This is a genomic window from Sphingobacterium olei, from assembly GCF_005048855.1.
Taxonomy (GTDB): Bacteria; Bacteroidota; Bacteroidia; order Sphingobacteriales; family Sphingobacteriaceae; genus Sphingobacterium; species Sphingobacterium olei.
Genome location: NZ_SUME01000008.1, coordinates 115344 through 173014 on the forward strand (window position 1 = coordinate 115344; position 57671 = coordinate 173014).

Here is a 57671-nt window from a genome sequence, read left to right on the forward strand (position 1 = left end):
AGGGCGGTCAATGGCCACTCGTATTTATAGATCAAGGCTATTTAATCGATGACATGTTGAATACAGAATTTTTAAGGTGGCTATATACTGCCGTTACGCGTGCCACACAAGAATTATTTTTGGTCAATTTTAATGAAAAATTTTATTAGAAAATTGCTATCAAAAATATTACACTTACTACTGTCGTTTCTTATTAAAAAAAGATAATTTCGTTGTCAATTATTATCAACATTACATGAAGAATTACATCTTAGGAATACTCCTCACCTGTTGCATTTCCTTTTTATATGCGCAAGAGACGAGCAAACAGGTAAAACCTAATTATCAATTGGCCTCTAAATTCTCTCCTTCAAAACTTCGTACCATGATTTTTTCTACCGAGGTAAGGCCCAATTGGATAAATTATGGAGACAAATTTTGGTATGAATACACCACATCTTCAGGCAAAAAATGGTACTTAGTCGATCCTAAATCTCGTCAGAAATCCGAACTTTTTGACCATGCCGAAATGGCGGCGAGGATCACTTCAATCGTTCGAAATCCCTTTGATGCACAGCACTTGACTCTAAATAACCTGCGGTTCATGGATGACGAAAATTTAATCCGTTTCGAAGTTCCCAGTACAAAAGATACGGTAAAGAGTAAGGAAGAGATTAAAAAACTAACCAATAAAAAGGACACGATAAAGAAAAAAACTTTTTTCTTCGAATACAACCTTATTTCCAAAGATTTAAAAGAACTCAGCGATACCACTAAAGAAAAAGCCAAACCGTATTGGGCTACCTTTAATCCGGACACCTCACGCGTATATTACGCTAAAAACTATAATCTATACTGGATGGACTATGCTAACTATAAAAAAGCGATCCAGGATGAAAAAGACTCTACAATTGTAGAAAATCAATTCACGACGGATGGTATACAATATTATGCCTGGGGCGGAGATGAATACAGTATTACAAGTGGAGACAAAAAAACGGAAGATGAAGAATTGAAGAAAAGAAAACCCGTACGATTGAATTGGAGTCCCAACGGTAAGTATTTCGTTCTGACTCGAAAAGACAACAGAAATAACCCTGCGCTTTGGGTTATAAATAATGTTGGCGGAAAAAGACCAACCTTGGAGACCTATAAGTATCTAATGCCGGGAGAAACTGATTCTACCGAAGTCGAACTTCATCTTTTCGATACGGCTTCGCTAAAACCGAAGCAGATTCCAGTCTATGGATTCAAAAATCAGACACTAAGCCTTTGGTCTAAAGACAGAAAAAAAGAAAATTTAAACGGCAAACATTATATCAACTATTGGTTGGGTAATGACAAAGAATTTTATATCGCCCGTTCTAGCCGGGATTTAAAACGCATCGATCTACTTGCAGTAGGTATCGATGGAAGTGTACGCACATTAGTCGAGGAACGCGCAAACGTATACCTTGATATTCAAAAACCGACCCTTATTCATAATGGCAGTCAATTTATCCATTGGTCTCAACGGGATGGATGGGGTCATTTTTACCTGTATGATATACAGGGAAAACTACTGGGACAAATTACCAAAGGTGAGTTCCATTGCCAGGAATTAACTTCATACAACGAATCAACAGGCACTTTATATTTCAAGGCCAACGGGCGTGAGAAAAACATTGATCCTTATTATTCCTATTACTATGCGATAAACAAAAATGGATCAAGTATAAAGTTATTAACACCGGGAGATTATGATCATCAAGTAGACGTAAGTGAAAGCGGAGCTTTTATTATCGATAACTTTTCCCGTGTGAATACCGTACCGGTATCCAACTTATATAATGCTTCTGGTCAATTAATCATGAAACTAGAAGAGGCTGATCTGACTCAGCTTTTTGCCGCCGGATATCAATTCCCTGAAACATTCAAAGTAAAAGCGGGCGATGGTATTACAGATCTCTATGGTGTATTATATAAACCGTATGATTTCGACTCCACTAAGACTTATCCAATCATTGAATATGTATACCCAGGTCCTCAGACGGAAGCAGTAAACAAAAGTTTTGGAAGAAGTATGGATCGTATCGATCGTCTTTCACAGATGGGTTTTATTGTTGTCTCCGTTGGTAACCGTGGCGGACATCCGGCCCGTTCTAAATGGTATCATACCTATGGATATGGAAACCTACGGGACTATGGATTAGAAGACAAAAAAGTGGTTGCAGAACAGCTGGCTGCACGTCATAATTTCATTGATATCGACAAAGTAGGTATTACAGGACATTCCGGAGGCGGATTTATGTCAACAGCGGCGATGCTTGTTTATCCAGATTTTTTCAAAGTAGCTGTTTCAGGTGCAGGTAATCATGAGAACAATATTTATAATAGATGGTGGAGTGAACGACACCATGGGGTTCAGGAATCTATTACAGAAAAAGGAGATACGACGTTTAACTACCAAATACAAAAAAACACAGACTTAGCTAAAAACTTAAAAGGTAAGCTATTGATCGTGACGGGAGATATTGACAACAACGTGCATCCTGCAAACTCAATCCGAATGGTAGAAGCGTTGATCAAAGCAAACAAACGTTTTGATTTTGTGTTATTACCAGGGCAGCGTCATGCGTTCGGTGATATGACTGAATACTTCTTTTGGAAAATGGCTGATTACTTTAGTGAACATCTTTTAGGAGAGTCTAAACAAAATGAAGTTGACCTTATGGAAGTTAATCGTGATAAACCCCTTAAGAACTAACACGGATCTCAAGAATTACGAAGAGATTTCTGAAACCTTACTAAAAATTAGGGTTTCGGAAGTCTCTTCCTCCATTTTTGAGTTGTATCCGTTGGATGGACTATTTTCCCTGTCATTACAAGCCGACGATAAGCAAATTGCCTTCCGAGCTGCATGGATTATAGAGACCATATTTTTAAGAGAACCTCATTACTTTACAGACTATACACAGCGCGTTATAGATGCTTACATTCAAACGAACAACTGGAGCTGCCTCCGCTCGTATACTAAATTAGTCATGTGGATCTTATCTTCTAAAAATAAATCGACTTCCCCAGCATATGATCAACGTAAAGTTATTTTGGAAAAGACATTTGCCTGTTTACTTGATTTAACTTGCCCCATAGCCGTAAAAGCGAACTGTTTTGATATCCTATTTTACTTAGAAAACGATGAAGATTGGATTAAAGAGGAATTGACTGCGCAGTTACATATTTGTATTTCAGAAAATCCAACTCCCGCTATTAAAAGCAGAGGAAATCGTATCTTAAAAAAGTTAAAAAGAATAACGAACACCTAAAGAATAAAAAGTGTACATATCATTACGTCCTTGAATGCGTTGACTGTTTTGGTCATATGGGATATAACCGTCCAGCAATTCATTATTTGCAAAATTAAATTGCGCATTCAGTACAGCGCTCCAATACCTGCCCGTACGCGTGGTATGTTTATTAATAGGTAATGCCAAGCCGGCATTAACAGCAGGAAACAGCAGCGAATTTATTTTCTCTTTAAAAACCGGAAGACCATTTTCATCATAATATGCAATTGGGCCATAGGTATAAAGTAAATTCGGATCGCGGTAAATATCACCTTCTTTATAAGAATTACGTATTCCCGAAACTCCCAAGCCTACATAAATGCCACTCAACAACCTATTCTTAAACGAATAATTATAAGAAGATTTACTATTGACAATCAAATCATAAGGATAAGCAGTTACAAAAATGCCTCCCGAATAATAATTGTTTGTTACATACCGTTCGTCTACAATGGAAGAAACTGCTTCTAAGCTACCTAATTGTGCTTCTATACCGACATGAAGTCCCGTTAATAACCTATAATCAAATTTCAAAAAAAATGCGGTTCCCATAGTACCGGATTTATCCATATCGCCATACAATTTAGTCAATCCGATTCCCGTTGTAATATGATATTTTTGATCTCCTTTATTCGTAGCGTAAGGAACCGGACAATCTAATTGGGCATTGGTAACTGATAAATTTAACAACAAAATTGCAAATAAAAGGTATCTCATAATAGTCTTAACTTTAAAAAAGTGTGTTTCCTTTACTATAATTGTTTTTCCCTAAGTGCCTATATGCAGCTTCAGTACATTCTCGTCCTCTTGAGGTACGCATGATATACCCCTCTTGAATCAAAAAAGGCTCATATACTTCCTCTATTGTCCCTTCATCTTCACCTACGGCTGTAGCTATAGTTTTCAGTCCTACAGGCCCCCCCTTAAATTTATCTATAATGGTAGACAGGATGCGATTATCCATTTCATCCAATCCATGTTCATCGACATTTAAGGCATTCAATGCATACTGTGCAATTGCTTTATCAATACTTCCATTTCCCTTAATTTGTGCGAAATCACGTGTTCGACGTAACAAAGCATTCGCAATCCGAGGGGTTCCCCGACTTCTTCTGGCAATTTCGTAAGCACCTTCTTCACTGATTGCTGTATTTAGAATACTTGATGACCGAAGTACGATAGTAGTCAACAATTTTGCATCATAGTACTGAAGTCTCGAATTAATACCAAATCGGGCTCTTAGTGGAGCCGTAAGTAAACCTGAACGCGTAGTGGCACCTACCAAAGTAAACGGATTCAAAGAGATCTGTACCGATCTGGCATTTGGCCCGGTCTCCAGCATAATATCGATTTTAAAATCCTCCATTGCAGAATACAGATATTCCTCTACAACAGGTGATAAACGGTGTATTTCGTCGATAAACAAAATATCTCCTTCCTCTAAATTAGTGAGCAATCCCGCTAAATCTCCGGGTTTGTCTAAAACTGGGCCTGAAGTAATTTTGATTCCCACCCCCATCTCATTAGCAATAATGTAGGATAGTGTTGTTTTCCCCAATCCTGGAGGACCGTGTAGTAGTACATGGTCGAGTGCTTCGCCACGTAATTTCGCAGCTTTTACGAAAATAGAAAGGTTTTCCAAAATCTTGGCCTGTCCAGTGAAATCCTCAAAATTTTGCGGTCGCAAAACTCTTTCCAATTCTTTCTCGGTAGGATTTAGACGTTCTGGATTGGGATCAAGATTCTCGTTCATTAATAGTTTAGTTATTTATACTTTTTGAATAAACTGTTTAATTTCAATTGTATTACACCCCAAAAAGCTTCCCTGAATATCTTTGTACTCATTTTAGAAACACCCAAGGTACGATCAGTAAAGATGATAGGAATTTCTAAAACATTAAATCCGTATTGTACGGCTTTAAATTTCATCTCAATCTGAAAGGCATATCCTACAAAACGAATTTCTTCCAATTTTATTTTCTCCAATACTTTTCTGTTGAAACAAACAAAACCTGCTGTAGCATCCTGAATGTTTACCCGCGTAACCATACGTACATATACTGAAGCAAAATATGACATCAAAACACGGCTCATAGGCCAATTCACTACATTAACTCCTTTAATATAGCGAGATCCTATCACCATATCAGCACCATCAAGAGCCGCTTGTCGCAGTCGGATTAAATCCTCAGGATTATGACTGAAATCCGCATCCATTTCAAAAACATAGGTATAATCTCGGTTAAGAGACCATTTGAACCCATGGATGTACGCAGTACCTAGACCTAATTTTCCTTTCCGTTCTTCAATAAACAATCTACCCACATAATCCGATTTCATGAGTTTTTTCACCACTTCAGCCGTTCCATCTGGAGAACCGTCGTCAACGACTAGGATATGAAAATTAACGGTTAATGAAAAAACTTTACGAATGATATTTTCGATATTATCAATTTCATTGTATGTTGGAATAATTACTACGCTATCCGTCACTATTTAAATATTAAGTTGCAAACTTAGACAAACTTGATTTGATATGCAAGTTAGCTAAACTTCATAACCATGTCGACTAAAAAACTTCATTATTTTACACCATGCATCAACTTCTTTATCAAGGGATGCAATGCCATAATAATTAGACCGGCTGCACTTGGCACAATAGTAAATATTAAAAAGAACATCGACAATGAATATTCTTTTGTGATATTTTCAATTTGTCCGCCTAAAATAGCAGCAAATTTGTTGCCTATCGCGACAGCTAAATACCACATACCAAACATAAAACCAATCATTCGCGCAGGGACTAATTTACTAACGTAAGACAGTCCTACGGGCGATAAACATAGCTCACCTAATGTATGAAACAAATATGCTAAAACTAACCAGATAAAACTTACGCGAACCCCTTCTGCAATGCCATGTGTCCCGATAAATAAACATCCAAAACCCAAAGCCATAATAATCAAACCGAGTCCATACTTTACCGAGGCGGGTGGATTGTATTTCGAATCCCAAACTTTCGAGACAAGCGAAGCTAATGCAATGATAAAAAACGAATTAAGTGTACTAAAAAAAGACACTGTAATCTCCGAGGTTTCTGCAGTCAACTCACGTTCTAACATCCAAATAGCTATCCCCCAAATTCCCAAGAAACACACTGCTAAAACTACATTAGACCATAATGCTTTCTTAAACGTCCCCTTTCCAAGTAGGACCAATACATACGTAATAATGATCAACGGCACTACAGTTAGTAGCGAGTTAATAACATTGAATATAATTTTTGTATTACCTATTAATTCGCGATCTACGTTATCACGGGCAAATAGTACTAAGGAAGACGCTCCTTGTTCAAATGCCATCCAGAAAAAAACAACGAAAAGCGCAAAGATAATAACAGCGATCAAGCGGTCCCTAACTATTTTAGTGTAATTTGTCAAACGTTTTATGACGACAATAAAAAATAGGGCCAGTGCTAATAATCCCACAACATTTTGACCGGAAAGCGAGCCCATGCTTAAGGTAGAAAAAAGATTAATGTGAGCAATTTGACTAAGCGGATCGTTAAAGGCGTAGCCTAAACCCAACGTCGTTACCATAATAATCAAGATCATGTCAAAAGTCGTAAAAGGATTAGGCTTCTCCCCAGACTCATATCGTGCGGCCTTATTCTCCTCACCTTCTACTCCTCTTTTTGGAACATCTCCCACATTGCCAAACAGCGGTTTTGCTAGCCAAAATTGTAGCGTACCCAAAAGCATAAAAACGCCTGCTAATCCAAATCCCCAATGCCAGCCGATCTTTTCTGCCAGATATCCACAAAGCATCATTCCGAAAAAAGCGCCAGCATTTACACCCATATAAAATATTGTATAAGCACCATCTTTTTTCTGAGGAAATTTCTTATACATCTCCGATAAAATGGATGTCATATTGGGTTTAAAAAAACCCGTACCAATCACTAAAGCCGCTAAGCCCAAATATAAAAATAATGGGGTATCAAAAGCCATAAAGGCATGACCTATCGTCATAATAATAGATCCGATTACTACAGCCCATCTATACCCGATGAATTTATCCGCTACAATACCTCCAAATATAGGTGTAATGTACAATAGCATAGCGTACGTACCATACAATGCTGCTGCACTTTCAGCGGACCAACCCCAGCCTGGATTCGATCCTAATACCGCCGCCGTTAAAAATTGTATGAGAAGCACACGCATTCCGTAAAACGAAAAGCGTTCCCACATCTCGGTAAAAAACAAGACGAAAAGTCCAGACGGATGACCGAGTACCATAGTATTGTCTATTCCTTCCTTCGCTAATTCCGCAGCAAAGGATTTTTCCGTTACGCTATTCATATATCGTTATAAGTACTAGTTGTGAAATATTTTTTTAACGCCACAAAGAAACAAAAACTCCACATTTTATTCAAAGAATAACAAGAATGTCTTTAGAAGCATTTATCAATTTACTAATATCGTGTTGTTTTCGATCATCTAGTCCCAAATAAAAAAGAGATTGTATTCTATGAAACAATCTCTTTTTTATTGAAATTAACTTAGGTTAATTAATACCGTGCATCATTTTCTTCAACGCGGGACTAAAAAGCAATAACAGTAGCGCCGCACTGATAGGTAAAGCTGCTATGATCACAAAGAATGTAGACATAGAATACATTTCAGTAATCTTATCAATCAATCCTCCGCTCCATCCAGCCAATTTATTAGCAATAGCTGAAGCTAAAAACCAAAAACCAAAAATAAGTCCTATAAATTTTTTAGGGGAAAGCTTGCTCATATAAGATAAGCCCACAGGCGAAACACATAATTCACCGGTCGTATGGAAAAAATAAGCTAATATTAGCCAGACCATACTCACAGAAGCTGTAGCGGCCCCCTGAGGAATACTCATACTGCCATATGACAACGCTAAAAACCCTACTCCCACTAAAATAAGTCCTAATGCAAACTTTACCGGACCAGACGGATTCCAAATTTTTTCCCAAAATTTACTGAATGACGAAGCTAATGTCACGATAAAGAAGGCATTTAAAATCTGAAACCAAGCAACTGTTACCTCGGTTTCGATAGCAGTAAATTCTCTATGAATTTTCCAAAATCCCAAAATTGCTATAGAAATGAACGAAACCGTCGTAAAAATGATAGTTATAGGATACTGTTTAATAATTTTTGACGCCAACTTCGTAAGCACATAAGTTACAATTAAGATAGGGAAAAGTGTCAATATCGCATCTACCCACTTAAAAGTAATCGCTGAACTTCCTTCTAATACTCTTTGTGTATAGTTTTTAGCAAAAATCGTCATAGATCCACCAGCCTGTTCAAAGGCCAAAAAGAAAAATATACTCGCTACTATCAAAACACTGACAACAATCAACCGGTCTCTCACGACATTAGCAGGTAGTTCTTCTACTTTTTCTTCACCTATATTTGTCTTTTCATAAGCCATTTTTTCAGATTCTGTTTTCGGTTTATCACCTATCACTCCAAATATTTTTTGCCCGAAATAGAATTGAAGCATACCAAAAAACATAAATACGCCTGCAAGTCCAAAACCATAATGCCATCCAATTTTTTCACCAATATAACCACAGAGCAGTGAACCTAAAAATGCACCAGCATTAATACCCATATAGAAAATAGTATACCCCGCATCTTTTTTTGAACTATTATCTGGATACAACTGTCCCACCATTGAAGAAATATTTGGTTTAAACAAACCGTTACCTAAAATCATAAGACCTAAACCTGCATAAAAGAAATATTGACTAAAACCTTCTAATGCCATAGAAGCATGCCCCAAGGTCATGGTTAATGCTCCCAGCAATATGGCTTTTTTGTATCCTGTAAGTCTATCCGCTAACATTCCTCCTAATAACGGCGTCGCGTAAACCAACCCCGTATACCAACCGTAAAGCTCCATTGCTTCCGCATTAGTCCATTCCCACCCATGATCTGCAATTTCGGTAATCAAAAAAGTCACTAATAAAGCCCGCATTCCATAGTAGCTAAAACGCTCCCACATTTCGGTAAAAAATAAGACAAAAAGACTTGCGGGATGCCCCATTACCATTTTGTCATCAATCCCCTGTTTTGCTAGATGCTTAACTAAGGATTCATCATTTTGTTGCTCAACCATATACCTATTTGTTTATTATAATTTATCTGTTAATCTATTGGCTCATTTATTTTTTCAAGGCAAAGAAAAGACTATTTTGGTTAAAAAAACAATTATCTTAAAATATTTACATTATCAAAGTCCACTTTTACGCTTTTTGTCTGGTTTCTGTGGGTCAATGTACCTATCCTCATCTCCTCTTTCCACATTGTTAACCTCAATATCCATCTGCAATTTTAATTTACCTTCTTTAGTAACCTCATATGCATCGTATGATAAATCTGGCCCATAATACTTAAAATTTCCTTTGAGGCCGGGATCAGCGGGTATCAGGTTATCAAATTCAATTCTGTTATATGTCCTATTATATTTTAGATACATAGTGGCTTGCCGCGTATAAGAAAATATTCGTCTAGCTATTTTTGGATTTTCTAAAAAGATTGGTGCTCCTAGCTCCACGTGATTGCCGCCTTTTAACGTTAATATTTCTATAACTTTTTTAGTATATTCGGCATGATGCCCCTTCCATCCCAATAATACGTATTGGTTTTTACCAAGTGGAACAATATCATAATACTGTGCTCCATACCATTCTGCACTACTTAAAACAGCACTATCTACAGCGTTGATTTCAAACGTTTTATCAAATAAGGGTGTCAAGCTAATTTGGCCGTTTGCTGTTTTATGTTGAATAGTCCCATAATAAAGATAGGAACCATCTTGTAATGGGATATTCCAAGAGAATATCCTGAAGTTATTGTCGGGAGACGACAAAATCGCAATCATATTCAATTGCTCAAAAGAATAATAATAAGAGTTTGGTTCTTTTAAAGCGGACACTAAGGTCTTCACAAATTTGAAATTGTTATCAAGCCGCTCGGGTTCTGCGGAGTTTTTAAACATTTTAGTACCCAACTTCACCAAACTATCTTGCCATACTTTCATCTTTTGGGTATTTTGTCCAAAAGATGAAAGTATATTACAAGTTAGAAAAATGCAAAGTAAGCTTTTTCTGATCATACTTTATTGAAAACGTTCTAATAAAGCTTTTGTTGCTTTAATACCTTCGATTTCACTCAAAGTACCACCTTCATATTCGATGCCTACAAAACCTTTATAGCCCGCATCTTTCACAATTCTCATCATTTTTGCATAATCAATATTGACTTCATTGCCGTTTTTATCAAAATCATGTGCTTTTGCACTTACCCCCTTTGCGTAGGGCATTAGATCAGTCACACCTTGATAACGATCATATTCGTAGAAATTACCAAAATCAGGTAGACTACCGCAGTATTTATTGTTAACAGATTTCAACACATCAGCTAGCCAGTCACCATGAGAAGATATGCCACCATGATTCTCAACAATAACATTGATCTTTGCTTTTTTGCTATAATTAGATAACGTAGAAAGGCTTTCAACAGCCCGCTTTGCCACTTCTTCACGACTCCCGCTACCTGCTGCATTTACCCGGATAGATGTGCATCCCAAAAAACTTGCAGCATCAACCCATTTATAGTGATTTTCTACAGCTTGCGCTCTTTTTTGAGCATCTGCATGACCTAGATCCCCTTCTCCATCTACCATAATCAGTACATTTTTCACCCCGTTATCTTTTGCTCTGTTATTCAAGTCTTTCAGATATGTCATATCTTTTGCTTTATCCTTAAAGAAAGAGTTGACGTATTCCACGCCGTAAATACCAAAATTCTTAGCTGTAAATTCTGGAAAATCAATATTTTTCAAATCACCTTTGTGAAGCGTACGGTGTAAGGACCACTCAGCCAACGAAATGTCAAACCATTTCTTTTTTGCCGCAAAACCTTCTAATGGTGGCATTAATACTACACCCGCTGTCGCCAACCCTAGGTTTTTAATAAAATTTCTTCTTGAATTCATTATTTTATAGATTTATATATTAAATATTTGCCCATCCTGAAGTCAGTACATCCACAAGATGCATTGTTTTCATGGGAATTTTATGTTTATCAATATATGCTTGGAGCTGTAGCAAGCAGGACGAATCCGTAGAAATGATATATTCAGCATGTACAGCTTGTGCATTTTTCACTTTCTGCTCTGCCATCGCTGCAGAAATCCCCTCGAACTTTACAGCAAACGTTCCTCCAAAACCACAGCAGGTTTCTTGATCTCGCATTTCTACTAATTCAAGTCCTCCGACGTGTGAAAGCAACACTCTAGGTTCTTCCTTTATCTTGCATTCCCGTAAACCAGAACAAGAATCATGATAGACTGCTGTCCCCACTAATTCAGCACCAAAATATTCCTTTTTTAATACATTTACCAAAAAATCAGATATTTCATGGATATTTCTTTGCACACTCCTGCACTTATTATGTTCGATCGAATTGGTAAATAGATCGTTATAGCCGTGTTTCACCATGCCTGTGCAGGAGGCAGAAGGTGATACAATATAGTTATTTTCGGTAAAATTATTCAAGAAATTAGCCCCCACAGTCTTAGCCTCATCCCAAAAGCCAGCATTATAAGCCGGCTGCCCACAGCACGTTTGTTCACTATTGTAGATGACTTCGCAACCGGCCTTTTGCAATAACTTCACGGTATTAAAAGCTGTATCAGGATACAATTGATCAATGAAGCATGGGATAAATAACTCTACTTTTTTATGCATAAGACACTAATTCTTCAATAATGTGTTAAACTTTAATACTCTCCACATTAAAACGAATCCTATTAAAAAAAAGATGGAAAGAAATAATGCTGAATTGCGAATATTGTGTGTTAGTTGTTCAATGATACCAAAAGTAAACAATCCAAACACAATCGCCAACTTCTCCGTGACGTCGTAGAAACTAAAAAATGCCGTTGTATCTTCCATATCTTGTGGCAAGAGTTTAGAATATGTCGACCTTGATAGAGCCTGAATCCCGCCCATCATTAATCCTACCATAAAAGCAATACCGTAAAATTGGAATTCATTATTCAAAAAATAAGCGGAAATACATATAAAAATCCACATCAGAACGACCACCAGTAATACCTTAATGTTTCCGTAGCGCTTAGCGAAGCTCGACATTAGATAAGCTCCAGCAATCGCCACTAACTGAATCAATATAATTGTTGCTATTAACTTCGTAGCTCCAAGATTCAAAACCTTTTCACCAAAAGCTGCCGCTACAATCATAATCGTCTGTACTCCCATAGCATTAAAGAAATAAGCCGGTAAAAAGCGGCGAATAGGTTCTATTTGTTTTATCTCGGATAATACCTGATTAAACTCATTTTTCACCTTGTCAAAAAATACGACTTGCGTATCACCCAGTAATGGTTTCGATTCGGGTAGATGGCCAAACGGTATCTGTGCAAATACCATCCACCACAATCCTACAAGAAAAAATGAAAATCTCGCCGGGAAAGAAGCATCTATAATTCCAAACCATTCCGGCTTAAAAACAAATACAAAACAGATTAATTGAAGGGTTACGCAGCCTACATACCCGTATGCGAATCCTTGCGCACTTACTCTGTCCTGTTGATCAACAGTAGCGATCAGTGGAAGATATGAATTATTGAAGGCTACACCACCGATATAACCCATTGCGGCAACCGCAAAAAACACAATACTCAATTCCAACGTCTCAAGTTTGAAAAAAAACAGTCCCATACAGGCTAAAGCACCTATATAAGTAAACAGCTTCATAAAAAACTTTTTCTTACCACCTAAGTCTGCGTAAGCTGACAAAAAAGGCAGCGCCAGTGCCATAATTAAGTAAGCGATTGCCAATGCATAATTGGAAAGGACTGTGTTTATTACCTCAAAACCAAAAAAACTTACAATATCTCCTTTTTCTCTTGTCGTCGTAATAGCCGTATAATAGACCGGAAATATCGTAGAAGTGATGACAAGATTATAGGCCGAATTTGCCCAATCGTACATTGCCCAGGAACGTACAAGTTTTTTATCGTTTTTTTTAAAAACCAACATTTTTTTTATTGATTGACGAAGATACCATTTGTTTTAAAATATTAATAGTTTTGACGAATGAACGTCATTATTCGCACCATCTCTTTACGTACAGGAGTGGCACTTCCTATAAAATTATTATTCAAAAAAGAGAATGCATACCTCCTACCCGTGCGCGTCACTAGATAGCCCGATTGACAATATACAGCGTGAATAGTTCCTGTTTTGGCCCAAACAAAGGGCACACCCTGATCCAATGCATAAGCCGTTTTTAAAGTTCCATCAATACCACCGGCAGGAAAGTAATTAAATAATTGGTTGTAATCCGGAAAAATCTCCTTCACGGACAATAATAGTTCAACCATACTTCTCGGAGTTACCTTATTATATGTCGATAAGCCACTTCCATCACGCAACTGTATAGAATCCGTAAATAATTTATAAAACTTGTCTTGCATTTCGACACGCAAGGAATCCGTTTGGAATTCTCTATATTTTATCTTTGCAGCTACCATAGTAAGGTGTTCCGCCAAAAAATTATCACTAGGAAGCATCATTTCGCGTAAAACCACATTTCTGGGCACGGAATAAAGTGTTTTTGTATCCGATGGTTTGCTATAGTTACTTAATAGTCTGACATTAACAGACAATGTGTCCGACAATAAATCGACGAAAAGACTGTCTGACCAATGAAACGGTTTACTTGAACGATAGGATGCACTCGGATTTACATTCGTTAGCTCAAAGGCATTGGAATGGAAATCACGAATTATATTAAAATGTCGGGCGTATTTCTCCCTAATGGTTAGTTTGTGATTAAATAGTTTCGGAGAAGCGATAATATCTTTCCCTAAAGCTTTAAAGCGAACTAAATTACCATATATAGGAAATACAGCTATTTCGGGTTGATAATCATAAGCGTAATCTTCGATAGACCACCCTTCTCTATAAAATGGTTCAGCCGTTTGCTGGGGTACGTAAAATAATTTTTTATTCGAAAATTTCAAAAAATTATACACCCGATGCGAATCGAGAATAGGATGCAGAAATGTGGGATCGCCCGTACCCCAAAATAATAAAGAGTCTCCTTTTTCAATATACTCGATTCCGGGAATAGAATCTCCAATAATTTTTAAAGAGGCAAATAATGTAAAAACCTTTGTATTTGATGCGGGGGTAAAATGCTTATCTTCGTTATTACCATAGACAAATCTGTTACTGTCCAAATCATATAAGCTGAACCCATAATAGTGTTTATTCAGAACTGACGAACCCTTAAATAGTTCATGCAACGCATCAAAATTTTGTGCCTGTACGGTCGATAAAAGAAATAGAACACCTATTAAACATGACGACACATTCTTCAAGAAATTAATCATGAATCCAAAATAACATTTTTTTGGATAATTTTTGGATAATTGTGGTGTAACAATTAAAATTATTAAAAAATATATTGAAATCTACCAGAGAATTCCATAAAAAAAGCACTACCTTTTCAGATAATGCTTTTTCAAAATTTTATATATCGTCAATTATTCGGCGTGCAACCACGCTTTTTTAGCTAATAACTCTTCCTCAGATTCTACGACATCCTCGTCTTCTACACAACAATCTACCGGACAAACAGCGGCACATTGCGGTTCATCATGAAAACCAACACACTCTGTACATTTATCGGAAACTATATAATATACCTCATCAGAAATTGCAGCTTGCCCTTCATTTGCATCTAGCGTCACACCATCACCAAAATCAATAATACCATCTAAAGCTGTACCCTCTGAAAACTTCCAAGACACGCCTGCATCATATATCGCATTATTCGGGCATTCTGGTTCACATGCTCCACAATTAATACACTCGTCTGTAATTTTTATCGCCATTTATAACCTCACAATTATAATAAATAAACTAATTTTGCATTTCAAAGGTAGCACCTTCATTGTATACTATCAACAAAATGTATACAAAGTTAGTAGGTTATCTACTTATTTGACAATACAAAGATAAATCAAATATTTATCAGAACAATTCTAAATAAAATATTTTGACAAAGGAACTACGTATTCAAGCATTGCACAAACTAGGAACATGGATGCTCGATTTAGATGAAACCTCCCTTCATACTATTCAAAGGGCGTATTTTAAAAATCCCTGGTATACAGAAAAGTATATTTTAAAGCAATTTCAGTCTCTTGGCCAGCAGTTGACAGAGGAGAAGCTTAACAAATGGTTGGCGGACTATCCCGATATCGACTCTTCTAAAGTAGTAGGCCTTGTCTTGGCAGGTAATCTTCCTTTAGTAGGCTTTCATGATATTCTAGCTGTACTCATTTCCGGATTTGTAGCACAAATCAAAGTTTCATCAGATGACGCCGGATTGACGTACATGGTACTTGACAGGTTGGCTCAAGTAGAACCGCTATTTGCCTATAAAATAAATTTAGTTGACAAGTTAGCCAATTACGATCTTATTATAGCCACTGGATCAAACAATTCGGCGCGTTATTTCGAATATTATTTTTCCAGTAAACCCCATATAATTCGTAAAAACAGAAATTCCGTCGCTATTCTTACAGGTGAAGAAAATGAAGAAGATCTAAAAAAATTGGGTTATGACATCTTTGATTATTTTGGTTTAGGCTGCAGATCTGTTTCTAAGATATTTATTCCTTCAGGGTATCCTGTTTCGACATTCTTTGAAGCGATTGAGCATTTCAACCAATCAAAAGAACATTTTAAGTATAATAACAATTATGATTATAACAAATCAATTTATCTTATAAATAGCGAAAAACACTTTGACAACGGTTTTTTATTATTAAAAGAAGATAAAAACATTGCATCCCCTTTAGCTGTCGTATTCTATGAGGAATACGATAACATCAAAGATGTAGTTAACACCATCAATAATTGTAGAGAACGCATTCAGTGCATAGTAACGGAAGGTTCTTTTGAGCTCGAAGTTCCAGTCTTTCCTTTAGGATCAAGTCAGTGCCCTGCCCTAGACGACTACGCTGATGGTGTGAATACATTGGACTTTCTGTTCGCTAACCAATAAATCTGAATTTATAGCGTTAGTTTCATAGTGAATCCATAAAAAATTCTAACTTTGCTATTATGTATTTAATTAAGGTAAAAGGCGTTGCTAAAATTCCAGATTATGTGCAATTACGCGATGATTCGTTTACATTATTAGCATATTTTAGAGTAGATAGACCCGACAAATCGTTAGAAAAAATAGGTCTTGGAGACAAACTGTCATATATTATGGCAATCGTTAGGGATTTACCGTTTGGTCAAATAAAGAAAATCGAATTATAAAACATGGCAGAAAACACTGTAATAAGACTCAAAAATGTCGACATATACCAGCAAAAACATCTCGTTTTATCACATGTCAACCTAGATATTGCAAAGGGAGAATTTATTTATTTGATTGGACAATCGGGCACCGGAAAAAGTAGCTTATTGAAAATCATCTATGGTGATCTGTATATTGCGAATGGTGAAGGAATGATCGCTGGATTTGATTTAAAAAAACTCCATGAAAATGAAGTACCATTTCTTCGCAGAAAACTAGGCATTGTTTTTCAAGATTTCCATTTACTAAATGACAGAACAGTTGAAAAAAATCTAGAATTTGCACTTAAAGCAACGGGTTGGACGGAAAAAGGAATGATTCAAAACAGAATGCTGGATGTATTGGAAAAGGTAGGTCTACGTTCTAAATTGAAAAAGATGCCACACGAACTTTCAGGAGGTGAACAGCAGCGCGTAGTGATCGCTCGTGCATTATTGAACAATCCTGAAATTATACTTGCAGATGAGCCTACTGGGAATCTAGATCCCTCCACTTCTGAAGAAATCGTTTTATTACTTCGTGATATTGCCGCTTCTGGAACATCTGTATTAATGGCTACACATGATTATCAAATTATTCGAAATCTTCCAGCTCGGATCATTAAAACTTCAGACGGCGCATTACATGACAATGTAAGCATCTAATCAACTGACATAAAATCTTAAATCCGACATTTTGCAAGTACATTGACACCGTGTACTGACAGGGTGTCGTATATTTTATAATGGCAAAATTATTGAGAAATCTCAAGAAGCTTTTTAAGTATATTAAAAATAGGGCGATGATGAACGAACAACAAGAAAATACTCACGAAGAGAATTTAGCGCAGGAAGATACACCGCAAACAGAGCAAGAAACAGTATCAAAAGAAGAAAGACTCACACAGGAATTATCAGAATCAAACGACAGATATGCTCGTTTATTTGCAGAGTTTGACAATTACAAGAAACGTACTTCTAAAGAACGTATCGATCTTATTCAATCTGCTGGTCAGGGTGTGATTACTAAACTACTCCCAATAATAGATGACTTTGATCGAGCACTTCATGCCATGTCTACCGCTCAAGATATTGACTCCGTAAAGCAAGGAATCGAGTTAGTAAATTCAAAATTCAGAAAATTACTTGAAAACGAAGGCCTAAAAGAAATGGAAGTTTTGGGTCATCCTTTTGATGCAGAATACCAAGAAGCTATTACAGCTATCCCGGCGCCGGACGAAGATCAAAAAAACAAAGTATTAGATGTTGTGGAAAAAGGCTACTTTTTAAATGACAAAGTAATCCGTTTTGCAAAAGTGGTGATTGGACAATAACCTTAATATAACATGTCAAAAAGAGATTATTACGATATATTAGGTGTATCACGCACAGCTGAAGCTGCTGAAATTAAATCTGCTTATCGCAAGCTAGCGATTAAATTTCATCCGGATAAAAACCCTGGAGATAAAGAAGCTGAGGAAAACTTTAAAGAAGCAGCTGAAGCTTACGAAATATTGAGTAACCCAGAGAAGCGCTCACGTTACGATCAATTTGGTCATTCTGGTAACTCTGCTTCTGGATTTGGTGGAGGAGGGATGAATATGGATGATATTTTCAGTCAATTTGGAGATATCTTCGGTGGTGGAAATCCTTTCGAAAGTTTTTTCGGCGGAGGCGGTTCCAGAGGAGGAAGACGTGTTCAGAAAGGCACTAACCTACGTATTAAAGTAAAACTTACACTGGAGGAAATCGCCAACGGTATAGAGAAAAAAGTAAAGGTAAATAAACAAATCCACTGTCAGACCTGTGACGGTAGTGGTGCTAAAGATAAATCTTCATTCCATACCTGTACTACCTGTGGAGGTGCTGGATCGGTAAGGCGCGTTACCAACACGATATTAGGACAAATGCAAACAACCAGCACCTGTCCTACTTGTAACGGTGAAGGTGTTGAAGTGACGGCAAAATGTACTTCTTGTAAAGGAGAAGGACTCATTCGGGGCGAAGAAACCATTACATTTAATATCCCTGCAGGTGTAAGCGAAGGCATGCAGCTATCTATGAGTGGAAAAGGGAATGCAGCTCCACGCGGAGGTGTACCTGGTGATTTGATCATCTTGGTGGAGGAGGTGCAGCACGAAACATTAAAACGCGATGGTATCAACGTCATTTATGACTTATACATCAATTTTGCAGATGCTGCATTAGGTACCAGTGTGGAGATTCCGACGATAGATGGCAAAGCTAAAATCAAAATCGAACCTGGCACTCAGGGAGGAAAAATCTTACGTCTTAAAGGAAAAGGCATCCCTGAAGTAAATTCATACCACAAAGGAGATCAATTGGTGTACGTTAATATTTGGACACCAAAAGCTGTTTCTTCCGAAGAACGTGAAGTTCTAGAAAAATTAAAAAGTTCTGCCAACTTCAAACCTCAACCTGGAAAAAGCGAAAAATCATTCTTTGAAAGAATCAAAGAATATTTCGAATAATTATTTAAATTTTGTTTTAGAGGGCGGTCTTTTGACTGCCCTTTTTTATATAACCTTCATTTCCCAACTATGCATATCACGCAGAAGGTAGACTATTTATAGCAACAAAGGAATTGGGTCTTGTAATTGAAAACTAAAATTAATAATCTTTTCATCCCTCTCGATTTGTAATTTTACCGTTTTATTTATCCCGGATTGTAATTTTTCTTTTATCTGTTCTAGCGAAAGAGATTGAACAGATCGTCCATTTATTTTCAATAGCACATCCCCTTTCATTACACCAATCCGTTTAGCAGGAGAATTATCTCGTACACTATTTATTATAAAATTGGGTTTTAATTCTATTTTATATTTAAAGCTGCTACTTCCATCAAACGGTATTGTTGTACCCTCTCGATTCGGAGAGGTATTCAAATATATTTTACTTTCTACCCATACAAAACCTTCATGTTTCACCTCCACGCCACTCATATCTATATAAAACGGCTGCCGAAAATTTTTATTAGGTTTGAGATATAACATACGGCTTTGATAATCAATCAAAACTGAAAATCGGGTGAGTAGCTGGTTACCGATAGATCCTACTCGATCCTTCACCAATTTCTTAGTATCATAAGTATTCGCATCCGGATAAGATATAATAGGCTGTTGAAACTCAAAATTATTTATCTGCAAAGAATGAATTCTATTTCTCTTCCCATAAATATTACCATTAAATCCTTTACCTATGAATTCATATATAGCAGGTTCAAGCATTTCGAATCCCGACAAACGATCTGTAAAGAGCATGGCAGGGTCGGAATTCCCTAAATCCAGCAACACCTTGACCTGTTCATACGTTTTTTTTCCGATTCTTAAATCTACTTTTACATAAGGCCTGTCCTTCTCCATCTGCAAGGGAATTTTTTCATACCCCTTTAACTTTTTACCTATATCCTTTATGTTGCGATAAACCGTTATTTTCTTTTTAACATAGTTAATTTCTACTACATTATTGTGAAAAAAGTTACTTCCCAAAATACCATGTACCGGCAAACCAATATGATTAGACAAGTGTAAAGAATCATCCATAATCACGAATAGGTTGTGTTTTAAATCTATCATTGCCGAATCAGCAACACTCAAATGATTAGAAAGGGAGAGCAATCCTTCAATTCCTTCGTCTATACCGATTCCTTGAAATTTCACTTTAGAAACGTTGTGTAATGTTAAGGAGTCGGAATGTCCAAATAATAGTGTTTCTTTTACTCCGGTATCTAAGATGAAAGATAATTCTTCGCCATTGATATGGATCGGAATGATTACAACATGATGTATCAGCTCAAAGGAAAATGTTATTTTATTGGCATTATTTTTAAAAACCCACTGTTGACCACAAATCTCTGAAAAAGAAATCAGTATACATAATATGAAAATTATTCTGGCCATAACAGGATAGACTTACCGAAACTTACAATTGATTTATACGAATATAAATATAATTCTATAAGGATGCTTAAAAAGAGAAAAAGTCCGCACCCAGGTGGGTGCGAACTTTCCTATTAACCAATTATAAACTTAAATTATGAGAATACAAATATACAAATAGTTAGTTTATTCACAACTATTTTTTGCATTTTCATGCATGTTTATATTATCTATCGACTTCTCCAAGCACAATATCTATTGATCCGAGAATCGCAATTAAGTCAGCAATCAAGACTCCCTTGCCCAATTCTGGCAATACGGAGAGGTTGTTAAAGCTAGGTCCTCTTGCTTTTACTCTCCTTGGAATATCTGTTTTCTCCTGAGTCACAAAGTAGAATCCAAGTTCGCCTTTGGGATTTTCTGATCGAACATAATAATCCTGCTCCTTCAAATTCACTTTTTTTGGAACTAAAGCTCGCGGATCGAAATCGGGTGTGCGTACAAAATCTTTAGTAAGACGTTCCAAACATTGTTCTATGATACGCACCGATTCATATACTTCATCCACACGTACTTTATAGCGATCCCAAGAGTCTCCCAGGGTACCCATTTCCCCTCTACCTACGGGAATATTAAATTCAATTTCAGGGTAAACTGAATAAGCATCTATACGTCTTAAATCCCATTTAATTCCCGAAGCACGAAGCATAGGTCCTGAACAGCCATAGTTAATTGCCACGTCAGCCGGTAAAACACCAATATTAGCTGTTCGGGAAATAAATATTTGATTAGTTGAAAGTAATTCATCTAACTCGGCCAATTTAGGCGTAAAGTAAGCGAGGAACTCCTTACATCTATCTTCGAAACCAACTGGTAGATCGTAGAACAAACCACCAATCCAAATGTAATTGTAAAGCATGCGCGAACCGGAGGCCCATTCCAACATATTCATAATATGTTCCCGATCTCTAAAACACCACATAAAAGGCGTAAACGCACCTATATCGATACCATACGTACCTATTGCTATAAGGTGCGAAGCAATCCGGTTCAGTTCACACACCAATACGCGGATATATTCAATACGCTTGGGTATTTTGTGATCAATGCCCAACATACGTTCGACTCCCATTACAAAAGAATGACTATTATTCATTGAAGCCAGATAGTCCAGGCGATCCGTAAAAGGGATAGTCTTAGTATAATTCATAGATTCTGCATGCTTATCAAAACAGCGGTGCAGATACCCCAGATGTGGGATAATCTCTTTGACAATCTCTCCGTCAGTTATCAACTCCAATCGTAATACCCCGTGCGTAGAAGGGTGTTGCGGCCCCATATTAATGACCATCTCATGTGATTGCACATTCGCAATCTTTTCTTTATATCTTTCGTAAGCCGACTGATAGTGGGTTAAATTCATAATTTACTTAATTGCTATACCGTGATAACTTTCTGGATCCTCATAATCTTTGCGCAGCGGATAGCCCTCCCAATCATCTGGTAACAGAATACGTCTCAAATCAGGATGACCACTAAAATACACTCCCATAAGGTCAAAAGCTTCCCGTTCGTGCCAATCCGCTGTTTTCCAAACCGTACTCACAGATGGAATTTCCGGCAAATTTTCCACCGTTCTAGCATTAGCGATGAAAACCTTGAGCGTTAGCTGTTTTTGATACGGAATAGATGCTAAGTGATAAACCACTGCAAACTTAGTTTCCGGATGATAATCTACTGCCGTAATATTGGATAGAAAATCGAAATAATATACCGGATTATCACGCAACCAGCCACATACACCAACAAGATAAGCGGGATGAATGACTAAAGCCTGTTGCAAGCCATCTAATTGCACATCTACGATACTCTCAGCTCCGAATTGTGCTGCTATTTCAGTTTTAATTTGATCTATCATAAATCTAAGGGGCTAATCGATTTATAACCCATTTTTCATTTTCTAAAGTATACTGAATACGGTCGTGAAGCCTAGAACTTCTCCCTTGCCAAAATTCAAATTTAATCGGTTTAACCACATATCCACCCCAAAAATCAGGTCTCGGAATCTCTTCGCTCCCTTCAAAGTCGTTCGTAAAACGGTTTACCGTCGTTTCTAAGAAATCTCTATTTGGAATTACTGAACTTTGAGGAGACGACCATGCACCGATACGACTACCACGAGGCCGGGATGCAAAATATTCGTCCGAATCCGCAGGAGACAATTTGTCTACATATCCTTCTATACGCACCTGTCTTTGCAGTTCGGCCCAGAAAAATAAAACACTTACCCGATTACAGTTGGATAAATCTTTTCCCTTTTGACTCTGATAATTTGTAAAAAAACTCAACCCACCCTGCTGTAAATCCTTTAATAGTACGACTCTGGATGATGGAAATTCATTTACTGAAATAGTAGACAGTACCATTGCATTTGGTTCGATTACCCTAGCGTCCAGCGCCTGATCAAACCAAACTTTAAATTGTCCCAAAGGATCAGACTTCACCTCATCCTCAGAAAGGATCCCTTTAACATAATCTTCTCTAATCGCAGCGATATCTTTATATTCAATTGCCATTATAAACTAATTTGATGACAAAACAAACTTACTAAAACCTCCTTAAACAATGCCATTTTTGTGTTATTATATTGCATATAAAAATAATTTACTCATTAATATTTTTTTTAAATGAAGTATTATTCATTAGTGATTGTCTTCAAAGGAATTATTCATTCATGTTTATTTACACTGTGGCATTCATGAGCACTGCGCTAAGTTCATGAAATCGCTACGCTAAGTTTGCGAATGCAAAGCATTTTATTTAAGTTTAGTAATATCTTAAATAACGAGACATGTTTAGCGAAAAAAAACCTACACAAGGAAGCCTATTGCTATCCGAACCTTTTATGTTAGATCCCAACTTTGAAAGATCAGTAGCAATGATATGTGAACACAATGAAGATGGCACTATAGCGCTTGTCCTCAATCACCGCTCGCACCTCCTACTTTCCGATGTGGTGGAAGAAATAAAAAATGAAAATTTTTCCTTATATATTGGTGGTCCTGTAGAAAGTAATGCGTTGTTTTTCTTACATCGCGCATATGACAAATTGTTAAGCGGTACCCCTATTTGTGAAGATGTTTATTGGGGCGGAGATTTCGAAAATCTCACCTTACTTATTAACGAAGGTATTATCGTACCGGATGAAGTGAAGTTTTTCTTAGGGTATTCAGGATGGGCTCCCAAACAATTGGATAACGAAATCGAGCAAAACAGCTGGGCAGTCCATCAGTCTTTCGATCCTACGTTGACTTTCCTTACGGATGGTGAGGACTTATGGAAACAAGCTATAATTAGCCTTGGTCCGAAATATGCGCACGTTGCCAATTTCCCTAAAAGTCCCGATTTAAATTAATCCGATTTATTGTCTAACCACAGATATCTTAGAAAACAAAATAGCGAAACATTTCTGTTTCGCTATTCGGGTAAGTAATGGGGCTCGAACCCACGACCCTCGGTACCACAAACCGATGCTCTAACCAACTGAGCTATACCTACCGTGTTTTGATGCTACAAAAGTAGTATAAAACACTATTCACTCCAAATCTTTTTTAACAAAAAATCCCCATTGTAAATTAACACAATGAGGATTAAGCAATTATTTTTAAAACGAGGTTAGATCATCTCTACGCTTCTTTTTACAAAAGAAGTTAAATCAGCACCTGTCAACAATCCACGTGACAATAAGGCCAAATCAAAAGCTTGTTTAGCTAGTTTTTCACCCTCTTCGGCCTCGCTTTCTACGATACGTTTTACCAAAGGATGATTACCATTTACAGTTACTTTATAATTATCAGGAAGCGTACCATAAAATCCCATACCTCCACCTGTTTTCGCCATATCCTTCATTCTACGCATGAATTCATCAATAGTAACGGATACCGGAAGTTCATCGGCGTGAAGTGCATCTACTTCTACTTTCATATCTGCCCGTCCGATGGATTTTTCGAATACATCTGCAACTTTCTTACTTTCTTCCTCGGATAGCGTCAATTCTACTTTCTCATCTTTCTGAATCAGTTTATCAATGACATCCGAATCCACCCGCTTTAACTGTACCTTCTCGCCGCCTTTTTGTTCCAAATAAGCCGCAAAATGTGTATCTAATGGCCCATCAAGTACCAATACCTCATATCCCTTGGATTTCGCCGTCGAGATAAAACCATCCTGTTGCGCAACATCTGAAGTATATAGGTATACGATGTTGCCATCTTTATCTACTTGAATATCTCTGACCTTCTCGTAATACTCTTTAATGGTAAAGCTTTCGTTATCCGTATTTTTTACCAAACAGAATTCATTAGCTTTCTCCGCAAACTTATCATCACTTAACATACCGTACTTAATAAAGAGTCCGATATCATTCCATTTCTCTTCGAAACCTTTACGATCCGATTTGAAGATTTCCTGCAATTTGTCTGCTACTTTTTTAGTAATATAGTTATTGATTTTTTTCACGTTACTATCCGCTTGTAGGAAAGAACGCGAAACGTTCAATGGAATGTCCGGAGAGTCAATAACACCATGCAATAACATTAAGAATTCAGGCACAATGTCCTTTACTTCATCAGTAATGAACACCTGACGGGAATATAACTTAATCTTATTGCGCTGTACTTCTAATTCATTCTTGATTTTAGGAAAATAGAGGATACCTGTAAGATTGAACGGGTAATCCACATTCAAATGAATCCAAAATAATGGTTCATCCATCGAATAGGGATACAATTCACGGTAAAACGCTAAGTAGTCTTCGTCTTTCAATTCTGAAGGAGCTTTCGTCCACGCAGGGTTTGTATTATTGATAATATTAGCAACGTCTACCGATTTATATTTCGGTTTGCCTTCTTCATCTTCACCGTCAGGTTCCGAAGTTGATTTCGTACCAAAATGAATCGGTATGGGTAAGAATTTAGCATATTTATCTAAAATCTCTTGTAGACGATGTTGATTTAAAAATTCAACTGAGTCATCATTTATATGAAGAATAACGTCCGTACCGCGAGTAGTTCGTGTACCTTCTGAGATTTCATAGGATGTACTGCCATCACAGATCCAGCGTGCCGGTGCAGCATCTTCTTGATAAGAGAGGGATTGAATCTCTACCTTATCAGCAACCATGAACGCCGAATAAAAACCTAAACCAAAGCGACCAATAATTTCATTGGCATCATTAGCCTCCTTAAATTTTTCCATAAACTCAGTTGCGCCCGAGAAAGCAATCTGATTGATGTACTTTTTAATCTCCTCGGCTGTCATACCTATCCCGTTATCCGAAATAGTAATCGTTTTGGCTGCTTCATCGAATTTCACATCTACAATCAAATCACCTACTTCACCAGCGAACTGACCTAGTGAGGATAAACGTTTAATTTTTTGGGATGCGTCAACAGCATTGGAGACCAATTCACGTAAAAAGATCTCGTTGTCTGAGTATAAGAATTTTTTAATTACCGGAAAGATATTCTCGGTATGAATCGAGATTGTACCTTGTTCTTGCATATTATATATGTTAATTTTTAGCTTTTAATCCATAACCATATATCAAGGAATATTCCAAAATAAAATTTAAGACAGGATGACAGTTTCTTTGGTTTAAAGTAAAAAAATGGCAGTCTTTTAGAAAAAATAAATTAAATAAAATTTGTTATTTCAAAAAAGACTACTAAATTTGTAGAGTATTCAGAATTGCGTTAGCAATACCAACCGAGTGCGTACACCGCGGTGGTAAAATAATACGGGTCTTCAGCCAAAATAAACGTTTCATCACGATTATTTATAAAGCCCTTTGAATTTCTGGATACAATTTATGGTTTAATGTTTAAATTTTAAATTGTATGTCAACACCAGTTCAATTGTATCAGCATCTCGTAGAGAAATTTAGAAATTACTCTACGGAAGAACTTATCCACCTGAATAATGAAATTGTAAAAAGTACAGGATGGGGTTCTTCTAGGGGGACATTTCGCACGGCTATATTAAATGCACTTTCTAAACGTGGCATCGATCTTTCCCGCATCATTCGCAGAGAAGATGGTTTTACCACCGTATTGTTAACCCCTGTACGATTAGATGAAAATGTATTAATACCACTGAATTAATGTACATGCTCTAGCGCATATAGCGCAAACGTACCTAACCAATGACTGCCCATATAATCATCTTGGGTCGAAAGATTAGGTAACGAAAAGGCTATATGCGCATTTGCTACACTATTCAGATGTTTCAATTCCGGCAATGTCTTGGTTATGCCATATAGGCATGCAGCTCTGCTGTAATTCAAACCGTCGAGGTGGACAAGTTTCCCATCTGTGCGATCTTTCACCACCGCAGGTGTCAAAGAGAACGATTCGTTGAACAAAGAAGGTAAAAACTGCTTTAACCACGTGGCGTATTCCCGTTTATCCATAATTTTGGCCATCAGATAGGCCTCTTCAAAACAAGGAGAGAGAAAATCGTAACCGCTAGGTTCGTACGCTAAATTACAATTCTCATCCGTTAAAAATAAACGCCTTGCATGTAGTATGATACTATCTTCGAATTCCTTGTCTCCAACAGTACGTGCATAATCTAGGGAAAGGGATAACCCGAAGGCAGAATTATCATGTTGACCTGCTCGAATGGGATAAATCAGTTTGGGCAAATATACCTTATATGCTGCCACGAGGTGATCTACTAACGGTTGAAGAGTAGTCTTCCATCTCTTAGCATCTTGGTCATCCCAAGTTGCCAATGCTTCTTGCAATTTAAAGAGCCAAGCCCAACCGTAAGTTCGCTCAAAATTACTATTGTTTATATCTTCAAAAAATGCCAGTTCGATGGCAGCATTTTGCGTGGTAATATGTGTATTTAAGAACTGTCTTACTTGGTTGTCTTCATCGATGTTAGGATATTTTTTCATCAAATTAATGATAGACCAATAACCGTGAACCGAAGAATGCCAGTCAAAACATCCATAAAAAATCGGTCGCAATTGTTTTGGCGATTTCAGGTCTTTATTCGACCCTAGCACCTGTCCCAATTTATTTGGATATTCTACGTCGAGACAATGCACCGGTAAGGAAAAAATATGTTTAGCCTCTTTTTCCGACAGACTTACCAACGCTGACGCCGACTCCTCCGTAATTTTTGACGTATTGTTACTACAATTCAAAAGAAACAACATAGGAAAGGTCAGAAATAAGGTATTTACAATCGTTTTCATCAAATAATTATTTTAAATAGTGATTAAACATTTCAGATTCCCGATTTAACAGCATGAGCTTTAGGTTATCTGTTTTTTAACGAACAGCTCATGCTATTTCCCGGTAATTTTAATATTACTAGGAAAGATAAGAACATTTCTGACTTTTTTCATTAATAACATTCAGATAACAAATGTTTTTCTACATTTGCCTCTCATAAAAAGAAATCAACTGGACACACATGAGTAACCGACCGGAGGGAGTTCATTCATGCCGTTAAAAACAAATACAAATGAATAAGGGACTTGTTGCCTTAGCTTTCGGCGGATTAGCTATAGGTATGACAGAATTCACGATGATGGGTATATTGCCCGATATCGCCAAAGATATAAATATAGATATTCCCTCTGCCAGTAACTTAATAGGTTTATATGCATTGGGTGTTGTCGTAGGAGCGCCAACCCTAGTTGCTGCCACTTCAAAATATTCGCCAAAAGCTGTTCTCTTATTCTTAATGTTATTGTTTTTTGTATTCAACGGCATTTTCACCATTGCACCTAACGAATGGAGTCTTTTTACTTCCCGATTTGTAGCTGGACTACCCCATGGAGCATTCTTTGGAATAGGATCTGTCGTAGCGGCCAAATTAGCTAAGCCAGGCAAAGAAGCTCAGGCAATTTCCATGATGTTTACGGGGATGACAATTGCGAATCTTGCTGGTGTACCGTTGGGAACGTACATAGGCCATCACTACTCTTGGCGTATTACCTATGCGATTATCAGCGCCCTAGGATTGCTTACTTTTCTAACAATTTATTTTTGGATGCCAAAGATTTCTGCCAATAAAAACAATAATGTCATCCATCAAATAAGTTATTTCAAACGCTGGGATGCGTGGTTGATTGTTGCCGTAATAGCTATTGGAACCGGAGGACTATTTGCTTGGATAAGTTACATTTCCAAATTGGTAACCACAGTTTCAGGTCTTCATCCCAATGAAGTTTCCACCGTGATGATATTAGTTGGATGCGGCATGTTTGTTGGAAATATTATAGGTGGAAAATTAGCTGACAGCATGCTCCCCACCAAAGCGGCTATTATTTGTTTTTCCGCGATGGCTATATGTCTTGTAGTCGTATTCTTTACAGCACATATTAACGAATTAGCATACCCTATGGCTTTCATTACCGGAATGGTCGCTTTCAGCATCGGCTCACCGTTACAACTGATGTTGATTAATAATGCACAAGGATCAGAAACCTTTGCGGCCGCTGGAGGACAAGCAGCGTTTAACATAGGTAATTCTTTAGGTGCATATTTTGGTGCCATACCTATCGCATACGGTTACGCATATAATTACCCATCTGCTATAGGTATTCTTATGGCATCCATAGGAGCTATTTTGGCATATATCTTTTTAATAAAATATGCTATTCCGAATCAAAAGAAAAAAAAAGCCGCTCAGATAAAAGAAATGGAATCATCAGTAAATATCTTTGCTGATCTTTAGTCTGTCGCCACAGAAAATCGCTTTCCAGCTTCCAATACAGGAATATTCGCCTCCGTAGGTACATAAATAATCTGGTTGATTTTACCTTGCTTCAATGCTTCTCCAAAAGCACCAATAAATTCCTGTTTTCTATATTCAGGATATTTTTGAGCTGCCTCGCCCATAATTTTGATAGCTTCGGCCTGTAATAAAGCAGCTTCTTTCTCCGCCCTAGCTTGTTCAATTAGAATCTGTCTGGATTGTGTAGCTTCGGCAAGCCTTGCTTTCCCAGCCATTTCTTGTTGCCATACACTATATTGTGGTAGACCAAACATTAATCCGAAAATGATCAGCAAAGCTGATACAATTACTAAAATTATTCCTTGCGTTTTCATCTATTATTGTTTTATTAAATTATTATTTTCAATGGTCTCTTCACTAATCGCCTTTCTAAATTTCAACAATCTTACATAACCGGGGCACTTCACTAGATCCCTCGTCCAATTTTCTACAATAATAAATTGCGTCTTTAAAAACTTGTCCACATCAATAATCCGTTGATCCTTAGATATTTGTATTTCATTAGGATATGATTTACCCAACAATTCGTGTTTCAATTCGTCCATATTCATGGATCAAATTTACCGATAAAAGAGGTCTCTGATACTTATTTATTTCTTTTTTTTAGAAAAAATCGATGTAGAGAATACATTTAGATAACCAAAGATTAGCTATACAAATTCCTAAAATATATTGATTATCTTTGAATTATGACAAAGGAAGCAGTGGGATTATTAATCGAAAAGGGATACAGAATACTCAAAAACGGTGTCCCTGAAGAAATAGACGGAGACCTTTGGGAGTACTTAAATCAACTGGACGATAAAGAGGAAGAAGTATTTGAATTAAGACAGATGCTTACATGGAGTGATGATACACTGTCTCGGGTAAAAAGGGTAATAACTGAACATCCGTTGGGACGGCATTATGGACGTGACGTACCTTTATATGTAGAAGACGTATTAGAAAGTATAATGAATGGACGGTATAGAGTTGGTGACATTGCTATCGGTGATCAATTTGATCTAAATCATTCCTATTTCTTCGACGGAAACCCTCGACATTATACAATAGTAGACAGGCTAAATATCCTGGAAAATGCGTTTAAACTATGCCCTGTTGCAGGATATGAAGGTCGTAAATTTGCAGTTTGTGAAGTATTTGCAAAATTAAAGAGCTGATAAACTAAGATTTGTGATCTTTGACAATTCTGTAAAAATAAAAAAAGAGCTTATTCTAACCAATAAACTCTTTTAAGTCTCGGCGGAGAGGGTGGGATTATTTCATGATCCCGTAGAGGGGTGGCTTCAAGCCAAAATAAAGCTCTTCACGCCGTTCAGACTTTTATTGTTAAGCCCTTTTGTCCAAGCCGGCTTGCAAAAGTCCATAAACAACAAAACCCAACTTTCAGTTGGGCTTAATTTTGTATTGGCGGAGAGGGCGGGATTGGTTTAGCCCCGCATCCCCATGCACTATGCCTAAACCTTCTTCGGATCGAACCCTACGGATTCTCATCCCTTGACTATTGCTATTTAATTAGGTGCAGTGATCTTCGCAATTCTCTGGAAGCAAAAAAGAGCTTATTCTAACGAATAAACTCTTTTAAGTCTCAGCGGAGAGGGCGGGATTCGAACCCGCGGTACCGTTAAGTACACACGCTTTCCAAGCGTGCTCGATCGACCACTCTGACACCTCTCCGATCGCGTGTGCAAATATATATATTTTTAGCTTTTATTTATATCTTTTTTCTATTCTGCTTTTCTATCACCATCAACAAACAACTATCTTCAACCATAACTATCTCTATATAATAGGTTTTAATGAAGATATTAATGTATACGATTAAATCTATTTTCTTTAGTCATATATAAAAAAAGCCGATCATTTCGATCGGCTCCCTATATCTGTATTAAAACAGAATTAAGCTTTATCCAAGTTTAATCCTTGTTTGTAGATAGCTTTTTTGATTTGCGTACGACGAGTTACAGATTTTTTCTCGTATGCTTGACGTGAACGTAGTTCGCGTAAAACCCCCGTTTTCTCGAATTTCTTTTTGAAACGTTTTAACGCTCTGTCTAAAGATTCTCCTTCTTTTACATTTACGATGATCATGCTGCTTATATACCTCCTTTCGTAGCCATTTAATTTGTGAGCCACAAAGGTAGAATTAAAATTCAAAAATAAAAAATAAAAATACTTATATTAATCTGTAACGTTCAATCAAATGTGCCAATGGTTCTTCTTTTGTACACAATGCAGTCTGCATTCCACAAATTCGAGCAGTCTCCAAATGCTGCGGACTATCATCAATAAATAGAGTTTCAGCAGGGATCAAATCATTTTCTTCAAGTACTTCCACAAAAATATCTGAATTAGGTTTACGTTTGCCCATCAGATGAGAATAGTAAGTTTTTTCAAAAAATGGACTATTATCTGATACGCCATGTACTATCATGAGATGATTCATGCACCAGGCATAATGTAACTCATTATTATTACTTAAGAGAAACGTTCGGTATTTTGTCTTCAAAGCTAATAACAACTCATGTGTCCCCTTGGGTACACCAATTAACAGCGAATTCCAAGCATCGTCAATTTGCTGGTCGGTTAATTCTGGTTTACCAGCTTTGTCTCTTATTCCTTTTCTAAACTCTTGGACACTGATTTCTCCTTTATCGAAAGCGTCAAAAAGCGAATCCTGACCTCGATGTCCAAAAAAATCATCTACATTTTTGATACCCAACGAAATAAATGCTTCGCGCACCCTCGCAAAGTCAATCATAAAGATTACATTGCCGTAATCGAGTATAATATTTTTAATTTTTTGCATCTAAAAATTTTGTTTTCTCGTTACAAATATCGATAATTGCATCGTCAAAAGGGAACAACGTTTCAAATTTGACATTATACAAATACCCTGCGCCTATAGCTCAGTCGGTTAGAGTAGAAGACTCATAATCTTTTGGTCCCTGGTTCGAGCCCAGGTGGGCGCACTGGTCAAAAAAGGCTTTTTTCGAAAGAAAAAGCCTTTTTTTCGTTACACATGATTATTTCTGAGCGAACGGAAGCAAAAATTCTTGCAGGTTAACATCAGATTCTAGTTTCATTTTTTTACGAAGGCGATATCTCGCTACTTCAATAGCCTTAGTCGTGATATGCATCAGCTGCGCCATTTCTTTCGTCGACAAATTCATACGTAAAAGAGCGCAAAGCTTCAACTCATTAGGCGTTAAATCTGCATATTTTTCTTTCAGATTAGCAAAGAACTTTTCGTTAACGTGGTTAAACCTTATACGAAACTGTTCCCAATCTTCATCTGATCGTTCGGATGTGCGAATAAGTCGGACCAATTGCCTCAAATTGATAGGATTATCTACCATCTCCTTCTTTTTAATGGCAGAATTTATATTTTCTTTAATCGTAGTCAGCACCTCACCCCGTTGTACAAGGTGCATAGCCATGCTAGCTAGTTCCCGATTTTTAAAGTCTATCTCCGATTCGAGTTTCTCATTTTTTAGTCTTACGACCTCTTTTTCACTACGATCAAGTTCCAGCTGTCGTAGATAAAGTTCCTTGGCATGCTTTTGCTGAAGGTTTCTTTTTTGCCATTTAAAAAGAAGATATATAAGTATACATAAGACAACACCGTACACGATGTAACTTACCGTGTTCGCGTACCAGGGTGGATGGATGGTAAATGGAAAATCCTTTATCTCAGATTCATTTCCAAGACTATTTCTCGACTTAACTTTAAAAATATAGCATCCAGGGGGAAGATTTGTATATTCCTTTTCACTTTTACTATCCCAAGTAGACCAATTCTTGTCAAAACCTTCTAGAATATAACTGAATTCGATATTTTCCTGCTGCCCGTACAACGTCGTAGAAAAATTAAAGCGAAATGAATTATCAACATGATTTGCTTCGACATCTTTTATCTCTTTCGTCAAATAACCACCAAACAATAGTACGGCCTTTTTTTCCTGATCCATCAGTTCAACCTGACTAATCAATACATCTGGTTTACGAATTTGTTCTTTATACTGTTTAAAATTCAAATGAATTCCACCACGGGTAGCACCCACAAAAACATTCTCCTTATCATATACATATATCGATTCAAAACCTCCAAGAATCTTTCCATTCAGTTCTGGAAAATAAACAATACTATAAGTTGAACGATCCGTTGGTTGCATGAAATCCAATACCCCCAGTTTTTTATGGTTTATAAACCATACATTTCCCTCTCTATCTTCAGTAAGAAATTGAATCTCCATACCTTTCAGATCAGCATAAAATATGGCATAAGGTTTAAAACGATCCGTTTCCTTATCGTATTCATATATGCCATCAACTGTAGCCGTCACAATTTTATTTTTAATAAAGAAAAGATAATTATATCGATCGGAAGGTAAGCCTTCCTTTTCTCCGTATGTTTTCTGTTTGACAATACGGCTACCGTCCGAAGAAAGATGACATAAATATACACCACGATAAGGGTGCGATGCCCAAATCGCATGCTGCTGGCTATCATAGTGGATAAAACGTAACGATTCGTCGAGACCATGTACACCGCCGACGCTTTGAAAACCTTCCTTGTCGAAAGACAGTCGTTGTAACCCGACATACGTACCCGCCAGAATGTGTTTAGAAGGTAATACGCGAGAAAGTGGATTGAACAACCAAGTACCGGTTGTATACATTAGAGACTTTACACCTTTATCCTGTAACACATATCCTCCGTCTTCATGTGCCATAAGTAGCTGCCCATTTACTTCTTGAAGACCCCATACCTGCCCTTCCGTTCCCTCCACTTTAGTAAATCGAGCGATAGACGAACTGAGATCCTTTTCAGTCATATCAATAGCACTGACATACAAACCATTAGAAGTTCCTAAATAAAGTTTTTCATGATAAATCCGCATAGCATAGCTACTGATCGGGTTTGTCTTACTTGGTTCAATATATTTGATAGAGCTATTTAAAGCAATAAAATCAATTCCATCATCCAATGCTATCCAGAGATTTCGATGTCGATCAACAAAAACACTCCGAACATTATTTTTTTGAAGTCCCGCTCCGTACTCGTATTGTCGAATACGTCTACCATTACGATCTATTACCATTACCCCAGCGGAGGTAGTCCCCAATATAAACTGACTTTTAGCAGTAGATGTTGCACAATAAATTCGGTCCTTAATGAATATTTCATCCATCCCGGTCATCTTAGGGATCATTTCATTACCGACGACATAAAACACACCAAGTTTCAAAGTGCTTACTAATAAGGTATCAGCATGATAAGGCATAATCGCTGTTACTGGGCTACTTTTTAATTGACTGGTCTTCACCAGTGGTTTCCATACAGTTCCATCATATTGGAACAACCCATGTTCGGCATCCTGTGCAAACAGTTCGTCTTCAACTTTTCCCAAAAACTGCCAACTGCTCAAAGGTTTATCTATCGTGATATGGTTGTTTCGATAGTGAAATATCTTTGTATTCGTCCTAAAAAAGACTTCATTTTTGTGTGTTACTATATCCCAAACATCCGCAAACAACCTTTCTTTGATCGGTATTAGCTCAATCAAAGAATGGTACTTTAATACACCGATACTATCGGCAGAAAAGTATCCTAATTCGTCTTGCCCTCCCACATAGATACGATTATCGTTGGTTATGGCGACTGCACGGACCACTGTTGGATTAGGAAGAGGATAAAGTTTCCAATAATGTCCGTTAAATGTCAGTAGTCCTTCATTGTTAGCGAAATACATTATTCCATGACGATCTTGTGCAATATCCCAGTTTTGCATACCCGCTTTATACTGAGCGCTATTGTAATTGATGATATGAGGACTTCCAACATGCTGCTGTCCAAAGCAATAACTACAAGAAAAAATAAAGAATAAAATAACGTTAAAAAGATTCATAGATGTGGTTACAATGTCTATTGTGTAGAAATATAGGCAAAAATAATTAAATAGACCAGTACCGTATGATACATAGTCTAAACATCAACTATTAATATAGTCCACAAAAAAGAGGACTTCCATACCGGAAAATCCTCTTTTTATACTTGGTCTGCACCAATGTATGAATGCTTGTTTTTATTATTACAATGTTTCTGCCGGGTGTTCCTCCTCTTTTTTGGCATCACGTTCTTCAATATACTGACCATATAACGGTTTTTGCTCTTCCGTCAATAGTTCGATTATTTTAGCATCAGCCGTAGCTGTTAAACCCGCTGCCTGTTCCTTTATCGTATCTGCAGATAAAGTCGTATCAGACTTTAATGTCCATTTCGCTTTTTTATGCTCCACTACTATATTGTAGATAGAAGCGCGCTGTTCTTCTGTTAGCGTCAGTTTTTCTGTTAGTGTTTCTACCGTTTCTTTCGCTTTTTCTTCAGGAGTTCCTTCTTGAGCAAATGTTAACGTCAACGCGAATAGAAAACTCAATCCTGTTAAAATTATTTTTTTCATAGCTGTAATGTTTAGTTTTAAAATATATCTTATTTAACTGTTATAAGATATATAACAGCTCGAACTTTAAAATGTCGATAGAAATGTAGCATACCTGTTACAATTTAACATCATTTAACAGTTGTTACATTTCATAAAGATATTATCTATCAACATATTAAAATTATTATAACCTCAGCTACTTTAGAATTTAGCTGCAAAATCCTTTGCAAATTCTTCCAATTTTATCTGCCCAGTTACTTGAGAAGCGTACTGTATGAAATCAGATTGGATCTTTCCGGTACGAATACCTGTTCCCATTTCCGTATACAAATTTGCAATTTCCGCTGGCACCCCAGCCTGTGTCATTCCTTGCAATGACTGTTCATCTGTAAATTCTACCCACGGCAACGTCGGTTTACCGATAGCCGTACCTAGTACTTCAGCGACATCTGCAGCAGAACGTACATCACTTATCACATAACGGATTTCATTTCCTTCCGGTACACGTTGCAATTCTTCCGCTGCCGCCGTCGCAATATCATCTGGATGAACAAATGGAACGATAGTTTCCGCAGGATAGTTAGCGCCTATAGCATTCATTCCCTTAATTACCGGGATATCATTGTACAGATTAGTGTAGAAATAACCTGCGCGCAAGAACGTAAAGGCGATCCCTTCGAGATCTTTATAAATCTGCTCAATATGATATAATCCTTCAATCGGTCCATTTCCGTTTGGAAGATCGGCACCAATACTACTCAACATCACCACACGTTTCACACCTGCCACTTGAAATGCAGTTGCAAATGCTTTACCGGCCTTTGTCGTATTTGCAATCACATTTTCTCCGCCCAAATTTGGTGGTGTCATCGCGAAAACCGCATCGCTGCCAGAAAATGCTTCCGTCAGAAAATGTGCATCAGATACCGATCCAACAGCTGCTTTCGCACCTAACGCTTCTATTTCTATTGTTCTGTTTTCGTTACTCGTTATAACGATTACCTCATGTCCTGCTTTCACTAGATTTCTGGTAAGCGAACTTCCGATATTCCCTAAGGAACCTGTAATTGTAATTTGCATATCTTTTATTTTTTAGTTTCCGACAACAAAGGTATATTTGCACTTACTTATATACAAGTACTTACCCTTTAGTATGTATTATGACAGCGGTTAAAGAGAATTCGACTATACAAGAAAACAAACAATATGCATTGGAACAATGCCCGGTAACTTACGTGATGGAAAAGATCGGGGGGTACTGGAAACCCATTATACTCTATCACCTGTCCAGCGGAGCCAAGCGTTATAGCGAAGTGAAGCGGGCTATACCAGCCATTACAGAAAAAGTATTGATTCAGCAGCTTAAACAGCTCCAAACTGACAATTTATTGATACGTGAAGCTAAGCCCGTCGTCCCTCCTCACGTTACCTATAAGCTCAGTCAATCTGGTGAAAGACTTATGCCTGTTATCGCAGCAATGGCTACCTGGGCGATAAATGAACAAGAAAGTGATCTATCAAAGTTTGAAGAATGAGCAAAACGGTTTATGTAAGTGATCTTATGCAGCAGGACTACATCTATTATTTAAGCTGTCCAATGGGTGAACAATTTGACCCTCAATTTACCCCCGACCTCACACCTTCGGAGATGTTGGAATTGGGTGTATTTGGAGGCCGTTATTTAAGGGATTGCCAAAATGAGTTTCCTGCGGCTTGGTTTGCGAAAGCTAAACTATATAAAGGGGATAAAGGATCCGGAGATCCTCATCTTAATTTTTTCGGTATCCATGCTTCGCAGCCCTTATCGATTTGGAAATCAAAAGGCTGGATCCACCCACAAGATCCGCGCGGTTGGTTCCAATGGTATTGCCGCTACTATATGGGGCGACGTAGTGAAGACGACCAGAGACAAATAAAACGTTGGAAGGCTATGAAAAGACATGTCTCTCAAGTTGTAAATAATTGTTGCTTCGGAGATCTTTCCTGCCGTAAAAGACAAAGACAGGCACTCCTGCACTGGGCTTACGATAGTATTAATATGTAATCCCTACAAAATTTAGTACTGTATATACTTCGCATGTAAAATCCGTTGAATGACACACCATTCTTGATATTCTGCCTCATTCCAAACCGTACGGAATTTATTCAACAGTTCAAACGAGTATTTTCGAAGTGCATCTAGATCTTGTGCAAGCGATTCAATATGCGGATACGCATAATTTGTATCTTCTCTTTGTGTCGTGAATTGTATTGCCATTACTATCAATTAACTACATCAAAGTTAACAAGTTACAAACGAATTAACATTTAATTTTGATTAAATAATCATTAAATTTTAAGCACAGCATAACTTATCATCTTTATCTTTTAACAGTTACGAAAATGCCGATAAAGTTTTTATGTTCAGAAGTATTATACACATGCCGGTCTAACTACCACTGTTTATCTGCGCCTCTATGGAAATGACACCGGCAGAAATACGGGCTTATCAGAGTCCAGCTTACGATTAATCCAATGCGCTCTCCTAACCGCTACTCGATCACAATATCTATTTTCTTCAATCCTGCATCCAGCGAAGTACCGCCATACATCACGGTATAGTTGCCCGGTTTAAATACAAGATCATCCGCTCGCTCGTCGTAAAAACAAAAAGCATCGGCTTCAATGGCAAGCTCGACAACTTTGTGTTCCTGCGCCTTCATAGAAATCCGTTTAAAAGCTCGGAGTGACTTTACCGGCGCTAACGGGTCGTTATTTCTTTTTATATAGACTTGTATCACCTCTTCCCCATCCCTACTTGAGGTATTGACGAGCGGTATGGCCAGCCGTAAACCTTTCTTGCCATCAATTGGTGTATCACCGATACGGACATTTCCATAAGAATAGGTAGTGTAGCTTAATCCATGACCAAAGGCATATAATGGGGCTTCGGTCATATACCGATACGTGCGTCCCTTCATATCGTAATTTTCAAACCCCTGTCTCAACGTATCGCCTGTCTGGGTTAAACCATTATCTAACTGTGCTAGCGACTTATAAAAAGTAACTGGCAATCGACCTGCCGGATTATAATCCCCAAATAGCACATCTGCTACCGCCGTACCAGCTTCTTCACCTCCATACCATCCACAAAGCAATGCATCATAGTTTTGCTCATCTTGCTCAAGTGCGAGCGAGCTACCCGTACACAAAACAAATGTAACCGGTCTTCCCGTCTTACGTAGCGCTGCTAACAGTTCGCGTTGTACATTCGGCAACTCGATCGAGGTACGATCGCCCCCTTTGAAACCTTCCGCATTCACGAACATTTCTTCGCCTTCCAACTGCGGAGATAAGCCTCCTACATATACGATGGCATCCACATGCTTTAATCTTCCGGTCAGTTCCGTAAAATCAGCCTTTTCTTTTTTGTAGACAGACAGACCAATAATATTAATTTTTCCCTGTTGGCGATGCTCCATAACGATTGGGTAGTGTTTATCTTTTTCTACATTTACAGCATACTCTTCACCTTGTAACGCGGTTCTGCCCGTACGATTGGCAATTTCTTTTCCGGCAAATGTCAACACATAACCGTCGTACGCGTTCGCCTTAAATACGACTTCGCCCGTATACGGTGCCACAAATATCCCCGAGATACGTGTAGAAGTATTTTCCATATTGACACCCTGAGCCAAGGCAGTTCCTCCACGATTGCTATACTCGATACCCAAACCATTTATCAATGTGTTCGCAGGCTTCCCATCAAATGAATTATTGTTATAAAACTCAACTTTCAGTCCCTTTTTTCCATTTTTTTCAGTGAGTAGGGCATCATAAAGCGAATTTCTGACCCAAGGATCCACCAAATCACTTCCCTTTTCATATAAAATTTCAGCATTTGGAATTTTCTGCCGTATACCCTCCAGAATGGTAACCGTGGAAGTCGGAGTTCCATTATAATTACCCCACAACATTATACTGTCCGCCGCATTTGCACCCACCACAGCGATTCTTTTTATGTCCTTACGCAGCGGCAACGTATTACCTTCATTTTTTAGTAAGGTTATGGACTGGCGTGCTACTTCCAGTGCCTGTTCGCGATGTTTTTTTGAAGCCACGATGCTATAGGGCAGTTTACTCCATGGCAGGCGATCTTCCGGGTCAAACATACCCAGTTCAAACCAACCTCTCAAGACCCTTCTCAACGATACATTAATCTGCTCTTCGGTAATTAGTCCTTGTTTCACCGACGCGATGAGGTGTTCGTAAGAACTACCACATTCTAGATCCGTTGAAGTCAAGACCGCATCTGCAACAGCCGCCTCCGGTGTATCATGCGACTCATGATGCCCCTTCTGGTAGAAATCATTTATCGCCCAGCAATCCGATACCACCATCCCTTCGAATCCCCAACGATTGCGTAAGATATCCATCATCAACGCGTCACTTCCGCAGCAAGGCTGTCCGTCGTACGCATTGTAAGCGCACATCACCTCACGTACATTTCCCTCTTGCACCAATGCCTTAAATGCTGGTAGATAAGTTTCCCACAGGTCACGACCAGACACCACCGCATTGTACGAATGTCTATTCCATTCGGGGCCACTATGTACTGCAAAATGTTTAGCGCAAGCATGTGCTTTAAAATAATCTGGATTATCACCTTGCAATCCTTGAACTGCTGCCAAGCCTAATCTGGTTGTCAAGTGTGGATCCTCTCCATACGTTTCCTGCCCTCGACCCCATCTCGGATCACGGAAAATATTGATATTTGGCGTCCAGAATGACAAACCATAATATCTACCTCTTTCACCCTGTCGAACAGCTTCATTGTATTTGGCTCTTGCTTCATCCGAAATGATCTCAAACGTTTTGAGGTGATTTTCTGCATTCCACGTTGCCGCCATTCCAATTGCCTGCGGAAACACTGTTGCCTTTCCTGCCCGAGCTACACCATGCAACGCTTCATTCCACCAGTCGTAGGCCGGAATACCAAGACGCTCCACCGGTTTGGAACTGTTCATCATTAAACCAATCTTTTCTTCAAGCGTTAGTAAACCGATTAAATTGTCAATCCGTTGCTCAATAGGCAAATCTGGATTACGAAAGAGAAACTCATCATTCCCATCACTCTTCCATGAGCTAAATGCCAGTAAGGCGAAGGCCAGTAAAAACACAGCTTTTATTTTGTTTTTCATCTGTATAAAATTTTTCAATGGTGATGAAGCTATCAGATGTATTCATCCCCTTTCATGGTTTATTCATTGAATGTTTGTCTTTCATTGGTATTATTCATCACTTGTTCGCTTTTTAAGGCATTCATGAAATCGCTTCGCTAAGTTCATGAGCTCACTACGTTCGGTTTGAATAAATCATGATGGTTTCATATTGATTAGCTTTTTTATATTACTTGTATTGGCTATTCGGGTACAAACAGTACGTTATATGTTTTTACAACACCGTTAAAATCAAATTTCACAACAGCCTTTTCCGAAAAAGATTTAGCCTGTGTAACAGTGATCTTCACAGTCCGATTATCGGAAGTGCCTTTCACAACTGGAATTCCGCTTGTCCCAGCGGGTACATTATAAATTGCCTCATAAATATCATAACCTGTAATACCATTTTCATTGGTTGATCTTACCGGTGCCGCTGGCAGCTCGACTGCTTCACCGTCGACCGATATGCTTACCTTAGGTACAATAGGGCGCCTTATTTTATGATCCTTCGAGCTAAACCCCAATCCGCTAAGCTCAAAAAGCTGTTCATTATCTCCGCCTTCTGCAACCAAAAATATGGCATGCTTTTTATCGAGATGATCTACATATTTCGACACATCGATTGTGAACTTAGCTTCTTTAGATGGCGCACTAGCCGGCACGACGATTTCACCTATCTTCTTACCTTTCCACGTTTCGTTTGCCCAGGGACCATCTAACCATACCTGCACCTTAAAAGACTGCTTCGTTGTTGGAATAAGAAATAGATTAAAAGCAGTTTTATTTCCTTTTTTCGTTCCTTTAAAAGCCTTAAGTCCGAATTGATCTTTCGCTAACCCTCCAAAACCAAAATACTTGTAGCCAATAATGTTTCCGTTTTTTACATGGATTGGCATATGATTATCCCATATATCCCAAGAGTCCTGCATTGTACCGACATCCGAAAGATAAGAAGCATAACCCGCCGAATAATATTGATAGGGATCCAATCCATAAATATGGAATCCTTCCGAAGTAACTTCAGCACCTTTATATTCTTTTCCTTGCGTGTCTTTTGCCGTCCAGATCTTATTCGCTGCGTACGGATCGTAAGCGCCGATCCTTACCATTCCCCCTTCAGCCACCGGTTTTTCATCCCAATCAATGCTAATCGGTGCTACTACCGCCTGGCGCGCATATCCAAAATTTCGGGGAGGTCTATGGTAAAAAGCATACCATTGTCCATTAATTTCTTCAATACTACCATGCGTATTATGTCCTCCACCAGTCGTTTGCAGCGCACTTCCATCTTGATTCAACACCGGCGCACGTGAGTCCACTAAAACACCGCCGCTTTTCCAAGGGCCCAAAGGTGAGTCACCGACCAGATAGCGTAAGGTAGAATTAGAACTACCGACACCATATTCAGGACCAGAGTAGCCACTATACACCGATACATACTTGTTGCCAACTTTACGGATAGAAGACGCTTCAAAGAAATTAAATGATCCTAAATCCTCTCCTTTCAAAATATTGGGATACTCGGTTCCCTCCGGCTCCCGCAGTACACCGTAACGTGCACTTGCCGGAATAAAGCGGTCAATAATCTGCGTCCCTGGTCGAAGCGAATACATTGTATTTTGATCTAATTCAGCTGCTAATGACCGTTGAAATCCCCAATATGCATATGCCCTAAATCCAATTTCATAATCTGGATCCTGAGGATCCGTAACGTATTCGACAAAAACCGCTGGATCAAAACCCAAAATACTTCCCGGCACCGTACGTCTGCCATCCTCCGTTAGATTAATCGGTTTGAATGGACCGTTGGGACGACTGCCTTTGGCCACCATGGCTTCGCGGTGTTGCCCACGGCTATGTGGATATAGGTAGTATTCCTTTACTCCGTTCTTTCTTTTCACCTCGACAAGATCCGGGGCATACATCACATCCCATTGTCCATCAATTTCATAAGTAAAAATAGTACCTTCATCCCGCCAACTGGACAAATCTTCGACAGGTGCAGACCACATCCTGATATCCGGCCCACAATAGCTGTCCATTCGCAAATCATGTGAACCGATAATGTATGCTCTATATTTCCCAGGAATATCCGGGTCTTCAAACACACGCGGTTCGCCATCCGGTAAATGTTCCCACAGAGGCAAGTATGGGTTACCGGGGGCTGTATGGATGAACTTCTTGTGAATCTCGTTCACAGAGACTGCTTTATGCTGTCCTTTTACACCTATCGTGGAAAACAAAAGCACCATTGTACATAACAGAATCTGCTGCTTCATCAAAATAAAACTGATTTTCTTCATAAGTAACATATTTGCAATTATTGTGTATATTCTACCAATTATCTGTACGAAATGGAGAGGCCAACAAGCCCTCCTTGTTCATTAAGTTTGCATCTTCTGGATTATCACTCCATGCATAGCGTACCGCTACGGGCTTGCTGACATCTTTACTGCCAACAATGACTTTATTCCCTTTAATCATAGCTTCGGCCCAGAAGAATTTTTGATCCGCTCCAGCAATGGAAAAATGGCGCAATGCCCCACCTTTCCCGACCAGTGCAGCGCCCACTTCCGTGAACGACAAAACGATCTTGTCTCCCTCAATTTTCATGTCGTTGTACAGTGGCCCTGAACTCACTAGCTTTTCGCCATATACCAGCTTACGCGCTCCTAAGAATAGCCGTTGCGCAACGTCTTTTTTGTTTAACGGATGGATATCGTTCCATTCCCCTACATCATATGTAACCGCTAGTGCGGTGTAGGGTACCTCCAACGCAACCTTAAACTGCGCCTCGCGGATTCCCGCCCAGCCACTTTCTTGGGGTTCAGTCGATTTCTGCATGTAATTTGGCAACTGCACCAACAAGAATGGCATCTCTGCCCATTGATACAAAGCTCTCCAGTTTGCAATTAACGATTTCAGATACGATTTGTACATATGAGACTGTCCTGCATTACTCTCTCCCTGATACCAGATCGCTCCCCGTACGTTATAATCACGAATAGGGTAAATCATGCCATTATACAATCCCGATCCCGCTGACTTCAGGTTTACCAATTTTTCTTCAACCCTTTTGATGTTACCTAGATCTTTCGCCACGCGGTATTTCCATGTCCCACTGAGGTCAATTTCTGTATCGTCACCTATAATTTTGTAGGATTTATCACGAACAAAGCCTCCATTACCCATATTCGCCGTTAGTTTTACGGTAATATTATTCTGTCCCCCTTTGAGTACGCCAGCTGGAATATCGTATTTTCTTGGGGGATACATATACCCGGTTGTGCCCACAAAATGCCCGTTTATAAAGATCGAGTCACTGTCGATCAACATACCCATGTATAATTTAGCATGCCTGCCTTCCATTTCCATAGGCACCGTAAAGTCCTTACGATAATAAACAACCCCACTGGCACGAATTCCGTTATCCCGCCAAAGTCCCGGCATTTGCATGGTATCCCAGGCTATATCATCCCAATTGGCTCTGGACCACAATCCAGCACCCTTATCTGCTTCCGCAGATGTTTTTTCTTTTAAGGTCTCTTGATCGACAAGCAAAGACGGAAATTCCTTTAGATGTTCCTGTCCGATCCAGCTTTCAATAGCGGATCCGCCTAAGCTAGAAACTAACATTCCCACCGGGATGCCAGTATATTGGTAAGCTTCCTGCGCATAGAAATACGCTAGCGCCGTCCAGTTCATCACATCGGAGGCAGTAGCCGAATGCCAGTTACTGCCCGTGATGATATCATCCTGTAATGATTCTACGGCATTTTGTTTAGGAACTTTAAAATGGCGTATCATGTGGTTATTGGAGACGTTGATCTCTGGATATTTATCCACTAACCTTCCGATAGGCGTCTCCATATTAGACTGACCGGAGCAAAGCCATACATCGCCGATAAGAATATCACGCAGTACGATTTCATTGACTTCCATTATAAACGGTCCACCGGCTTTATGCGGAGGTAGCTTAAGCATCCAATTGCCATCCCGGTCTGCTCCAGTATAATAGTACTTTCCTTGAAAACGTACCGTTACCTTCTCTCCTGCGTCAGCCCATCCCCAGATGTTAAGCTCGGTGTCGCGCTGCAATACCATACGGTCACCGATTAATGCAGGTAGCCTTATGGAAGCTAGGATAGATTGCGTAATCAGCAGAAAAAGAAATCCCAAAAAAAAATTAGTTTTCATCTATATTTCGTGTTATTGATGAGGTTTAAAATCATTTGAATATTTTTTAGGGTGTAATATTAAAATAATCGAAATCAACATACCCACCTGTCTGCCTTGTAGCATAATTGAAAAGACCAAAGCGATAGCCCATAAAGTGCGGGATAGTATAGGCCATTTTCAGTTGGGTGCCTATAGCTATCCAATTTATGCCATCCAAGCTGTACGAAAAATTAGCGACGTCCTTCTTATCCGTAAAATCGCAGTGTGCCTTTAAGAATACTTTATCCTGCTTTAAGGAAACGGCAGCCACCTCTTCCGATGCTCCAGTTGTTGCATTGACCATCACCAACGATCGCTTATCACCTTCTGCGCGCACCCCAAGCAAACCATAGTTTTTTTGCAAGAGCGATAAGCCCGCAAAATCGCCATCTTTCATTTTAGACACATCAATTGCTGTAGAACCCACGCATGTTGGGCCTATTGTTCGTTGCGTTAGCGTGTTTCTTGCTTGAAGGAAATCTTGGTCTACACGTCCTGTTTTCAACCGGAGGTATCCCTTACGTTCACTCACAGACCATAAATCATTGACCGGATTGTGGTTCCACTGCCACACGAGTGGCAAAGCCGGATCACCCTTTTTTCGAGAAAAATCGTCCGAATTGACTATGCCTGGTATTAATCCCTTACTAGCTGGGAGATCTAATTCGTAAGGCACTTTACCATCAACGCCAAGTACCGGCCAGCCGCCTACCCATTGCACAGGCACGAGAAACGGAATACGTCCCACAGCACCGTAATCCTGAAAAAGATAGGCATACCACTCCCCATTTGGCCTATCAATCAATCCCCCCTGCGCCACGCCTTTGTCCTGCAACACGACACGTCCTTCGTAAGGTCCATCAATTTTATCCGCACGATGCACGATTACGGTACGCATGCCTCCAGGAGGCCAAGAAATATTAAAAAGATAATATTTTCCATTTACCTTAAACAACTGTGAACCTTCCGCTGGTAGGCCACCACGCACACCCTCGGGTGTACTAGGTAGCGTTGCATTTTCGATTAATACACGTTGTGTCTCTGGCTTCACGTTCGATAGATCAGGTAATAGCTCCACGATGTTTACTTTACCCCCACCCCAGATCATATATACTTTATCTCCCTCGAAGAACAAAGTATGATCATGCATTGCCGGCTTAAACTCCTTTGACTCCCACGGACCATTTTCGATATCCTTAGTCGAATAAATGTAGGTTTTGCCTGTGGTTTGGGCAAAGGTGCTTACGTAGTAGGTACCGCTATGGTATCGGATACTACTGGCCCAGGAACCCCTGCCATAGGTACTTTTGTCGTTATCCAGGTTTAGTTCGTCTATATCCGCCAAGGCCGTATGTCCGTAACCAATAAGGTCCCAGTTGACCAAATCATTAGATTTCATCAAAGGCAGTCCTGGATTCATATGCATGGTCGTACTACTCATATAGTACGTATCCCCCACACGTATCATCGAGATATCCGGCACGTCGGAAAAGATAATAGGGTTTTGGGCTTTCTGAGCCCAAGCCGCGCCGCTCATAGAAAGGAAGAGCACTACTATATAACCGGAAAAAACACCCGTTTTTTTCATAATTATTAATATCTATCGTTTAGCAATTTGTAGTCTACCTCCTTAAAAAGCAACTGAGATATAAGGTATAAATCATTTTTCCATACCTTAAAATCATGTCCTCCTGGTTCTATATAAAATACATGTGGCACGTTATGCTGCTTAAGGTATTCATGGGTACGTTTGCTGTTCCCTATCAATCCATCCTGATCTCCACACGAGATCCAAAGCAGTTTCAATTTTTGCTTTGCTTCCTCTGGGTTAGGAAGCAACTGCTCCGGCATCCGGGTGTTGGGAGCGGAGGAGAAGCCACCCACCCAAGAAAAGACGTCCATATTGCCCAAACCAAAATTTAATGCCTGACCACCACCCATAGATAATCCGAATACCGCCTTATAGTCCTTATCCTTTTTGACGGGGTATTTATTTTCGATAAAAGGAATAAGATCGTATAATAAATCTTTTTCAAATGTCGCGAAAGCCTCAACTTTGTCTTTCGCCATAATATTTCCGGTCGCTCTATCGTCCTTCATGGCGCGACCATTTGGTAACACAACAATCATTTCTTCCAACTTACTTTCTGCATATAAGTTATCCAAGATAATATGTGGCACGCCATTGTTCAGCCACTCTTTTTCATCTCCTCCGATGCCGTGGAGTAAGTATAACACAGGATATATTTTTTGTGAAGAATATCCGGGAGGTGTATACACCAATGCTTTACGGTTTACGCCGACCGTCTTGGAAGGATAAGATATGCTATCGATCCGACCACGTTCGATCTGATCCCGTCGCACATCAAATCCTTCCGGCGCACTATTTTGCTGCCCATAGCTTAGCATGGAAAATACTATAGCTAGTACGAATAATACTATATTTTTCATATGTTGTTATATCAGCTAATTATTTTCTTTCAGACACACGTTTATGATCAGCAAGAAACTGTGCTAGTCCAGCATCTGTTAAAGGATGTTTTAATAGAGCGGTAATTGCCGATAAAGGAGACGTAGTTACATCAGCCCCAACCTTTGAGCAGTTCACGATATGCATGGCATGGCGCACCGAAGCGGCCAAAACCTGCGTTGTAAAACCGTAATTATTATAGATCAGTCTAATTTCTTCAATTAGCCCCAGTCCATCAGTGGAAATATCGTCCAGACGGCCCAAAAAAGGAGAAACATAAGTAGCTCCAGCCTTGGCAGCCAGCAGTGCCTGTCCGCCAGAAAACACCAGTGTACAATTTGTTTTGATACCTTCATTGGAAAAATACTTTATAGCCTTTACACCATCCTTAATCATGGGAACCTTAACGACTATCTTATCATCTAACTTAGCCAATTCAAGTCCTTCACGAATAATCTCATCATAATTCGTACCGATGACTTCTGCACTAACATCACCATCTACGATAGTACAGATCGCTTTATAATGGTCAATAACATTCTGCGTACCACATATTCCTTCCTTTGCCATTAGCGAAGGATTGGTAGTAACACCATCCAGTATACCTAATTCTTGAGCCTCCTGAATATCTGACAGGTTAGCTGTATCAATAAAAAATTTCATAGCTAATATTTAATCGTTTATCTGGTTATGTCCTATTGTAAGACAGTATTCCAAAACTAGAAAAACCTGTTAAGAAGTAAGAGTAAGAATAAAGAAAAAAATAGAACAAATGTTTAAAACGGAGGTATATCAAGTTTATATCTCCGTTTTGGTTCTCATTGTGACGATTAGGCTATCGCTAATCCCTGAGTTAATTTTTAAACGACTGTATATATTCAGATGGCGTCTTTTGATATTTTGATTTGAACACCTTCGTAAAATAATTCGGATTGGCAAATCCCGTTTCGTAGGCAATCTCGGCAATTGTCTTATCACTTTTTTCCAGCAAGGCGACTGCCCGCTCGAGTTTAGCCGATCGTATAAAATCAACCGGCGACATCCCTGTATATTCGAGCAGCCTGTTATACAACGAGGCACGGCTAATGGATAAGTGTGCACTTAAATTCTCCACAGATAGTTGTGGATTATTGATATTATCATAAATATACGCCAGAATCTTTTGGAGAAACAACTCTTTCTCGGAAACAACTTCAATCTCCGGTGTTAATACCGACACCTGTTTGGTATACACGTCTTTGAAGGCTTGGTTGAGAACCAATAGGCTGTTGATCTTTGCATGCAACACAGCTATATCAAAGGGTTTGGTCATATAATCAACCGCGCCAGCTTCCAGACCACAAATCAAGCCATTTTTAACTTGGGCAGCAGTTAATAGCACGACGGGAATATGCTTAGTTCTCCGATCCTGAGTCAACTTCTGGGCAAGTTCCATCCCATTCATAACAGGCATCTGTACGTCGCAAAGAATAATATCGGGATGGTGAAAAAGTGCTTTTTGCCAACCTTCCTTTCCATTTGTTGCTTCGAATACCTGAAAGGAGGAAATTAAACTATCTTTCATATAAAAACGAAAATCGTCGTCGTCTTCAACGATTAAAATAGTCGGTTGTCGATAAACATCAATAGGTTCAGTTCCGGTAGGCTTGTCATTGAAATCAATCTCGTTATTTTCCCTATCAAGAGATAATATATGCGAGGTTTCGGCTGTACTTCGCTTCATATACAAGCTGAACGAGAAGCAACTGCCATGTCCTACTTCACTTTTTACCTCAATATCTCCACTGTACATCTTGATGAAGGTATGCGCAATAGATAAGCCAATCCCTGTACCTTGATTGATTACTTTACCGTTCGTGTCATGCTGAAAAAAGCTTTCAAAAATATGTTCCTGTGCCTCCGCTGGAATTCCTATACCCGAATCTTTTATCGTGATACGCACCGTACAATTTTCAGCATCAGAGAGAGCCTCTAGCATTTCAAGATATACAGAGATATTTCCCCCTTTCGGCGTAAATTTAAACGCATTTGACAATATATTGAAAAGTATGCGTTCTATTTTATTCTGATCAAATACGAGATACAACTTGTCTGCTGCAGATCTAAAGGAATAGTCGATACCTTTTTGCTGCGCCATATCGCTAAATGAGCTACTGATATCATCCACAAAAGAAACCAATTCCCCATCGGTATCTTGCAAAGAAAGCTCCTGTTCCTCCATTTTCCGGAAATCCAGTAACTGATTAACGAGATTTAATAAACGTCTAGCATTTCGCTTTACCAACCCGAGCTGTTCAGAAGCTTTAGCATCTTTTATCTGATCCATCAGGTTATCAACCGGGCCAACGATTAATGATATTGGTGTCCTAAATTCATGACTCAGATTGGTTAAAAATTTTATTTTCATCGTATCCAGCTGGTGTAACTGTTCCGCTTCCTTACGTTGCTGTTCTATCAATTGTTTTGCACGGTTCCGTTCTTGTTCCAATGCAAATTTTGCTTCCAATTTGCGGATACCACGGTGCCTTATATAAAATAATCCGCCTACTATGGCGATGGCATAAAAAAAATAGGCATATATTGTACGCCAAAATGGAGGGGACACATAAATTTGAATCGATTTAATTTCTTCATTCCAAATTCCATCGTTATTACTGGCACGAACATGAAAGGCGTAGTTACCAGGATCAAGATTTGTATAGTAAGCGCTATGTTCCTTGCCTGCATGAATCCATTCTTTGTCAAAGCCTTCTAGCATGTATTGATACTGATTCTCTTCGGGAATCGTGAGGTTTAGTGCTTCAAACGATATAGAGAAGTTCTGTTTAAATTGGAGATTAATGCGATTGGCCAGGAGCACAGAAGTATTAATCGCACCGTCTTCTGAAGGCACGACAACTTCATTATCAATTTTAAGTTCGGTAAGCACCACATTTGCCGGATTGGTATTTGTTTTCAGCTGATTGGGGTAGTAGTGGTTAAAGCCATTTTGCCCACCAAAAAAAAGTTCACCGTCTGGCATACAGATAGCAGCCCCCCGCATAAAGGCGCCAGACTGTAATCCGGCGAAATGAGAATAATTTTTAAAACGCTTTGCCTGTTGATCGTAACAACTCAACCCTTTATTGGTGCTGAACCATATTTTGCCATCCGGATCTTCAACAATACTTTGTACAACGCCATTGATCAACCCGTCTCGCTCTGAAATAACGTCAAACTCCCTTGCTCCCTTTTTCAAAAATCCCACACCACTTCCGTTGGTTCCCACCCAGATGTTGCCTTGGCTGTCCTCTTTTAACGAAAGTACATAGTCACTTGGTAGGTTATGACTGTTTTTATTAAAAAAGGAAAATGTTTGTGTTGCTTTACGGAATACGCAGACACCTGAACCAAAGGTGCCAATCCACATGTCCTTATTTCTATCCTCTTCAAACGCGCGGATAAAATTACTGTTCGGCTCCGAACCACCATCTCCCACCGTTGTCTTACGCATATACTTTCGCATTGTCCCATCACGCGCGTCTAACACGTTGATACCCCCACCGTTGGTACCTATCCAGAGGTTGCCATCCCCATCCTTTTTTAAGCAGAAAACATCTCCATTATTCAGTTTGCCGGCACCATCTCCTATGCCGTACTGAAAACTTTTTCCTGTTTTCTTATCATAGTAAAACAATCCCTCTTTATAAGTTCCTAACCAAACCTGATGATCATTTTTTTCTTCGAGTGCGAGTATAGTTAAATGATGTCCGCTATGCTCCTTACTCGCTGTTAAATCTACTGCGGCTGTCACGTCCCGCTTTCGATCGTACAGGTGTATACCTCCGCCATCGGTTCCGATAAGTACGTCATTTCTATAGGCCAGCAAGGAGGTAATCATACGCGAATTCAAACCATACTGATCTACTGTACGTATATCCTTTAGCTTAAATTGACTTAAGTTGGTATCGAATTTATTTAGCCCGCCCTGAAAAGTTCCCACCCAATAAATCCCAAACTTATCGATTAATATAGACCGGATGGATTGATGGCTGATACGTTGCGGGTCACGGCTATCAGGCTTATATGTTTTTGAGGTGTATGTAGAGACATCTAGCACCTCCAGCCCTCTATCCGTCCCAATCCATAGCCCCCCCTTTTTATCGATGGACATGGCATAGATCCGTCCAGCGCTTAGCGAGCGCATACTTGGGTAATCGTCAAATCGCTCTACGTTATTGACCTTCTCGTTAAAAACATAAATACCTGATAATGAACCTATCCATATCCTACTACCTTGATCTTCCACAATCGAAGTGATCATATTATCTGTGCGTTCGCCCCCAACCTTACGGCATATACTATATTTTGAAATTTGTTTATAGTTATTCGAATACACATAGAGCACGCTGTCTGTCGCGATCCACATCCGCTGCTTACTGTCCTGAAATGTAAAACTAGATACTTTCCCCAGAAAGTTGGCACTTAGTTTGGCATAACGATCATCTACATTCTTTTCTAGCTGGTGCACATTAATTACAAATAATCCACCGTAGGATGTAACCCATAGTTTCCCAGCATTATCCATAGCAAGAGAAGTGATCGCACTACTCAGCCAACGTTTGTCGGGTGTTTGTTCATAGTGAACGATCTTGTCCAGCTTACGGTCATAAAAGCTTAGACCTCCACCGCTGGTTCCAATCCAGATTCTACCCATACCATCTTCAGCCAGTGCAGTAACGTGATTTACTTTCAGCGTCCCCGTAATATCCGGATTGTGCCGATATACCTTATAATTAATACCGTCGAATCTGTTTAAACCATCTTCAGTTCCGATCCAAAGAAAGCCATAGCTATCGCGGCACATGCTAAAGATCGTATTTGATGATAGCCCATTCTGGGTATAGTATCGTTGGAAATCAACTGGATACTCTTGTGCGGACACAACAACTATCTTAAGAAAAAAAAGTAGAAATATATATCTAATCATCACGGTGTATAAAATTTACGACTGGCTAGTTGTCTTTCCTTGTTGAATTACTAAGATATAAAATTAATACGATTTTATCTGGAAAACCATGCATATGGTAAAATTTATTGTTAAAAAGACAATTATCAACTAATTAAGAGAAGGTTGAAACCCATCCATACGGATATTTACAGCAAAAAATGCGCTATAAGCACCATAAAACTCAAAAAGCAATGCATTTGACATTCTTACCTATCATTTAGACATTCGTTCCATCTGTGTAATAACCCCATTACATACCTTAGCATTAATTATAAACAACATTGTTCACCTACATCATCTAGACGTGTACATAAACAATGTATTTGCATAACCAAGATAAACGATTAACAAATGAAAATATGACCAAAACGTAACTACAGAACACTGCAGCTTCAATTCATGCAATCGCTTGCATACGATTAATCTTGGATTGTTATGTCATATATTAGTGATATATTGTCTACACCAAGAAACCCAATTTAAATTAATAGAATAAAGTTAACCAATTTATATTATTCAGCACTATGATGATCACATCTATATGTTCTCTCTTGAGACACTGTAAGAAACTTTGGGGCCTTTCCAGCCATATGCTCTTGCTCCCTATTTTCTTATTATCGATCTGCCATGTGATGCCTCTAATGGCACAAGACCGACAAGTAACGGGGCAAATCGTCGATCAACAAAACTCACCAGTCGAAAATGCCTCTATCGCCGTGTTAGGTAGCAACATTGCAACGTCTTCATTGGCCGACGGAACATTTTCGCTAAGCGTGCCTGTTCATGCGGAAAGACTAATTGTAACAAAATTGGGCCACGAAAGAATCGAACTCAATATCCAAAATCAAAGCCAACTTCGGATTATCCTTAACAATAATAGTATTGAATTAGAAGAAACCATTGTCGTCGGATACGGTACACAAAAGAAAGAAACTGTAGTGGGCGCCATTTCGCAGACCACCGGAAAAGTGTTGGAACGAGCAGGCGGAGTCGCCAGTGTAGGTGCAGCCTTAACCGGTAATGTACCTGGCGTAATAACAAGTGCCAGTACCGGTATGCCTGGCGAAGAAGATCCACGTATTGTAATCCGTGGGCGTAGTACCTGGAACAATACCGATCCATTGATTATGGTCGACGGCGTGGAGCGCCCGATGAGTAGTGTCGATATCAGTTCAATAGAGACTGTCTCTGTCTTAAAAGATGCATCAGCTACCGCTGTTTATGGGGTACGGGGTGCCAACGGCGTTATTCTGATTACAACAAAAAGAGGAAGAGAAGGTAAAGCTTCTGTACGCGGCACTGTGAACAATATCGTAAAAACGGTATCGCAGTTACCTGGCAAAATGGATTCTTATGATGCCATGATGCTCCGTAACCGGGTGATCGAAAACGAATTGGCACTATCCCCAAACAGTTGGGCCGCTTATCAACCACAATATATTATTGACAAGTACCGCTATCCAGCCAATCAGGCAGAAGCCGAGCGCTACGTCAATACCAATTGGGCAGAAGAACTTTTCAAAGGTCATGCTTTCTCACAAAACAGCAACCTCAATATTGCAGGAGGTACTAAATTTGTAAAATATTTTGCCAGCGCCGATTACCTGTACGAAGGTGATATGTTCCGCCAAAACGACAACAACCGAGGCTATGAAGCCGGCTATGGATTCAATCGTTTGAATATGCGTTCCAACCTGGATTTCCAACTCACGCCTACCACAAAATTTTCCGCTAATTTAGCTGGATCGCACGGCACACGCAAAAGCCCTTGGGGAGGAGGTAATAACTATGCATATTGGATCGCCGCGTACACCGTTCCACCAGATGTGATCTACCCTCGTTATTCAGATGGTACTTGGGGGTTTTACCAGCCCGACTCCCAAGTGGGTATTAATTCCGCTCAAGTACTAGCTACTTCCGGTGTGGAACTAACAACCACCAATCGAATTACGACCGATTTTATTTTGGAGCAAGATCTAGGCAAGTTTATTAAAGGCTTAACGGCACGAGGAAGCATGTCATTAGACAATACCTTTGTTGAAGCCGGACGAGGTGTCAATGATTTAAACAATGGTGTACAAACCAAATGGATCGATCCCGAGACAGGACTAGCTGTTTACGGCCAAAATATAGACGGAAGCCGGTTCGACTTCGTACAGGGTATCAATTGGGCACAACAATCAGGATCGGTAAATAATGGGCAAACGTATAGACGGTTGTTCTATCAATTACAGCTTGATTACGCAACACGTATTGCAGAAGACCATAATGTTACGGCTATGGGTTTATTCAATAGAAACCAATATGCGACAGGAAGTATGCAACCCTTTTTCCGCGAAGATTGGGTATTCCGCACCACCTACAACTACAAAGGCAAATATATGCTTGACTACAGTGGTGCCTATACCGGATCGGAGAAATTTGCACGGGAATACCGATTTGGATTTTTCAATTCAGGTGGTATAGGGTGGTTAATTTCTGAAGAAAACTTCATGCAGGATCTCTCTTTTCTGGATATGCTAAAGCTTCGTGCTTCGTATGGAGACATTGGAGATGATAATGTGAACGGACGTTATCTCTACCTGACGCAATGGGCCTATGGTGGTCAATCGCATATGGGCGTCATTGGCGAAGCGCCAGAACGCAGTAGCTATACCTGGTATAAAGAAAACGAGCTTGGAAATCCTAATGTACGCTGGGAAAAAGTACGAAAAACAAACTTTGGTGTTGATTTTGGATTTCTTAATGGCCTAGTTTCTGGACAAGTCAATGTATTCCACGATAGGCGTACTGATGTCCTGATTCCCGGCAACAGCCGTGCGGTACCCGATTACTTTGGGGTAAACGCGCCGGTAGCCAACTTGGGTATTGTAGAGAACAAAGGATATGAGGTAGAATTCAAAGTTAACAAAGACATCAACCAAAACTGGCGGGTATGGGGTGATTTTAATTTCACCCATGCCAAAGATAAAGTCATCGAAGGAGATAGCCCATTACTTCTACCTGACTATCAAAGACTTAATAACAAACAAATCAGCCAGACTTATACTAATGTAAGTGCAGGTTATTACAATACCTGGGACGAGTTGTATTCAAGTACCATGCATGATACCAACGATGGCAATAAGTTACCCGGCAACTACCATATCGTGGATTACAATGGCGATGGTATAATCGATACCAAGGATAATATACCCTACGCCTACCCTTCTACACCTCAAAACACCTATAATCTGACGGTCGGTTTTGACTGGAAAAATTTCAGCATTATGACGCAGTGGTATGGCGTCAATAATGTGACGAGACAGGTCGTTTTGGGAAGCTTTGATCGACAAAGAAATTTAGCCTATTACGAAGGATCCTACTGGTCTAAAGATCAGGCCGATGCGGATGTTCCATTACCACGCTGGCTCTCGATGGCCAGTTATACTGCAGCCGATCGCTTTATGTACGATGGCTCATATATCCGTCTAAAGACCGCAGAAATTGCGTATAACCTTACGTCGGAAAGCAACTTCATCCGCCGCATGGGCTTTCAGCATATCCGGGTGTTCCTCAATGGGCACAATCTCCTGTTCTGGTCAAAAATGCCAGACGATCGGGAGTCGAATTATGCAGGTACCGGATGGGCTTCGCAAGGTGCCTATCCTACGGTGAAACGTTTTAATTTAGGCGCAAACATTACATTCTAATTGAACCTGTTATGAAACAATATTCAAAATATATTAAGATTCTACTGTCCTGCGGTATGCTGAGTTCTTCAACCATGATATCCTGTGAGAAATACCTAGACAAAGAAGAACAATCGATCATATCCGAGGAGGAAGCATTTAAAAACTTCAACAACTTCCAAGGATATACTGAAGAGCTATACCACTGTATTGTCAACTTCAGCAATCTGTATTGGACCAATTCCTGGAATTGGGGGGAGGATGAGATTACATCAACCGCGTCGGACTATCATTTTATACACAAAATTGACAACGGTAATTTCTGGGGTTGGCAGGCGCAACACGATGGCTGGGGTTCTGGATGGATGGAACAGGGCGACTTTGCAACACCATTTTTTCCTGACGACCGTAATATCAATAAGGACCTTTGGAATGCCGCTTGGTTTGGGTTACGGAAAATCAGCATCGGACTCGCAAATATGGACAAAATGAACGAAGCTACGCAAGAAGAACGTGATCTGATCAAAGGGCAGTTGCTTTTCTTTCGTGGTTGGTTTCACCACAGACTAATGGAATATTTTGGTGGTATGCCGTACATCAATTACGTACTACCAAGTGATGAGAAGCTAACGCTCCCCCGTCTAAGTTATCACGAATGTGCTGACCTCGCTGCCACAGATTTCCGCGAAGCGGCCAATCTTTTACCCATTAATTGGGACGACACTAACCCGGGCAAACGCACCTTAGGTAAAAATGCCCTGCGGATCAATAAAATTATGGCCTTAGGCTACTTAGGTAAAAACTACCTTTGGGCAGGTAGTCCCCTCATGAATTTTTCGGTTACGGGCAGTCGTACGTACCATACCGACTACTGTAAAAAAGCAGCAGAGGCATTTGGCGAGTTATTGACATTGACCGAGAGCGGGCAGGCGCCACATAAATTGGTAGAGTTCGAAAACTATCACCTCAATTTCTACACCATTAGCGAAAACTGGGCGCTTCCCGGCAGTACCGAAGCTATTTTTAGAGGGCCTTACAATGCGGGTAACAATACACATTACGGAACGAGTAAACAATACATGCCTAGCATAATAACAGAAGGCGATGCCATCAAATTTTTGCCTACGTCTAACTATGTTAATTATTATGGCATGGCTAATGGCCTCCCCATCAAAGATATTACGCTAGCTGATGCGGAATCAGGTTATGATCCACAATATCC

At 39.1% G+C, this 57671-nt stretch carries 48 protein-coding genes, 3 tRNA genes and 1 riboswitch (2 of these 52 cut by a window edge); of the genes, 17 read left to right on the plus strand and 34 right to left on the minus strand.

Annotation, left to right across the window (positions count from 1 at the left end; genetic code table 11):
* From FAZ15_RS18015 to FAZ15_RS18025, 3 genes are all read left to right on the plus strand, one after another.
* Positions 1-149, plus strand: the 3' end of a protein-coding gene (locus FAZ15_RS18015; protein ID WP_136902709.1) for an ATP-dependent DNA helicase. It extends 1270 nt beyond the left edge of the window; only the last 149 of its 1419 coding nucleotides appear in the window; its start codon lies beyond the left edge, outside the window; it ends in the stop codon at positions 147-149.
* Positions 150-235: 86 nt separating this feature from the next.
* Entirely contained in the window at positions 236-2725 is a 2490-nt protein-coding gene (locus tag FAZ15_RS18020; protein ID WP_136902710.1) for a S9 family peptidase, read from the plus strand.
* Positions 2676-3284 carry a hypothetical protein gene (locus FAZ15_RS18025; protein WP_136902711.1) on the plus strand — a complete coding sequence of 203 codons (609 nt, stop codon included), beginning with the start codon at positions 2676-2678 and terminating at the stop codon, positions 3282-3284. Before FAZ15_RS18020 ends, FAZ15_RS18025 begins: the two co-directional genes overlap by 50 nt.
* On the opposite strand, the gene FAZ15_RS18030 is transcribed toward FAZ15_RS18025, so the two are convergent.
* From FAZ15_RS18030 to FAZ15_RS18080, 11 genes are all read right to left on the minus strand, one after another.
* Complete coding sequence (locus FAZ15_RS18030) at positions 3261-4022, minus strand: hypothetical protein (protein ID WP_136902712.1); 762 nt, start codon at positions 4020-4022, stop codon at positions 3261-3263. The genes FAZ15_RS18025 and FAZ15_RS18030 overlap by 24 nt on opposite strands.
* 13 nt (positions 4023-4035) lie before the next feature.
* Complete coding sequence (ruvB, locus tag FAZ15_RS18035; RefSeq protein ID WP_136902713.1) at positions 4036-5058, minus strand: Holliday junction branch migration DNA helicase RuvB; 1023 nt, start codon at positions 5056-5058, stop codon at positions 4036-4038.
* Between the two features lie 11 nt (positions 5059-5069).
* Positions 5070-5798, minus strand: a complete 729-nt coding sequence (locus FAZ15_RS18040; RefSeq protein WP_136902714.1) for a polyprenol monophosphomannose synthase — start codon at positions 5796-5798, stop codon at positions 5070-5072.
* Between the two features lie 89 nt (positions 5799-5887).
* The gene (locus FAZ15_RS18045; protein ID WP_136902715.1) at positions 5888-7669 is read right to left on the minus strand and encodes a peptide MFS transporter; all 1782 of its coding nucleotides are present in this window, start codon (positions 7667-7669) and stop codon (positions 5888-5890) included.
* Positions 7670-7874: 205 nt separating this feature from the next.
* Complete coding sequence (locus FAZ15_RS18050) at positions 7875-9470, minus strand: peptide MFS transporter (RefSeq protein WP_136902716.1); 1596 nt, start codon at positions 9468-9470, stop codon at positions 7875-7877.
* Between the two features lie 114 nt (positions 9471-9584).
* Positions 9585-10394 (minus strand): hypothetical protein, encoded by an 810-nt coding sequence (locus FAZ15_RS18055; RefSeq protein WP_136902717.1) that lies wholly within the window; start codon positions 10392-10394, stop codon positions 9585-9587.
* Positions 10395-10472: 78 nt separating this feature from the next.
* The gene (locus FAZ15_RS18060; RefSeq protein ID WP_136902718.1) at positions 10473-11351 is read right to left on the minus strand and encodes a sugar phosphate isomerase/epimerase family protein; all 879 of its coding nucleotides are present in this window, start codon (positions 11349-11351) and stop codon (positions 10473-10475) included.
* Between the two features lie 19 nt (positions 11352-11370).
* The gene (locus FAZ15_RS18065) at positions 11371-12105 is read right to left on the minus strand and encodes a (Fe-S)-binding protein (RefSeq protein ID WP_136902719.1); all 735 of its coding nucleotides are present in this window, start codon (positions 12103-12105) and stop codon (positions 11371-11373) included.
* 6 nt (positions 12106-12111) lie between these two features.
* Entirely contained in the window at positions 12112-13419 is a 1308-nt protein-coding gene (locus tag FAZ15_RS18070; RefSeq protein WP_136902720.1) for an MFS transporter, read from the minus strand.
* A 41-nt stretch (positions 13420-13460) separates the two neighbouring features.
* Positions 13461-14777: a D-alanyl-D-alanine carboxypeptidase gene (locus tag FAZ15_RS18075; protein WP_136902721.1), complete on the minus strand. Its 1317-nt coding sequence runs from the start codon at positions 14775-14777 to the stop codon at positions 13461-13463.
* A 153-nt stretch (positions 14778-14930) separates the two neighbouring features.
* Positions 14931-15281: a 4Fe-4S dicluster domain-containing protein gene (locus tag FAZ15_RS18080; RefSeq protein WP_136902722.1), complete on the minus strand. Its 351-nt coding sequence runs from the start codon at positions 15279-15281 to the stop codon at positions 14931-14933.
* Between the two features lie 164 nt (positions 15282-15445).
* Between FAZ15_RS18080 and FAZ15_RS18085 the strand changes: the two genes are divergently transcribed.
* From FAZ15_RS18085 to dnaJ, 5 genes are all read left to right on the plus strand, one after another.
* Complete coding sequence (locus tag FAZ15_RS18085) at positions 15446-16459, plus strand: acyl-CoA reductase (RefSeq protein ID WP_136902723.1); 1014 nt, start codon at positions 15446-15448, stop codon at positions 16457-16459.
* A gap of 59 nt (positions 16460-16518) precedes the next feature.
* Entirely contained in the window at positions 16519-16722 is a 204-nt protein-coding gene (locus FAZ15_RS18090) for a fructose-6-phosphate aldolase (protein WP_136902724.1), read from the plus strand.
* A 3-nt stretch (positions 16723-16725) separates the two neighbouring features.
* Positions 16726-17406 carry a cell division ATP-binding protein FtsE gene (locus FAZ15_RS18095; RefSeq protein ID WP_136902725.1) on the plus strand — a complete coding sequence of 227 codons (681 nt, stop codon included), beginning with the start codon at positions 16726-16728 and terminating at the stop codon, positions 17404-17406.
* A gap of 80 nt (positions 17407-17486) precedes the next feature.
* A complete protein-coding gene (locus FAZ15_RS18100) occupies positions 17487-18074 on the plus strand; it encodes a nucleotide exchange factor GrpE (protein ID WP_238387306.1) in 588 nt (195 codons plus the stop codon).
* Positions 18075-18086: 12 nt separating this feature from the next.
* The gene (dnaJ, locus tag FAZ15_RS18105) at positions 18087-19232 is read left to right on the plus strand and encodes a molecular chaperone DnaJ (protein WP_136902726.1); all 1146 of its coding nucleotides are present in this window, start codon (positions 18087-18089) and stop codon (positions 19230-19232) included.
* Positions 19233-19328: 96 nt separating this feature from the next.
* Here the strand turns inward: dnaJ and FAZ15_RS18110 are convergent, their stop codons facing one another.
* The 4 genes from FAZ15_RS18110 to pdxH all read right to left on the minus strand — a co-directional run bounded on the left by FAZ15_RS18110 (position 19329) and on the right by pdxH (position 23215).
* Complete coding sequence (locus FAZ15_RS18110) at positions 19329-20660, minus strand: PDZ domain-containing protein (protein WP_136902727.1); 1332 nt, start codon at positions 20658-20660, stop codon at positions 19329-19331.
* Positions 20661-20865: 205 nt separating this feature from the next.
* Positions 20866-22062 carry an NADH-quinone oxidoreductase subunit D gene (locus FAZ15_RS18115; protein WP_136902728.1) on the minus strand — a complete coding sequence of 399 codons (1197 nt, stop codon included), beginning with the start codon at positions 22060-22062 and terminating at the stop codon, positions 20866-20868.
* A 3-nt stretch (positions 22063-22065) separates the two neighbouring features.
* On the minus strand, positions 22066-22557 hold the full coding sequence (locus FAZ15_RS18120; protein WP_136902729.1) for an NADH-quinone oxidoreductase subunit C: 492 nt from the start codon (positions 22555-22557) through the stop codon (positions 22066-22068).
* 4 nt (positions 22558-22561) lie between these two features.
* Positions 22562-23215 carry a pyridoxamine 5'-phosphate oxidase gene (gene pdxH, locus FAZ15_RS18125; protein WP_136902730.1) on the minus strand — a complete coding sequence of 218 codons (654 nt, stop codon included), beginning with the start codon at positions 23213-23215 and terminating at the stop codon, positions 22562-22564.
* Between the two features lie 275 nt (positions 23216-23490).
* On the opposite strand from pdxH, the gene FAZ15_RS18130 reads away from it, so the two are divergent.
* Positions 23491-24054 (plus strand): YqgE/AlgH family protein, encoded by a 564-nt coding sequence (locus FAZ15_RS18130; RefSeq protein ID WP_136902731.1) that lies wholly within the window; start codon positions 23491-23493, stop codon positions 24052-24054.
* 69 nt (positions 24055-24123) lie between these two features.
* On the opposite strand, the gene FAZ15_RS18135 is transcribed toward FAZ15_RS18130, so the two are convergent.
* A tRNA-His gene (locus FAZ15_RS18135) sits at positions 24124-24197 on the minus strand.
* Positions 24198-24314: 117 nt separating this feature from the next.
* On the minus strand, positions 24315-26201 hold the full coding sequence (gene htpG, locus FAZ15_RS18140) for a molecular chaperone HtpG (RefSeq protein WP_136902732.1): 1887 nt from the start codon (positions 26199-26201) through the stop codon (positions 24315-24317).
* A 171-nt stretch (positions 26202-26372) separates the two neighbouring features.
* Positions 26373-26466, plus strand: a riboswitch (SAM-I-IV-variant riboswitch).
* Positions 26467-26536: 70 nt separating this feature from the next.
* On the opposite strand from htpG, the gene FAZ15_RS18145 reads away from it, so the two are divergent.
* Positions 26537-26800, plus strand: a complete 264-nt coding sequence (locus FAZ15_RS18145) for a 5-oxoprolinase (protein WP_136902733.1) — start codon at positions 26537-26539, stop codon at positions 26798-26800.
* On the opposite strand, the gene FAZ15_RS18150 is transcribed toward FAZ15_RS18145, so the two are convergent.
* Complete coding sequence (locus FAZ15_RS18150) at positions 26797-27903, minus strand: DUF2891 domain-containing protein (protein WP_136902734.1); 1107 nt, start codon at positions 27901-27903, stop codon at positions 26797-26799. The genes FAZ15_RS18145 and FAZ15_RS18150 overlap by 4 nt on opposite strands.
* A 272-nt stretch (positions 27904-28175) precedes the next feature.
* Between FAZ15_RS18150 and FAZ15_RS18155 the strand changes: the two genes are divergently transcribed.
* On the plus strand, positions 28176-29393 hold the full coding sequence (locus tag FAZ15_RS18155; protein ID WP_136902735.1) for an MFS transporter: 1218 nt from the start codon (positions 28176-28178) through the stop codon (positions 29391-29393).
* Here FAZ15_RS18155 and FAZ15_RS18160 read toward each other — a convergent pair.
* A complete protein-coding gene (locus FAZ15_RS18160) occupies positions 29390-29767 on the minus strand; it encodes a hypothetical protein (RefSeq protein WP_136902736.1) in 378 nt (125 codons plus the stop codon). The two genes, FAZ15_RS18155 and FAZ15_RS18160, sit on opposite strands and share 4 nt — an antisense overlap.
* Positions 29768-29770: 3 nt before the next feature.
* A complete protein-coding gene (locus FAZ15_RS18165; protein ID WP_136902737.1) occupies positions 29771-29998 on the minus strand; it encodes a DUF6965 family protein in 228 nt (75 codons plus the stop codon).
* Between the two features lie 144 nt (positions 29999-30142).
* Between FAZ15_RS18165 and FAZ15_RS18170 the strand changes: the two genes are divergently transcribed.
* The gene (locus FAZ15_RS18170) at positions 30143-30613 is read left to right on the plus strand and encodes a hypothetical protein (RefSeq protein WP_136902738.1); all 471 of its coding nucleotides are present in this window, start codon (positions 30143-30145) and stop codon (positions 30611-30613) included.
* Between the two features lie 432 nt (positions 30614-31045).
* Here FAZ15_RS18170 and FAZ15_RS18175 read toward each other — a convergent pair.
* The 3 genes from FAZ15_RS18175 to FAZ15_RS18185 all read right to left on the minus strand — a co-directional run bounded on the left by FAZ15_RS18175 (position 31046) and on the right by FAZ15_RS18185 (position 32262).
* Positions 31046-31130 (minus strand) — tRNA-Ser (locus tag FAZ15_RS18175).
* 222 nt (positions 31131-31352) lie between these two features.
* Positions 31353-31544 carry a 30S ribosomal protein S21 gene (rpsU, locus tag FAZ15_RS18180; protein ID WP_136902813.1) on the minus strand — a complete coding sequence of 64 codons (192 nt, stop codon included), beginning with the start codon at positions 31542-31544 and terminating at the stop codon, positions 31353-31355.
* Positions 31545-31629: 85 nt separating this feature from the next.
* Positions 31630-32262 carry an HAD family hydrolase gene (locus FAZ15_RS18185; protein WP_136902739.1) on the minus strand — a complete coding sequence of 211 codons (633 nt, stop codon included), beginning with the start codon at positions 32260-32262 and terminating at the stop codon, positions 31630-31632.
* An 89-nt stretch (positions 32263-32351) separates the two neighbouring features.
* Between FAZ15_RS18185 and FAZ15_RS18190 the strand changes: the two genes are divergently transcribed.
* Positions 32352-32425: transfer RNA gene (locus tag FAZ15_RS18190), tRNA-Ile, on the plus strand.
* Positions 32426-32479: 54 nt separating this feature from the next.
* Here the strand turns inward: FAZ15_RS18190 and FAZ15_RS18195 are convergent.
* The 3 genes from FAZ15_RS18195 to FAZ15_RS18205 all read right to left on the minus strand — a co-directional run bounded on the left by FAZ15_RS18195 (position 32480) and on the right by FAZ15_RS18205 (position 36979).
* On the minus strand, positions 32480-35365 hold the full coding sequence (locus FAZ15_RS18195) for a triple tyrosine motif-containing protein (protein ID WP_136902740.1): 2886 nt from the start codon (positions 35363-35365) through the stop codon (positions 32480-32482).
* A gap of 183 nt (positions 35366-35548) precedes the next feature.
* Positions 35549-35917, minus strand: coding sequence for a hypothetical protein (locus FAZ15_RS18200; protein ID WP_136902741.1), 369 nt, complete (start codon positions 35915-35917; stop codon positions 35549-35551).
* 183 nt (positions 35918-36100) lie between these two features.
* Complete coding sequence (locus FAZ15_RS18205) at positions 36101-36979, minus strand: NmrA family NAD(P)-binding protein (RefSeq protein WP_136902742.1); 879 nt, start codon at positions 36977-36979, stop codon at positions 36101-36103.
* A gap of 80 nt (positions 36980-37059) precedes the next feature.
* Here FAZ15_RS18205 and FAZ15_RS18210 point away from each other — a divergent pair, with 80 nt between their 5' ends.
* Positions 37060-37434, plus strand: a complete 375-nt coding sequence (locus FAZ15_RS18210) for a winged helix-turn-helix transcriptional regulator (RefSeq protein WP_136902743.1) — start codon at positions 37060-37062, stop codon at positions 37432-37434.
* Entirely contained in the window at positions 37431-37943 is a 513-nt protein-coding gene (locus tag FAZ15_RS18215; protein WP_136902744.1) for a hypothetical protein, read from the plus strand. The genes FAZ15_RS18210 and FAZ15_RS18215 overlap by 4 nt, the downstream gene beginning before the upstream one ends.
* A 12-nt stretch (positions 37944-37955) precedes the next feature.
* Here FAZ15_RS18215 and FAZ15_RS18220 read toward each other — a convergent pair whose 3' ends face one another.
* The 8 genes from FAZ15_RS18220 to FAZ15_RS18255 all read right to left on the minus strand — a co-directional run bounded on the left by FAZ15_RS18220 (position 37956) and on the right by FAZ15_RS18255 (position 52757).
* Positions 37956-38156 carry a hypothetical protein gene (locus tag FAZ15_RS18220; RefSeq protein ID WP_136902745.1) on the minus strand — a complete coding sequence of 67 codons (201 nt, stop codon included), beginning with the start codon at positions 38154-38156 and terminating at the stop codon, positions 37956-37958.
* Positions 38157-38430: 274 nt separating this feature from the next.
* Positions 38431-41079, minus strand: a complete 2649-nt coding sequence (locus tag FAZ15_RS18225; RefSeq protein ID WP_136902746.1) for a beta-glucosidase — start codon at positions 41077-41079, stop codon at positions 38431-38433.
* A gap of 221 nt (positions 41080-41300) precedes the next feature.
* Positions 41301-43403, minus strand: coding sequence for a hypothetical protein (locus FAZ15_RS18230; RefSeq protein WP_202912450.1), 2103 nt, complete (start codon positions 43401-43403; stop codon positions 41301-41303).
* A gap of 31 nt (positions 43404-43434) precedes the next feature.
* The gene (locus FAZ15_RS18235; RefSeq protein ID WP_136902747.1) at positions 43435-45297 is read right to left on the minus strand and encodes a sialate O-acetylesterase; all 1863 of its coding nucleotides are present in this window, start codon (positions 45295-45297) and stop codon (positions 43435-43437) included.
* Positions 45298-45343: 46 nt separating this feature from the next.
* Positions 45344-46906, minus strand: coding sequence for a glycoside hydrolase family 43 protein (locus FAZ15_RS18240; protein WP_136902748.1), 1563 nt, complete (start codon positions 46904-46906; stop codon positions 45344-45346).
* 5 nt (positions 46907-46911) lie between these two features.
* A complete protein-coding gene (locus FAZ15_RS18245) occupies positions 46912-47769 on the minus strand; it encodes an alpha/beta hydrolase (protein WP_136902749.1) in 858 nt (285 codons plus the stop codon).
* 19 nt (positions 47770-47788) lie between these two features.
* Positions 47789-48451, minus strand: a complete 663-nt coding sequence (gene fsa, locus FAZ15_RS18250) for a fructose-6-phosphate aldolase (RefSeq protein ID WP_136902750.1) — start codon at positions 48449-48451, stop codon at positions 47789-47791.
* A 190-nt stretch (positions 48452-48641) separates the two neighbouring features.
* Positions 48642-52757, minus strand: a complete 4116-nt coding sequence (locus FAZ15_RS18255) for a hybrid sensor histidine kinase/response regulator transcription factor (protein WP_136902751.1) — start codon at positions 52755-52757, stop codon at positions 48642-48644.
* 545 nt (positions 52758-53302) lie between these two features.
* On the opposite strand from FAZ15_RS18255, the gene FAZ15_RS18260 reads away from it, so the two are divergent.
* Together FAZ15_RS18260 and FAZ15_RS18265 are read left to right on the plus strand one after the other, a co-directional pair.
* Complete coding sequence (locus FAZ15_RS18260; RefSeq protein WP_238387307.1) at positions 53303-56470, plus strand: SusC/RagA family TonB-linked outer membrane protein; 3168 nt, start codon at positions 53303-53305, stop codon at positions 56468-56470.
* An 11-nt stretch (positions 56471-56481) separates the two neighbouring features.
* Positions 56482-57671, plus strand: the 5' portion of a protein-coding gene (locus tag FAZ15_RS18265; protein WP_136902752.1) for a RagB/SusD family nutrient uptake outer membrane protein. Its footprint extends 751 nt past the window's final position; the window shows 1190 of its 1941 coding nt (coding positions 1-1190); it begins with the start codon at positions 56482-56484; the stop codon falls past the right edge of the window.

Bases quoted from the DNA above. Each gene is read 5' to 3' on its own strand.
- pdxH (WP_136902730.1), bottom strand. From the start codon at position 23,215: ATGGCAATTGAATATAAAGATATCGCTGCGATTAGAGAAGATTATGTT.
- FAZ15_RS18195 (WP_136902740.1), bottom strand. From the start codon at position 35,365: ATGAATCTTTTTAACGTTATTTTATTCTTTATTTTTTCTTGTAGTTAT.
- rpsU (WP_136902813.1), bottom strand. From the start codon at position 31,544: ATGATCATCGTAAATGTAAAAGAAGGAGAATCTTTAGACAGAGCGTTA.
- FAZ15_RS18185 (WP_136902739.1), bottom strand. From the start codon at position 32,262: ATGCAAAAAATTAAAAATATTATACTCGATTACGGCAATGTAATCTTT.
- FAZ15_RS18170 (WP_136902738.1), top strand. From the start codon at position 30,143: ATGACAAAGGAAGCAGTGGGATTATTAATCGAAAAGGGATACAGAATA.
- FAZ15_RS18020 (WP_136902710.1), top strand. From the start codon at position 236: ATGAAGAATTACATCTTAGGAATACTCCTCACCTGTTGCATTTCCTTT.
- FAZ15_RS18120 (WP_136902729.1), bottom strand. From the start codon at position 22,557: ATGATAGATCAAATTAAAACTGAAATAGCAGCACAATTCGGAGCTGAG.
- FAZ15_RS18065 (WP_136902719.1), bottom strand. From the start codon at position 12,105: ATGCATAAAAAAGTAGAGTTATTTATCCCATGCTTCATTGATCAATTG.
- FAZ15_RS18225 (WP_136902746.1), bottom strand. From the start codon at position 41,079: ATGAAAAACAAAATAAAAGCTGTGTTTTTACTGGCCTTCGCCTTACTG.
- FAZ15_RS18095 (WP_136902725.1), top strand. From the start codon at position 16,726: ATGGCAGAAAACACTGTAATAAGACTCAAAAATGTCGACATATACCAG.
- FAZ15_RS18235 (WP_136902747.1), bottom strand. From the start codon at position 45,297: ATGAAAACTAATTTTTTTTTGGGATTTCTTTTTCTGCTGATTACGCAA.
- FAZ15_RS18045 (WP_136902715.1), bottom strand. From the start codon at position 7,669: ATGAATAGCGTAACGGAAAAATCCTTTGCTGCGGAATTAGCGAAGGAA.
- FAZ15_RS18025 (WP_136902711.1), top strand. From the start codon at position 2,676: ATGAAGTTGACCTTATGGAAGTTAATCGTGATAAACCCCTTAAGAACT.
- FAZ15_RS18060 (WP_136902718.1), bottom strand. From the start codon at position 11,351: ATGAATTCAAGAAGAAATTTTATTAAAAACCTAGGGTTGGCGACAGCG.
- FAZ15_RS18255 (WP_136902751.1), bottom strand. From the start codon at position 52,757: ATGATTAGATATATATTTCTACTTTTTTTTCTTAAGATAGTTGTTGTG.
- FAZ15_RS18100 (WP_238387306.1), top strand. From the start codon at position 17,487: ATGGCAAAATTATTGAGAAATCTCAAGAAGCTTTTTAAGTATATTAAA.
- FAZ15_RS18110 (WP_136902727.1), bottom strand. From the start codon at position 20,660: ATGGCCAGAATAATTTTCATATTATGTATACTGATTTCTTTTTCAGAG.
- fsa (WP_136902750.1), bottom strand. From the start codon at position 48,451: ATGAAATTTTTTATTGATACAGCTAACCTGTCAGATATTCAGGAGGCT.
- FAZ15_RS18145 (WP_136902733.1), top strand. From the start codon at position 26,537: ATGTCAACACCAGTTCAATTGTATCAGCATCTCGTAGAGAAATTTAGA.
- FAZ15_RS18160 (WP_136902736.1), bottom strand. From the start codon at position 29,767: ATGAAAACGCAAGGAATAATTTTAGTAATTGTATCAGCTTTGCTGATC.
- FAZ15_RS18155 (WP_136902735.1), top strand. From the start codon at position 28,176: ATGAATAAGGGACTTGTTGCCTTAGCTTTCGGCGGATTAGCTATAGGT.
- FAZ15_RS18090 (WP_136902724.1), top strand. From the start codon at position 16,519: ATGTATTTAATTAAGGTAAAAGGCGTTGCTAAAATTCCAGATTATGTG.
- dnaJ (WP_136902726.1), top strand. From the start codon at position 18,087: ATGTCAAAAAGAGATTATTACGATATATTAGGTGTATCACGCACAGCT.
- FAZ15_RS18080 (WP_136902722.1), bottom strand. From the start codon at position 15,281: ATGGCGATAAAAATTACAGACGAGTGTATTAATTGTGGAGCATGTGAA.
- FAZ15_RS18115 (WP_136902728.1), bottom strand. From the start codon at position 22,062: ATGAATTTAACCCACTATCAGTCGGCTTACGAAAGATATAAAGAAAAG.
- FAZ15_RS18210 (WP_136902743.1), top strand. From the start codon at position 37,060: ATGACAGCGGTTAAAGAGAATTCGACTATACAAGAAAACAAACAATAT.
- FAZ15_RS18055 (WP_136902717.1), bottom strand. From the start codon at position 10,394: ATGAAAGTATGGCAAGATAGTTTGGTGAAGTTGGGTACTAAAATGTTT.
- FAZ15_RS18075 (WP_136902721.1), bottom strand. From the start codon at position 14,777: ATGATTAATTTCTTGAAGAATGTGTCGTCATGTTTAATAGGTGTTCTA.
- FAZ15_RS18205 (WP_136902742.1), bottom strand. From the start codon at position 36,979: ATGCAAATTACAATTACAGGTTCCTTAGGGAATATCGGAAGTTCGCTT.
- FAZ15_RS18245 (WP_136902749.1), bottom strand. From the start codon at position 47,769: ATGAAAAATATAGTATTATTCGTACTAGCTATAGTATTTTCCATGCTA.
- FAZ15_RS18070 (WP_136902720.1), bottom strand. From the start codon at position 13,419: ATGTTGGTTTTTAAAAAAAACGATAAAAAACTTGTACGTTCCTGGGCA.
- FAZ15_RS18050 (WP_136902716.1), bottom strand. From the start codon at position 9,470: ATGGTTGAGCAACAAAATGATGAATCCTTAGTTAAGCATCTAGCAAAA.
- FAZ15_RS18220 (WP_136902745.1), bottom strand. From the start codon at position 38,156: ATGGCAATACAATTCACGACACAAAGAGAAGATACAAATTATGCGTAT.
- FAZ15_RS18150 (WP_136902734.1), bottom strand. From the start codon at position 27,903: ATGAAAACGATTGTAAATACCTTATTTCTGACCTTTCCTATGTTGTTT.
- FAZ15_RS18215 (WP_136902744.1), top strand. From the start codon at position 37,431: ATGAGCAAAACGGTTTATGTAAGTGATCTTATGCAGCAGGACTACATC.
- FAZ15_RS18240 (WP_136902748.1), bottom strand. From the start codon at position 46,906: ATGAAAAAAACGGGTGTTTTTTCCGGTTATATAGTAGTGCTCTTCCTT.
- FAZ15_RS18030 (WP_136902712.1), bottom strand. From the start codon at position 4,022: ATGAGATACCTTTTATTTGCAATTTTGTTGTTAAATTTATCAGTTACC.
- FAZ15_RS18230 (WP_202912450.1), bottom strand. From the start codon at position 43,403: ATGAAGAAAATCAGTTTTATTTTGATGAAGCAGCAGATTCTGTTATGT.
- htpG (WP_136902732.1), bottom strand. From the start codon at position 26,201: ATGCAAGAACAAGGTACAATCTCGATTCATACCGAGAATATCTTTCCG.
- ruvB (WP_136902713.1), bottom strand. From the start codon at position 5,058: ATGAACGAGAATCTTGATCCCAATCCAGAACGTCTAAATCCTACCGAG.
- FAZ15_RS18200 (WP_136902741.1), bottom strand. From the start codon at position 35,917: ATGAAAAAAATAATTTTAACAGGATTGAGTTTTCTATTCGCGTTGACG.
- FAZ15_RS18165 (WP_136902737.1), bottom strand. From the start codon at position 29,998: ATGGACGAATTGAAACACGAATTGTTGGGTAAATCATATCCTAATGAA.
- FAZ15_RS18260 (WP_238387307.1), top strand. From the start codon at position 53,303: ATGATGATCACATCTATATGTTCTCTCTTGAGACACTGTAAGAAACTT.
- FAZ15_RS18130 (WP_136902731.1), top strand. From the start codon at position 23,491: ATGTTTAGCGAAAAAAAACCTACACAAGGAAGCCTATTGCTATCCGAA.